Genomic DNA, 57,256 nt, shown 5'->3' on the forward strand with positions numbered 1-57,256 from the left:
CATTCGCACGCGGCCTTTCGAGCTGGTCAGTATGACGTTGGCCGTAGACCATCCGACAAGCCGAAAATACCCTGCATTTGATGCTATGGCTATCTTCTCGGAAGGCCCGGCAGCGGCGCTACCAGCCGATACCGGGCAGATATATGGAGCTAAGGTTGAAAGCGAAGTCAGCCTACGCGTAGAGGATTTCCCATTAAACAGCGTTGCATTTGATGCATCGAACGACTTGACCGTAGATGAAGTCGAAAAAGTCGTACGCGACACAGGCGTTCTGTTGACTGATGGCGATGTTCAGGTTGCCTCACTGCATTATGTGGATCCGGCCCGCTTTGGTGGCACGGATTCTTCTTTTGCACTGAGCCCTGCTCTTGGCGTGAAGATCACTCAGGAAAATGTGAGCGTTGCACAACGTGCCGACGACGAAGAAACCGGCAGCGGCTTTTCCGAAGAACTGATTCCTTTCCATCAGACGATGGAAATCGACCAGGCATTGGAAAGCGCTGGCTATTCAGGTGAAGACGCCACCAACATGGCGAGCGCACTTACAAAACTGCTCAATTCGCCTCGCCTAAAAGAAGGCAGTGTTCTGCGAATTGGAACAGAAACGCGAGATGATGAAGATCGTATCGTCCGCGCCAGTGTTTATCATCGCACCACGCATCTTGTGACCATCGCATTAAATGATCGACAGCAATATGTGCCGTCGGATCAACCGGAAGAAACACCGCTTCTTGCATCCGCTTTTGACGGCGATGCACCGCCAGCTGCGATTCGCGGCAATCTGCCGAGTGTTTATGACGGCATAAGTCGTGCAGCGCTCGCTTATGGCATGACCGAAACCATGCGTGAGCAGCTGGTAAAAATGCTGGCAACCGATGTCGATCTGCAAGCGCGTCTTTCACAGAGCGATAAAATCGACGCCTTCTTCTCGTTGCCAGACGATCCAGAGAAGCCAGATGGTGAGTCGCAGCTTCTTTATGTGTCTGCAAACTTCAGCGGGACAACGCGCAAGTTCTATAGGTATCAGGCTCCGGACGGCGCTGTTGATTACTTTAATGAAGACGGTAAGAGCGCAAAGCAGTTCCTGCTTCGCAATCCAGTTCCTAATGGCGTGTTCCGTTCTCCTTTCGGCATGCGGCGCCATCCGATTCTCGGTTATAGCCGTATGCATACGGGCGTCGATTGGGCAGCACCGCGTGGAACCCCCATTATTGCGTCAGGTAATGGCGTTGTTGAGAAGGCCGGATGGACAAACGGCTACGGCAATCAGACTTTGATTCGTCATGCCAATGGCTATGTCAGCAGCTACAGCCACCAGAATGCCATCGCCCGCGGCGTGAGCGCAGGTCAGCGTGTTCGTCAGGGCCAGGTTATCGGTTTTGTCGGATCGACCGGACTGTCGACCGGTCCCCACCTTCACTATGAGCTGATCGTCAACGGAACCAAGGTTGACCCGCTTCGTATCCGCCTGCCCGATAATAAAGCCCTGCAAGGCAAAGAACTTGAAGCTTTCAAGCAGGAACGCGATCGCATTGATACGCTGCTGAATAATGATGATGCAGATACAAAGGTTGCATCGAGCGGATCGACGAAGAGCTAAGGCACTTCCTTCGTCTACAAATTGACCTACTTTTCGCAAATCAACGGAAAAGCGCGACGCAATTTGAAACTGCGCCGCGCTTTTTGTATCAGCAGTTTTGCGTGTTCGAAAAGTTATTCCGTGAACTCGACCGTTACGCCCGCTTTCACCAGCTTTGCCAGCTCTTCCGCATCCCAATTGGTCAGGCGCACACAGCCATGGCTGGAGGTCTTACCAATCCGCGAAGGCTCGGGCGTTCCGTGAATACCATAAGTTGGCTTTGACAGTGCGATCCAAACCGTACCAACTGGACCGTTTGGACCAGGTGGAATGGTCAGCACTTTATCATTGCTGCCCTGCTTAAAGTTGATCTTCGGATTGTAGGTATAGTTCGGATTGATCGCGATACGCTGAACCTGAACAATACCAGATGGCGAAGGCGTATCGGATGAACCGATCGTCGATGGATAGGCAACGACAAGCTTGCCGGTTTCATCATAGCCACGAACCTGCTTGCGGCCCTTATCGGCAATGATGCGTGCAACTTTGGAGCGGACAGGCTTGCCAAGATTAGGCACCTTCACAACCGAGCCCGGCTGATTGAAGTTCACACCCGGATTGATCTCTTTGAGATAGGCTTCATCGATGTGAAACTTCTCACCGAGCATTTCGGTCACAGACGTATAGGCCATGGCGGGAAGCTGCGCTTTATGCGCGTAATCATCTGGAATCGAAGCCACATATTGGCGGCCGACATCTTCGTTCGTAATCGTATATTCGGTGAAAGCAGCACCGCCGGTTGCTTCAAGCTCGGCATTGATCCCGGCTTCATCGGTTGGATTGAGGAACTTGCCCGTCATCTCACCATAAGCTGCAGCGGCCTTGTCCACATTGCTGCCCGAACGACCATCAATCACACCCGGAGATGCACCTGCCCGATCAAGCAACACCTGATAGGCTGCAATTTTTTGCTTTGCGCCCTGCCCTTTCGGCATTTCGATAGCTGGCGTCATATCGTCCGTATTTGGCACGGCATGAGGCTGCGTCGACGGCTGCTCATAACCGGGATCGCGATTGATGCTGGCAGTCGGTGATTCTGTATCGGGATATTCGGTGCCTGCCGGAGGTAGCTCCGAACGCTGCACCTGTCCGTCACGGTTATTGTCGTAGCCCGGAGCCGAAGGAGCATCCGGATAATAGTTTGGGTCTTCTGGCACATTGCCGAAACCATCATAAGGGGCGCCGCCGCCCACTGGTCCGTCAGACCAGCCGCCATCCTGCTGACCGCCACTCGCATAGCGACCGGAATCGCGAGGGTCTTCAACATGCAGGACGCGTCCACGACGATCGACTGTTATCTGTCGGCCATATTCATCCGTGTAAACGCGCACTCCCCGGTCGCGACCACGCTCATGGCCCCAATCGAATAGCTGTGCCAGTTGCATAGGCTGCGAAATACTGGTCGTCGCATCGCGCGTTTGCGCAAAGGCAGAACCGCCTGCTGCAAGAATGATTGCAGAACCAAACAATCCGAAGCGAAGCATGCGTAAGAGATGCGACATACAAGAAACCCTGAATTACCTTAGGATAAGGGATGCAACTATATGGTTAACAATTGATTACTCAATAACAGCAAATGCCAGATGAACTGGACATGAAGATGGCCATGAAAGTGGCCGCCTCTGGACAAAAAGAAAAAAAGCGCCGCAATCGGATGAGTGCGGCGCTTTTTACAACAGAGTTTAAGGCTTAGGCCTTTTCGTCCTCCTTCACCGGTTCCCCTTCACCCATCACACGGATAGGGCGAAAGTTAAGCCGGTCCGAGCCAGGCAAGATCTTGACGATTGAACCGTCAAGAATATCACCAAGCAGGATGCGTTCGGCCAGCGGATCCTGAACTTCCTTCTGGATGACGCGCTTCAACGGGCGCGCACCATAAGCCGGATCATAACCTTTGTTTGCCAGCCATTCGCGAGCATCGTCTTCAAGTTCCAGCGAGATCTTGCGATCATGCAGCAGAGCCTGCAGACGCTTCATCTGGATATCGACAATCGAACCCATGTCGTCGCGGCGCAGCCTGTGGAACAGGATGATTTCATCAACGCGGTTCAGGAACTCCGGACGGAACGCAGCCCGCACAACACCCATCACCTCATCACGAACGCTTTCGACATCGTCTTTCTCACCAAGATTGACGAGATATTCAGCGCCGAGGTTCGAGGTCATTATGATGACCGTATTGCGGAAATCGACAGTGCGGCCCTGACCATCGGTCAGACGACCATCATCGAGAACCTGCAACAGCACGTTGAACACATCTGGATGTGCCTTTTCGATCTCATCGAACAGGATTACCTGATATGGCCTGCGCCGCACGGATTCCGTCAGAACGCCGCCTTCCTCATAGCCGACATAGCCGGGAGGTGCGCCGATCAGTCGGCTTACAGAGTGTTTCTCCATAAATTCCGACATATCGATGCGAACCATTGCTGTGTCGTCCTGGAACAGGAACGAAGCCAGCGCCTTGGTAAGCTCGGTCTTGCCCACGCCTGTTGGTCCAAGGAAGATGAACGAGCCAATTGGCCTGTTCGGATCCTGAAGACCTGCGCGGGCACGACGAACGGCCTTGGAAACAGCCTGAACCGCTTCACCCTGACCGACGACCCGCTTTGCAAGTTCGTCTTCCATGCGCAGAAACTTTTCGCGCTCGCCTTCCAGCATCCGTTCAACCGGAATACCGGTCCAGCGGGAAACAATCTGCCCAACATGATCAGGCGTCACGGTTTCCTCAAGCAACGAGCCTTTGTTCTCATTGCTTTCAGCGTCACCAAGCTGCTTTTCGAGCTGCGGGATCGTGCCATAGGCAAGTTCCCCCGCCTTCTGGAATTCGCCACCGCGCTGTGCAATCGCCAAAGCGTTGCGGGCTTCTTCAAGCTGACGCTTCAAGTCGGCCGCAAGTCCCAGCTTCTGCTTTTCAGCCTGCCATTTCGACGTCAGCTCCGCTGATTCTTCTTCAAGATCAGTCAGTTCCTTTTCAAGGCGCTGCAGCCGATCAATTGAAGCAGTGTCGGTTTCGACCTTCAGTGCTTCACGCTCGATTTTAAGCTGCATCACGCGGCGGTCGATTTCGTCAAGCTCTTCGGGCTTCGAATCCACCTGCATACGCAGACGCGATGCGGCCTCATCGACAAGATCAATCGCCTTATCCGGCAAAAACCGGTCCGTGATGTAACGGTTAGACAAAGTCGCGGCTGCGACAAGTGCCGAGTCGGAAACCCGGACCTTGTGGTGCTGCTCGTATTTTTCCTTCAAACCGCGAAGGATCGAAATCGTGTCTTCCACCGTTGGCTCATCGACAAATACCGGCTGGAAACGACGTGCGAGGGCCGCGTCCTTCTCAACATATTTGCGATATTCCTCAAGTGTGGTCGCACCAACGCAGTGCAACTCGCCGCGAGCCAGCGCAGGCTTGAGCAGGTTCGATGCATCCATTGCGCCATCAGACTTGCCTGCACCGACAAGCGTATGCATTTCGTCGATGAACAGGATGATCTGGCCAGCGGCCGTCTGCACTTCAGAAAGCACAGCTTTCAGACGTTCTTCAAACTCACCGCGATATTTCGCACCGGCAATCAGCGCACCCATATCGAGTGCCATCAGCTGCTTGTCTTTCAGCGATTCCGGCACATCGCCATTAACAATGCGCAGAGCCAAGCCTTCGGCAATTGCGGTCTTACCAACGCCCGGCTCACCGATCAGCACCGGATTATTCTTGGTGCGGCGTGACAGAACCTGAATCGTGCGACGAATTTCTTCGTCTCGACCGATGACCGGATCAAGCTTGCCCGCACGCGCATCTTCCGTCAGATCGCGCGCATATTTCTTGAGCGCATCGTAATTGCTCTCAGCGGAAGCAGAATCGGCTGTGCGGCCTTTACGCATGTCATTGATGACCTTGTTGAGCGCGGTCGGTGTCACACCGGCAGCAGCAAGAATTTCAGACGTCTTTGCAGATTTCTCGATTGCAAGTGCCGTGAGCAGGCGCTCAACCGTGACAAAGCTGTCGCCAGCCTTGCTCGCAAGCTCTTCGGCAAGGGTGAAAACCTTTGCCAATGGCTGTGCAAGATAAAGCTGATCGTTACCGCCGGTCACTTTCGGCAGTTTTTCCAAAGCTGCCTGCAAACCTATGCGCACATCGGCGATGCGGCCACCGGCACGCTCGATCAGCGACGCGACAAGCCCCTCATCATCATCGACAAGGACTTTGAGAAGGTGTTCAGGCGTAAACTGCTGATTGCTGGAAGAAAGGGCAAATGTCTGGGCCGACTGGATGAATCCCCGAACCCGTTCGGTGTATTTCTCAATATTCATGATGTCTCCTTTTCCCTCCGACCCATTCTGGCATCGGAAGACTTCTGGTGACGGAGCCCCCGTATTCGGCTGGCTCCTTATCCAAGGAAGCATATGGGAACATCGAGCGGTTTCGGCAAGACCGGAAAGTCGGCTAAAACACAAATAAAAATGGCGCGGAAAACCGCGCCATCTTTTTGAAATCAATCATATTGCTGTTTCAGCAATTATGCATCGGAATCCACTGTTTCAGCAACTTCATCCTTCGGAACGCGGCGCGGACGACCCGGGCGGCGCGTAGCGCGGACTGGCTTCTCTTCAGGTGCAGCTTCAACCGGTGCTTCTGCTGCGGGAGCAGCTTTTTCAACAACGGGTGCTGATTCTTCTGCAACCTTTGCAGGCTTCTCAGCGCGCGCTGGCTTTTCAGCAACTGGCGCCGGAACCGGCTGTTCGTCGGCAACAGCGGCAACTGGTGCTTCTACAACTGGCTGCTCGGAGGATTCATCCGCATTGAAACGTTCGCGCTGTGGGCGGCGACCGCGACCCAGGCGACGATCACGGTTTTCGCGGCCTTCGCGTGGCTGCGAACGGTTATCCTGGCGACTGTCGGAACGATTGTCTGAACGACCCTCATTGCTTTCTTCGCCATAAACAACTTCAGCAGGCGTGCCTTCGATTACTGGCTGTGGACCAGAACCATTGACAGGCTGATGCACCGGAGCAGCAGGCACGAAGCCGCCTTCATCCTCATCACCACCATCGCTGTCGAAGCTTTCTTCGCGCTGATACGGGATATTCTGCTGCGCCATGGCAGCCATGATGATCCGGTTGTAATGTTCTGCGTGCTGAAGATAATTTTCAGCCATGACACGATCGCCAGACGCCTGCGCGTCGCGAGCCAGTGTCGTATATTTTTCTGCAATATGTTGAGCATTGCCGCGGATCTTTACGTCCGGACCATTGCTTTCATAATTACGCGACAGAGGATTGGGGCCCTTGCGGTTATTGTTGTTATTATTGTTATTCCCCCGTCCGCGCATGCGCCTGTTCTGCTGTGCTGGCCTCATCGTCTTCTCTTTTCAGATTAAAGGGCGTCAAATTCCCGTAGCCTAAAGCCACCGGCGTCGCATTATCGAGCCATGGAGGAAGCACACCCTAAAACTTCCCACACATCGAATGGTTCTGAGTTCCGTACTGTCAGAAAGACAACACGAACCTTTCGGATTGGCATTTGCAAGACCTACCCGAAAAGACAAACTCTTCGGAATTATTTTTGAAAGTCGTGCACTTCCGTACAAACCATCCCATGAGAAAAACCCTCACGGGAGCATGACCTAAATTCGTCATGGAGCATTTCCGCCACCGCCCTCAAGCGGGCAAAACCATTCTGGCTCTATACGGTGGCTGGAAACTAAACGGCTTCGCCGCAAATTCCAAGCGCTTTTTTGAGGTCATCGAGCGTTTTTTAGCACTCAGTCCGTCAAATACCCGCAGCAGCTTTATGTATGAAAACCATGGCCCTTCTATGGCCACCGAGATCACTTGCAACATTGGTCAGATGGAAATCAGCGCTTTCAAAAATGGCGCTCACATCGTCAAATTGGCCTGCGCCAATTTCGACGGCAATCATTCCATCATTATATAGGTATGCGCGAGCCTCACTTGCAAGAGCGCGATAAAAATTAAGTCCGTCGTCGCCGCCATCAAGGGCCGCCATCGGATCATGCTCTCGCACTTCCCGCGAAAGATCTTCGATATCCCTGCTTGGAATATAGGGCGGGTTTGAGACAATGAGATGAAACTTGCCGCTCACATTTGCGAACCAGTCACTTTTGAGCGCCGCAAACCTTTGGCTCACACCATTGGCCAGCGCATTGATCCGCGCCATTGCCAGTGCGCCATCAGCGACATCAAGCCCAATACCGTTGAGTTTCTCAAACTTATGCAACAGCGAAATCGCGATCGCACCTGTTCCGGTGCCCATATCAAGCAGCAGTGCCTGACCATGCCGCTCAATCAGCTTGTCGAGATAAGGCGAAACCAGTTCGACAAGTGCTTCCGTATCGGGGCGCGGTTCAAGCGTTTCTGGTGAAAGCCGGAATGGCAGACCATAAAACTCGCGCATTCCGATAATGCGATGCACCGGCTCACCCGCTATGCGGCGCTCCAGCGCTTCGTTTAACTGAGCAACCTTATCTTCATCGATAAGCTTTTCCGGCCATGAAATCAGATCAAGCCGCGTTGCACCTGTCGCCCATTCAACAAGCAATTGCGCATCAAGATCGGGTGTCTCAACGGCCCCTTCCCGCAGCCGTGTGCGGGCTTGAGCCATCAGCTGATCGAGGCGCTCGCCACTCACGCGTTTTCGCCCAGTTCCATCAGAAGTGCGGTCTGATGATCGGAAATCAGCGCATCGACCAGCTCATCAAGCTCGCCCATCATCACCCGATCAAGCTTATAAAGCGTGAGGTTGATACGGTGGTCGGTCACGCGGCCCTGCGGAAAATTATAGGTGCGGATACGCTCTGAGCGATCACCGGAACCAACCTGGCTGCGGCGTGATTCAGAACGTTCGCTTTCAGCCTTCTGGCGTTCCATATCATAAAGACGCGCGCGCAGGATCTGCATGGCGCGCGCACGGTTCTGGTGCTGCGATTTCTCCGCCTGCACGACCATGATGCCCGTTGGAATATGCGTAATACGCACTGCCGAGTCAGTCGTGTTGACGTGCTGACCACCCGCGCCTGAAGCACGCATCGTATCAATGCGGATATCTTCGTTGCGGATTTCGATATCGATGTCTTCGGCCTCGGGAAGCACGGCAACCGTTGCCGCTGAGGTATGAATACGGCCACCCGCTTCGGTTTCCGGTACACGCTGCACGCGATGCACGCCTGATTCGAACTTCAACTTGGAGAAAACACCCTTGCCCGAAACGGTCGCGATGATTTCCTTGTAGCCGCCGGCATCACCCTCACTCGAAGAGACCAGCTCGACGCGCCAGCCTTTTTCCGAAGCAAACCGCTCGTACATGCGGAAAAGATCGCCTGCAAAGAGAGCCGCTTCTAGCCCGCCCGTACCAGCACGGATTTCAAGGATCGCATTCTTCTCATCAGCTGCATCTTTGGGCAGAAGCAGAATCTGGACTTCCTGCTCAAGACCTTCAATGCGCTTTTCAACGTCAGGCAATTCTTCGACTGCAAGTGCGCGCATTTCAGCATCGGTTGAAGCATCATCGCGCATCGCAGCAAGATCACGCGCTTCATTACGCGCATCGGTCAGTTCCCTGATTTTTCCGACAACGTCCTGAAGTTCGGAATATTCCGAAGCAAGCTTCACATAGGTTTCCGAATCCGGATTGTTCGCCATCTGGCTTTCAATCATCGAGAACCGCTTCAAAAGCTGGTCCATTCGGTCCTGTGGCAATGCGATCATTGGTATATCCTGAAAACTTTAATAGCAGCGCGAATAAGCAGTATTGAGCGCCACGCACAAGGCACGGCACCCAAACATTTCATGCAATTTTCTACGCTATAGCGGAATATCGTTGTCTTCGGCAAATTGAAGCAGCAATTCGCGCAGCGAATGAGCGCCATTTGGCTTGTCGAGCTTCTCATTCAACAAGGCATTGAGCTTGCCTGCATCAAGTGCTGCCAGCATCGCCTTGACCGGACCAATGCTCGCAGCCGACATCGAAATCGAGCGGAAGCCGAGGCCGATCAGCGCCATCGCAGTCAATGGACGTCCAGCCATTTCACCGCACAATGTCACCGATTTTCCATGCCGATTGCCAGCATCCACAATGTGACGCAGCGTGCGCAGGAATGCAGGCGACAACTGATCAAAACGGCCAGAAATCAGGGAATTTCCGCGATCAACCGCCATCAGGAACTGGAACAGATCGTTTGAGCCAACTGAGACAAAATCAACAAGCGTCATCAGCTCGTCGAGCTGCCACAAAAGCGCAGGCACTTCGATCATCGCGCCGAGCTTGAGATTGAGCGGCAACGTATGCGCAAAGCGCGAAAGATGACGCACTTCGCGATCAATGATCTCACGTGCAGCTTTGACTTCGCTCACTTCCGTTACCATCGGCAGCATAAGCTTAAGCTCACGGCCACCGGCCGCTTTCAAAAGCGCGCGCAGCTGGGTACGCAGCAAACCAGGCCGATCCAACGTCAGACGGATCGCGCGCCAGCCAAGAGCCGGATTTTCTTCCTGACCCATGGTGCGGAAATAAGGAAGAACCTTGTCGCCACCAATATCGAGTGTGCGGAAGGTTACGGGCTTATTGCCAGCAGCCTCAATCACAGAGCGATAAAGACGTTCCTGCTGTTCTGCACGCGGGAAGGTCGACGCCACCATGAACTGCAATTCAGTGCGGAAGAGACCAATGCCAGCAGCACCTGATGCAGCAAGCTGCGGCAAATCAACCAGAAGCCCTGCATTCATCAGCAAGCCGATTTCAACACTATCCTTGGTCAGTGCAGGCTTATCGCGCAATTCGCGATAATGGGCCTGACGACGCGCCCGGAAACGGACTTTTTCTGCATAAGCGGTTTCCACATCCGACTGTGGACGCAGATGCACTATACCCTCATCACCATCGACGATAGCGGCATCATTGTTTTCCGCCATGGAAACGGCGCCCTTGGCCTGTCCAACCACGGGAATACCCATTGCGCGTGCAACGATAACCACATGGCTGGTGGCTGCACCATCTTCCAGAACCACACCACGCAAGCGCTCACGCGGGTAGTCGAGCAGTTCGGCAGCACCCATGGTGCGGGCTACGATAATGGCATCTTTGGCCAGTGATTCGGCGATGGTCTTGACATCGCGCCCCATCAGCTGTCGCAGCAGACGGTTAGCCAGATCATCGAAGTCAGACAGGCGTTCGCGCATGTAAGGATCGGTCAGATGCACCATGCGCGCACGCGTGTCGCTCTGCACCTTTTCAACCGCAGCTTCCGCCGTCAAACCGTTATGGATAGCTTCTTCCAGACGACGCACCCAACCACGATCATGTGCGAACATGCGATAGGCTTCGAGCACTTCGCGGTGCTCACCTTCCACAGCCACATCACGGCGCGAAAGCATGTCGTCAATGGAAATGCGCAGAGATCCGAGCGCCGTTTCCAGCCGGGTCAGTTCAGCCTGACTATCTTCATTGAAGAGGTTGGTGACAACGATGCGCGGTTCGTGCAGCACGACATGACCAAGGCCGATGCCGTCATTGAGCGCATTGCCTGTGACACTCATCGGACGGCCGAGATCCAGTTCGATACCTGGACGTGCCAGACGCAGACCATCGCCAGTGGCGATAATCTCGGCAAGAACCATTGCTGTCGTCTCAAGTGCTTCAACCTCGTCTTCGCGATATGCCCGCTTGGTCTGATTCTGGACAACAAGAACGCCCAAAGTGCGGCCAGCGCGAAGAACAGGAACACCGAGGAACGAATTATAGGCTTCTTCACCCGTTTCAGGCAGATAGGCGAAGGCAGGATGGCTTTGCGCATCAGTCAGGTTCAAAGGGCGTGCGCTCGCGGCAATCGTACCGACGAGGCCCTGCCCCAGACGCAGCTGCGCCAGATGAACAGACTGTGGATTAAGACCCTCGGTCGCGTAAAGTTCAAGCACGCCATCAGCACGAAGAATGTAGAAGGAGCAAACTTCCGCGACCATATTTTGCGCGATTTCACGGACGATCCGGTCAAGGCGTTCCTGCGGCTCCAGTGGTTCCGCCATCAATTCGCGCAACCGCTTCAGCAGCACGCGGGGACCGGTTGTCAGATCACGCATGATCGTCGGAGGCTCCTCATTTGGTACAGGCTCAGCCTTGTCGCAAAGCCGATTCCCTTTACCCGCCTGCGAAGCGTTACGCCAAATCCTTTTTGAGCATTTTTGACACGCGCGTCTAGTCTAATCGTCAGAAAATCTGACAACTTGTATAATAAGCAAATGCCGCCCGCTATTTCTAGCGGGCGGCATTGTTCCAAAATGGACCGGACAGAGCCGGCTAATAATCTGTGTATCAGCCGATTACTTATCGAGACCGTAAACGCCGTGCAGCGTGCGGACAGCGAGTTCCGCATAAGGCCCGTCAATCAGGATGGAAATCTTAATTTCCGAGGTGGTGATCGCACGAATGTTGATGCCTTTTTCAGCCAATGCCTTGAAGGCGGTGGCGGCAACACCAGCATGGCTGCGCATGCCGATGCCGATCACGGAAATCTTGGCAAGCCCCGTTTCAGACTGGATATTGTCCGAGCCGATTTCACCCTTCACTTTATCGAGAACACGCAGTGCCTTGTCGATATCGCCAGTCGGGATCGTGAAGGTCATGTCGGTTTTCGAACCGTCTTCCGACACATTCTGGACGATCATATCGACATTGATGTGCTCTTCGGCCAGAGGGCCGAAAATTGCTGCCGAGATACCTGGCCGGTCGGCCACGCGTCGGAGCGAAATCTGAGCTTCATCCTTCGCATAAGCGATACCAGTGACGACCTGCTGTTCCACGATTTCATCCTCGTCGCAAATGAGTGTTCCGGGCGGGTTGATCGGATCATCCATGCCCGGTGCATTGGGGTCCGTAAAACTTGAGCGCACGAAGGTGCGAACTTTGTGTACCATGGCAAGCTCGACCGAGCGAACCTGCAGAACCTTGGCACCAAGCGAAGCCATTTCCAGCATTTCTTCAAATGTAATGCGGGAAAGGCGCTTTGCCTTGGGTTCAATACGCGGATCAGTCGTGTAAACGCCATCGACATCGGTATAGATGTCGCAACGGTCAGCCTTAACGCCCGCTGCAATGGCAACAGCCGATGTATCCGAACCACCACGGCCAAGCGTTGCGATGCGATTATCAGGACCGATACCCTGGAAACCGGCAACAACAGCAACCTGCCCCATTTCCATGCGGCGGATGATTTCTGATCCGTCGATTTCCTGAATGCGCGCTGCGCCATGCGCATTGTCGGTCTTGATCGGTATCTGCCAGCCCTGCCACGAACGCGCGTCAACGCCAATGGACTGCAGCGCGATGGCCAGAAGGCCGCTCGTTACCTGCTCGCCAGAAGCAACAATCGCGTCATATTCGCGTGCATCGTAGAAAGGTGACGTGCCACCGGCAACCTTGGGCATGTTCTGCACCCAGTTGACCAGTTCGTTCGTCTTGCCCGACATTGCGGAGACGACAACGGCAACCTGATTGCCCGCATCGACTTCACGTTTGACGTGGCGCGCCACATTAGAGATGCGTTCCAGATCGGCCACAGAAGTGCCGCCGAATTTCATCACGATGCGCGCCATTTAAGGATACGTCCCGTCTTTTGAAAAATTACACTAACGCCTGCCGAAACATTATTTTCTTGCGACAGACAAACCCGGGGTCACATAGCTAAAATGTCGCGCTTCCGCAAGGGTGTGATTCCCGTGAAACAATAATCAACGCTTCGGATTCTGGAATTTGATTTGATCCTTGACTTTAGAGCGCTACCTTGAGAGCAGGATTGCACGCGCTTCCGCAGGAGAATGATATGACCGAGACTGCCCGCACCACGATCGATGCTTCCGAAATCGAGCATTTTTCGCGCATCGCTGCGCAATGGTGGGACCCGCAGGGCAAGTTCCGTCCGCTCCATAAGTTTAATCCGACGCGCCTTGCCTATATCAAGGAAAAGGTCTGCAAAAAATTCAACCGCGACCCGAACAGCCCGCGCCCGTTTGAAGGTCTGCGCTTTCTCGATATCGGTTGCGGCGGCGGCCTGCTGTGCGAGCCGATGTCGCGTCTGGGTGCGACGGTGATCGGCGCAGATGCATCCGAAACCAATATCGAAGTCGCAAAAATTCATGCAGCCCAAAGCGGTGTCGAAGTCGATTATCGCGCGACCACTGCTGAAGCTCTTGCCGAAGCTGGCGAGCAATTCGATGTCGTACTCAACATGGAAGTGGTTGAGCACGTCTCTGACGTCGATCTGTTCATGTCTGCGACCAGCGAAATGGTGAAGCCGGGTGGCCTGATGTTTGTCGCCACCATCAACCGCACGCTCAAAGCTTATGGCCTCGCTATCATCGGAGCGGAATATGTGCTGCGTTGGCTGCCGCGCGGCACACATCAATATGAAAAGCTGGTGCGCCCGGAAGAGCTCGAAACAGCACTTTCCAAAGCCGGTCTCAATCTCATCGACAAATTGGGCGTAACCTACAATCCGCTCGCTGATAGCTGGAGCCGTTCACGCGATACCGATGTGAACTACATGGTTCTCGCAGAACGTCCTCAATAATTAGCGTTTCTGCGCTCTCGTCGTCAGCGCCACCCCGATGGCGATGACGACTGCGCCGATCCATGTGAGTGGCGGATAGTTTTCACCCAAGAATAACGTGCCGGAAATCAGCCCCAGCGCTGCTGCCACATAACCGATCTGGCTGAGATAGACGGGACCACCAACGGCCTGCAGGCGGAAAAACAAGGCAAACATGCCAGCGGACGCAATGGCCTGAGCGACTGCCGTTATCGGCGCGAGCGCCAGTGTCTCAATCGGGAAGTTGCCATTAAATACAAAAATCCCGATCAACAGCATCACGGCTGCAGCCAAGTGACTTCCCGCCGCAAGCTCGGTCGGATCAGCATTTTTCGGCCAGTCGAGAGTGCGATAGACATTCCCCATCGCAAGAAAAACCGGAATGAGAAGTGCAAGCCCGATCCATAGCGGATCGGCAGGCTTGCCAACCTCGCCACGCGTCATTGCGACCATAATTGCGCCGATGAAGCCTACGATAATGCCCGCGATACCCAAACCATTCGGTCTACGAAGACCAAACCCCATCGAAATGAGCAGCGTCATGACAGGCGACAGCGTGTACATGATACCAGTGAAACCCGCACCGAGCCGAGGGATTGCGGACAGGATCAGGAGATTGGGCAGCGCATAGGAAATCGCGGCAGTGCAAATATAATAACGCAGCCTGCCACCCGAAAATCCAACCCGCTTTTTGCTCACACGCAAAACCAGAAGCAGAATAATCCCCGCACTGGCTGAAAACAGGAATGTCCACATTGCAGGCGGAACACCTGCTTCGGCAGCGATCTTCCCCAGCGGCAGAATGAGCCCCAGCAGTATGCCCGTCGCTATTAGCAGGAAAGGCGCGGAATCCATCAGTTTCATGCGCCGTGACCCCTCACGCAATCAAAAATCGTTTAATGTCAGTTCTTGTCTTCTGGGAAGACAGGCAAAGGCATCACATCAACGCCGTCTTCGATGAGTGAGTGAACATCTTCCTTGGACGCTTCGCCGTAAATGCCCCGCGCTTCAGTCTCACCAAAGTGGATCTTGCGCGCTTCTTCGGCAAACTGATCGCCAACATAATCCGCGTTTTCACGGACCTTGCGACTCAGCTCCCGCATTTGTTCAAGCATCTGCTTTTGTGCTTCACCCATGGCAATCGCCACCTGCTCTTTCGAGCGACTGGTGGAGACGGCAGGTGCCATCAGCGACTTCTGGATTTCCGGCGAATTGCAGACAGGACAAGAGACGAGTTTCCGCTCCGACTGCCGATCGAAATCGGCATTGTCGCGAAACCAGCCTTCAAATTCATGGCCGTGATCGCAATGAAGCGAAAAGCGGATCATAGATTATGCGTCCTGTTTCTCTTGGGCGATCTTCACTGAAAACTCACGCGCATTCTTGAGGTTCGGCACTTTCGCACGCGCAGCAGTGCTTTCGCTGACGTCAATATCCGTAACGATCACACCCGGCTCATCATGAGCAGCTTCTGCCAGAACCTTGCCCCATGGCGAAACGATCAGCGAATGACCATAAGTCTCGCGACCATCTTCATGCACACCGCCCTGAGCTGCAGAAATCAGGAATGCACCATTTTCAATCGCACGCGCACGCTGCAAAACATGCCAGTGCGCTTCACCCGTCTGGCGTGTGAAAGCAGCTGGTCCGGTAATTACATTGGCGCCCGCCAGCGCCTGTGCGCGAAACAGTTGCGGGAAACGAATATCGTAGCAGACCGCCATGCCAACTTTGGCAAAAGGCAATTCGGCAATCACCGTTTCCTTGCCCGGCTCATAGGTTGCCGATTCGCGCCAACTTTCGCCATTGTCGAGATCGACATCAAACATATGAACCTTGTCATAGGTCGCAATCTTCTCACCAGAAGGCGCAAAGATACCACCACGATTGGCAATCTTACCGTCACCGGCTGCAATAGCCGTTGAACCAATATGCAGAAATATGCCGTGCTTTTTTGCAAGTGCCGATGCAGCTTTGAAGACAAGGTCTTCATTTTCATCGCGCAGACTTGCAAAAAGTGCCGCACGATCGCGCATCAGCGCTCCGGTCATTTCAGGGGTTTGCACATATTGAGCACCCTTTGCCACAGCATCGGAAACCAGTTTTTCCATCGCTTCAACATTGCGGGCCACATCGGTGCCCGAACGCATCTGAACGGCAGCAGCGCGAAAAGTGCTCATAGGTGTCTCCCCCATCATGATGTTAGTTCAGTTCGCCGGTCGCAAGCAGGCCATCGAGCTTGCCAGCATTGTCGAGAGCAAAGAGATCGTCGCAACCGCCAACATGTACAGAACCGACAAAAATCTGCGGGAAGGTATTGCGGCCTGAACGCGCCTGCATTTCTGCACGCAGTTCAGGTGTAGCGCCTGCATTGATTTCGTTAAACTCAACGCCCTTGTTCTTCAAAAGGCCAACTGCGCGCGTGCAGTAAGGGCAGCCAGGGCGGGTATAGATGGTGACGTCAGTCATATTAAACTCCATTCGTTGGCCTCTATATAAGTGGCAAAACAACGATCTGGAAGCCCCTCATGTGTTCACTAATCCGGCAGAACCCGGCTGAATGTCAGCACATCCACGCTTTTTGCACCGCCGCGCAGCAGCGCTCGTGTGGCAGCCTTCACCGTTGATCCCGTCGTATAAACATCATCGATCAGCAGCACGCGCCGCCCGCGCACATGAATGTCATGCTCCTTTGGCACCCGAAAAGCGCCATCGACATTCCGCTTGCGCTCTTTCAAACCAAGCCCGATCTGCTGGTTGGTACGCCGAATACGCTTAACCGCCTGCGGTGCAAAAGGTTTGCTGCTTAATTGTGCCAAAGCACGCGCCAGCTCTGCCGACTGATTAAACCGACGCGACCAGAAGCGCCATTTGTGCAAGGGTACGGGCCAAATAACATCGCACTCATCCAGCAACTCGCTTCCGGCGCGTTGCATCCAGCGCGCCATCCACGGCGCAAGATCGGTTCGATCATGAAACTTGAGTGCTACAGCCATGCGCTGTGCAGCGCCCCTATGTAACACAGCTGAGCGCAGGCGGCGAAATGGCGGTGGATCGGCGATTGCTTCAGCGCTCATGAAATTCTCGCCAAAGTCATGATTGAACGGAATGCCAAGCACCGGACAATAGGGCTTTTCGATAAAGCGCAGCTGCGACCAGCAATGCGGACAAAGCGTCCCGGGTTCGGAAACCTGTATGCGGCAACCGATACAGCTCGCTGGAAACAGAATATCGGCAGACATACGCAAGCCGCTGCGAACAGCACCAAGCACCCCCGATTTAAGCCTGAACAACAAGCTTTGATGCGACCTGTCGTCATCAACCATTGCATTCGCCCCCGTTCGAATGCATCTACGCTCCTATCTATATTACTGACGCATATCCGAAAGAGAAGACGGAATCGCAATGGCTGCCCAATCGTCTGAAAATGCGATTTTTGATCGCGACCTCCAGCTGGCGTTCCGCCGCCGTGCCTTCAGACGTGCGGTGTCCGGTGCAGACTTTTTGCTGCGCAGAGTAGCGGACGATCTGGAAGACAGGCTTGATGCAGTCGAGCGCCACTTCGCCGTGGCGATTGATCTCGCAGGCCATAATGGTCTCGCAGCAGCTGCCATTGCACGGTCAGGCAAAGCAGATATGGTTTTGCGCATCGAGCGCGATACAGCTTTTCTTGACGGCCCCTTCCCGGCAATTGTCGCCGATGAAGAAGCCTTGCCGCTCAAACCTCAGAGCACCGATCTCATCGTTTCGCTGCTGTCACTGCATTCGACCAATGATACCCCGGGCGCAATGATACAGATTGCCCGGGCGTTGAAGCCTGACGGGCTGTTTCTCGCGGCGCTCAGCGGCAACGGGACTTTGGGCGAGCTGCGCGAAAGTCTTTTACAGGCTGAAATCGAGCTGACGGGTGGTGCTTCGCCGCGCATTTTCCCTTTCGCGGATGTTCGCGATGTCGGCGGTCTTCTGCAACGAGCAGGTTTTGCACTTCCGGTGACGGACGTTGATAACGTTACGGTGCGCTATGATAGCATTTTCAATCTGATGGCCGATCTGCGCGCCATGGGTATGCAGAATGTGTTGCGTGATCGTTCGCGCAAACCGGTTTCAAAGAAGCTTTTCCTGCGGGCAGCGGAAATCTATGCCGAACGGTTCAGCGATCCGGATGGCCGCATCCGCGCAACCTTCTCGACAATCTGGCTGTCGGGCTGGGCACCGCATGAATCACAACAAAAGCCACTGAAGCCTGGCTCTGCCAAGGCCTCACTGGCTGATGCACTTAAAAACGTCGAATAGAGTGGTTCCAGCAAAAGTGTGATGCAGTTTTGTATGCGGGAATACGAAACTCAAAACTTATCAGCAATCGCCCGTATGACTGCCATCTGCATCAATAACACAGATCGGGCGAACCGGCGCTTTGCGTATCACAACGGGGTCACGCTTGATCGACCCTGTCATGGTCCGATCAATGCCCTCTGGCAACACCGATTGGGCCGCAACCTTATTCGCCTGATCGTTTAAGACCGGCACAATAATCAGTGCAAGAGCAACAGCTGCCGAGCCGAAAAGAAGCACAACGCGCAAGATACCGCGACCAGCTTTCGAGAGTGGGCCCGGCGTATATTCATTATGATCTGCACTAAAATAATTATTATCGAAACTCATGGGCTTAACTCCGAGGCACTTAATTCGGAGAATGCCGCAGCGGAGTGAATCATCGATTAACGCGCGCTGTAAATCGTAAGGAATTGTCAGCTATTTTGAGTCTTTCCACAGCTCACAACAAATCGATTAGAAACGGGATCAACGGCTCATCAGCTGGCGGCATCGGATAGTCGCGCATATCCTTTGGGCGCACCCATTTCAGTGCCTGTCCTTCCAGCCCCTGTGCCACACCTTCAAAGCGGCGACAGACATAGAGCGGCATCAAAAGATGAAAGTCATCGTAGGTGTGGCTGGCAAAAGTGAGCGGGGCGAGACAGGCAACCTTTGTCGTCACGCCGATTTCTTCCTGAAGCTCTCGGATCAGCGTTTCTTCAGGCGTTTCACCAACTTCTACCTTACCGCCCGGAAACTCCCAAAGACCTGCAAGTGATTTACCCTCCGGACGCTGTGCAAGAAGCACGCGACCATCAGCATCAACCAGCGCACAGGCTGCAACCAGTATTATACGGCGGGATTTAATCTCGCTCATTTCTCATTGCTCTCCCGATAGGCGTAGCGATAGGCTTCCTGAAAGCCGAAGCGTTCGTAAAGCGCCAGTCCCGCAACATTGTCCGCTTCTATCTGCAGCCAGGCAGTTGTTGCGCCAAGCGACTTGGCCCATTTCAGCGTCGCACCGATCAACACTCGGCCATGTCCTTTACGGCGCGCTTCAGGCAAGGTTCCAACGTCAAACAGGCCTGCCATCGCACCATCCTGCACGCAAAGCACATTGGAGACTGCGCGACCTGCTTCTTCCAGAACAAACATCCCCTTGTTAGGACGAATGCCATCCAGCAATTCCGAGAAACCTGGACGAAGTTCTGTCGGGCGACCATGAATAGCGATCGAAGCATCGACAAAACGACCAATGTCTTTCAAGGGCGTTTCATCGCGCTCGGCTGTAAGATCAAGCTCGCCAAGATTGGCGGTCATGACAATGGTTTCATCCTTGCGCTGCCAGCCGAGACCTTCGAGATAATTTTCAAGCTCGACAGGAGCCAGCGGCGAAAGCCTGAAACAAGGAACCCGGCCATAAACGCGAAACCGCTGCGCTGCCTGTTCGATACGCGCCGGAATATCGCGCGTATCACCCGGATCAAGCGGATTGACCGAATTGAGCCGCTTCGAAGGATGTGCTGCCGTCATGCGTATCGCCCATGTTCCATTATAGTGAACAGACGTCGCGGGCCAGGCACGGAAGCCAACGGCCTCCAACTGGCGAACGATAGCAAGATTTGACATGTTCAAATTCTCTCCTCCGTTTCGGAGTTCCAGTGTGCCGAAAATGTTGATCTTCGAGAATCGGAGCGGAGTGTAATTAAAGCTATATGCGCACCGGAAGCGAAGAAGAACGCTATTTGCAGGCCACTTTACTCCGAAACATTAGCTTCTGTAGTCGCCGTTAATCGCCACATATTCCTTGGTCAGATCGCAGGTCCAGACAGTTGCCTTGCCCTTTCCGATCCCCAGATCAACGCGAATGAGAATGTCCTCGCCCTGCATATAAGCAGAGGTCGCTTCTTCGGAATAAGCCGGGTCACGCTCGCCCTGATGCGCCACGCGAATATCGCCAAACCAGATAGCCAGCAGATCGCGATCAGCCGGTTCACCAGCCTTGCCGACAGCCATGACGACACGGCCCCAGTTGGCATCTTCACCGGCAACAGCGGTTTTTACCAATGGCGAATTGGCAATTGAAAGTGCAATCTTTTTGGCAGAAGCAGCCGACTTCGCGCCGGTCACTTCGACTTCGACCATTTTGCGCGCACCTTCACCATCGCGCACGACCTGAAGTGCCAGCGACTTCAACACGCGAGCCAGAGCCTTTTTGAAATCACCCAAACGCTTGTCGGAAGCGTCCGTAATTTCAGGCGCGCCGCGTTCTGCCGCCGATCCTGTTGCAAACAGCATAAGCGTATCAGAGGTGGATGTATCGCTATCAACCGTTACTGCATTAAACGTCGAACCAACACCCTTGGAAAGCAGGCTCTGCAGAACGTCAGCCTTGATCGGAGCATCTGTAACAACGAATGAAAGCATCGTCGCCATGTCAGGCGCGATCATGCCTGCACCCTTAGAGATGCCATTGATCGTTACCGGAACCTGTCCGAGCAGAACCGTTTCGGTCGCAACTTTCGGATAGGTATCGGTCGTCATGATTGCTTTGGCAGCTTCAGTCCAGAAATTGTCGCTGGCAGATTTTGCCATGTCGTCCAGAAGACCGGAAAACTTGGACGCATCAAGCGGCTCGCCGATAACGCCGGTGGACGCAAGAAACACATCCGTAGTGTTGCATCCGACAGCCTTGGCTGCGGCTCGAGCAGTTGCTTCCGTTGCCTCACGACCTTTCAGTCCGGTGAAGGCATTGGCATTGCCCGAATTCACTACAACAGCGCGTGCCTTGCCATGTACGAGGTTCTGACGGCAGAAATCCACAGGTGCCGAAGGGCATAGTGAGCGGGTGAAAACACCTGCTGCTTCGGCAGGCTTGTCAAACACCATCAGCATGACATCCGTGCGGCCCTTATATTTGATACCGGCTGCAGCTGTTGCAATGCGGACGCCGTGAATGACCGGCATTGATGGATAATGTTTTGGAGCAAGCGGTGATACGGACGCAGACATGATTGCCTCAAGAGATGCGATTTGATTCTGCTGCATTGGAAAGGTTTGCAGCACAAAATCAAGCGATAACTAAAGCATTTCCAGCAAAAGTGCGAAGCGGTTTTGCGCTGGACAATGCGACTAAATAAAAAGATCGAGCGGTTTCATAATTTCATCTTGCTGCAAACTGCCCGATATCCAAATAAAAAACGCCCCGGAAATCCGGGGCGTTTTCATGAACTCAAAGCTTACTGCTGCGGCTGGGCTGCATCCGGCGCATCGCCGTCGTCACCCTGTTCCTGTGCCGCTGCGGCTTCCTTCATGGCTTTATCGACAGCAGGATCCTTGTATTCGATCTTCATGCCATCGCGCAGCTTCTTGACCATTTCGACATAACGCTCACGCATGATGATCGAACGGATCTGCTCGGACACCTGATCGAATGCCGGTGGCTGCTTGGTGCGACGATCTTCAAGCTGAATGACGTGGAAGCCAAACTGAGACTGCACCGGTTCCTTGGTGTATTCACCTGGCTTCAATGCAAAGGCAGCCTTTTCAAATTCAGGGACCATCTGACCTTCGGAGAAGTAGCCAAGATCACCACCATTGGCAGCGGTGCCATCGGTCGAGCTTTCCTTGGCGAGATCTTCAAACTTCGCGCCGCCTTCAAGCTTCTTGATGATGGCTTCAGCTTCTTCCTTCGTCTTCACGAGAATGTGACGTGCACGCACTTCATTCTGTGGAGGGATCGCTGCGATTTCCTTGTCATAGCGAGCGCGAACGTCGGCGTCCGAAATCTTGTCGACAACCGCATCCTTGAAATATTCGTTGTGCAGTGCGCGTTCACGCAGGAATTCCATGCGCTTCTTGAAATCGTCGCTCTGATCTAGCTTTTCTTTTGTTGCTTCGCCAGCCATCGCCTTGATGTCGATGAGTGCTGCGAGAGCTGCCAGACGGCGCTGCTCGGCAGGAAGGCGCGCAAACTGCGGATCGAGGTCACCAGCGGCCTGATCGACTTCACCTACGGTGATATCCTTGCCATTGACGGTGGCAAGAACCTTTGCCGGATCTTCGGACGCTGCGGCAGAAGTTGCTGCTTCAGCGGGTTTAGCTGCATCCTGCGCAAAGACAGCCGAACTGCTGAAACCAGCAAGCGCAACCGAAGTTGCGAGGACAGCAAGAGCCTTGCGATAAGGGGCTTTGAGAATGGCTTTCATATGAGATTCTCTCCTTCGAGACCGTCTACCGGCCCCATGAATGCGGCGGAATTTGGCCCGAAAACACTATTATCCGCGAGAAATGACAGGTTTTCCGGCCTGTCGAGCAACATTGACATCGCTTCAAGCCCCTCTTATCTGTCCTTCGGCTTGGCGTCCAGTAAGCCACGGGGGAATTGCGTGAAAAATGCGCCGTATTTGGCAGCTTTTACAACGTAGTTTTCTTGCATTTGTTTCAATACGCGTGAATAAAGCATTCGACATTGCCGGAAGCGCTTCCGGCCGAACGGACAGGAAAGGACCAGGAATGGTCAGCTTTGGCGGCCTCGCCCGCAAGATATTCGGTTCATCCAACGACCGCCAAGTGAAATCACTGCGGGTTCGTGCAGAACAGATTACTGCGCTTGAGAAGAATTACGAAGCACTCACCGATGAACAGCTTCAGGCGAAGACTGCGGAATTCCGCGCTGAACTCGCTCAGGGCAAGAAACTGGATGCATTGCTTCCCGACGCTTTTGCGACGGCTCGTGAAGCCGCCAAGCGCGTTCTCGGTATGCGCCCATTCGACGTGCAGCTGATCGGCGGCATGGTGCTGCATGAACGCGGCATCGCCGAAATGCGCACCGGTGAAGGCAAGACGCTGATGGCGACGCTGCCCGTTTACCTCAACGCTCTTGAAGGCAAGGGCGTGCATGTGGTGACGGTCAACGATTACCTCGCTACCCGCGATGCCGAAACCATGGGCAAGCTTTATAACTTCCTCGGTCTGACCGTGGGCGTTATCAAGCATGGTCTCGACGACAATGAGCGTCAGGCTGCTTACGGCTGCGACATCACCTACGGCACCAACAACGAGCTCGGCTTCGATTATCTACGCGATAACATGAAGTACGAACGTGGCCAGATGGTCCAGCGCGGTCACAACTACGCCATCGTCGACGAAGTGGATTCGATCCTCATCGACGAAGCGCGTACGCCGCTGATCATTTCCGGTCCACTTGAAGACCGTTCGGATTTCTACAACCTCATCGACACTTTCATTCCTGCTCTTGAGCCGGAAGATTTTGAAATCGATGAAAAGCAGAAGACCGCGATCTTTACAGAAGTCGGCACCGAAAAGGTTGAACAGCTTCTTGAAGCTGCAGGACACCTCAAGGGTGAAAGCCTTTACGACATCGAAAACGTTGCCGTCGTTCACCACCTGAACAACGCGTTGCGCGCTCACAAACTGTTCCAGCGTGACAAGGACTACATCGTCCGCAACGACGAAATCGTCATCATCGACGAATTCACCGGCCGTATGATGCCGGGCCGCCGTTTCTCGGAAGGTCTGCATCAGGCACTGGAAGCCAAGGAACACGTCACAATCCAGCCTGAAAACCAGACGCTGGCTTCGATCACCTTCCAGAACTATTTCCGTATGTACACCAAGCTCTCCGGCATGACCGGTACAGCTGCGACGGAAGCGGAAGAATTCGGCAACATCTACGGTCTGGAAGTTCTGGAAATTCCGACCAACCTGCCGGTCAAGCGTCTCGATGAAGACGACGAAGTTTATCGTACGGTTGAAGAAAAATACAAAGCCATTGTGCGTGACATTCAGGCTTCGCACGCAAAGGGCCAGCCGGTTCTCGTCGGCACAACGTCGATTGAAAAGTCGGAACTTCTGGCAGAGCGACTGCGCAAAGAAGGCATCAAGGGCTTCCAGGTTCTGAATGCCCGTTATCACGAGCAGGAAGCCTTTATTATCGCGCAGGCTGGTGTTCCGGGTGCAGTGACCATCGCCACCAACATGGCAGGTCGCGGTACGGATATTCAGCTCGGCGGCAATCTTGAAATGCGCATTCACGAAGAGCTTTCGGATATGCCTGAAGGCGCAGAGCGCACTGCAAAAATCGCCGAGATCAAGGCTGATATTGCGAAGCTGAAAGAAAAGGCTCTCGCTGCTGGCGGTCTTTATGTTCTCGCCACCGAGCGTCACGAAAGCCGTCGTATCGACAACCAGCTGCGCGGTCGTTCGGGCCGTCAGGGCGATCCGGGCCGTTCAAAGTTCTTCCTGTCGCTGCAGGACGATCTGATGCGCATCTTCGGCTCCGACCGTATGGACGGAATGCTGCAGAAGCTCGGCCTCAAGGAAGACGAAGCCATCGTTCACCCGTGGATCAATAAGGCGCTTGAAAAGGCGCAGACCAAGGTTGAAGCCCGTAACTTCGAAATCCGTAAGAACCTGCTCAAGTACGACGACGTGATGAACGATCAGCGTAAGGTGATCTTCGAGCAGCGCCTTGAAATCATGGACGAAGAAGACCTGACCGAGACCGTGAACGAAATGCGTCACGAAGTTATTGAGGACATGGTTGCTCTTCGTATCCCCAAGGATGCTTATGCAGAAAAGTGGGATATTGCCGGTCTTAAGGACGATATTCTCACCAAACTTAACCTCGTCCTACCGGTGGAAGACTGGGCCAAGGAAGAGGGTATCGCCGAAGAAGAGTTTGAAACCCGTATCAAGGAAGCAGCTGACAAGGCCGCAGCCGAGAAGGCAGAGCGTTTCGGTGCGCAGATCATGACCTACATCGAGAAATCGGTGATCATGCAGTCGCTTGATAACCTCTGGCGTGAGCATCTGGTAAATCTTGACCACTTGCGTTCGGTCGTTGGTTTCCGTGGTTATGCTCAGCGCGATCCGTTGAACGAGTACAAGACCGAAGGCTTCGAGCTGTTCCAGGCTCTGCTTGCCAATCTGCGCGAAGTGGTCATCACGCAGCTGATGCGCGTTGAAATCGTTCGCGAAGCTCCGCCAGAGCCTGAACTTCCGCCGATGACCGGCCGTCATATCGACAGCACCACCGGCGAGAACGACTTTGATGAAAATGCATGGGCTGAACATCAGCAGGATGAACGCGTCATCCCGGCTGGCGATCGTGATCCGGCAGACCCGACCACATGGGGCAAGGTCAGCCGCAACGAAGCCTGCCCTTGCGGCTCAGGAAAGAAATACAAGCATTGTCACGGCGCGTTTGAATAAGCGCTTCGAAAGCAAGCTATCAAACAAAAAACCCGGCGCACAATCGCCGGGTTTTTTCTTTTCGCTCCACAATTGGCCACCTAACTTGAATAAAATCCAGCGCAGCTTTCCGGAGCCTTTTCTGTTTATCGACAGTATTTCAGTAGTTGCGCGAAAACTGATACGTTCAGAAAGTAATTACCATCTCTTTCAATTTGGCTTCGCTTTGACAGGAGGGGCCGTTTCTTTTTACCTTTTTAAAGAACTGCCATCTAATGTTCGGCTACTGCGGTCCGGCACAGTGCCGAATGCAGATACACGATGGTCCTTCAGAAGATCAGCAGAAATAGCGGATACCTAACAGGGGCCGCGATAAACAGGGTTGGCAAAGAGTGCGCTTTTCGGCAGCAAAAGCAGCGAGCCGGGTTCTACCTGGCAGGATCGCAGCTAGGCTTCGTCCCGTAACGGAGCGGGTCGATGCTATTCTGCTCGGCTCTGGTCCGCAGGCCGATGCGCAGCGCGCTTCACTTCTTGCCTTTTCCGTGCGTGTTGCAAGTGCAGCGATTGCGCTTATTTCTCAGGTTATTCTGGCGCGCTGGATGGGTGAATTCCAATACGGGATTTTCGTTCTGGTGTGGCTTTCCATGATCATCATCGGTGATCTCGCCTGCTTTGGTTTGCACACCACCATCATCCGTTATGCGCCTGAATATGTTCAGCGAAATCTGTTTAATCCACTTCGTGGTATTCTGTATGCTGGCCGCCTTTTTGCTCTTGGCTCAGCGACTGCAATCGCCTTGTTTGGCGCGGTACTGCTATTGCTTCTGAAAGATCGGATCGAGACCTATTATCTTATCCCGTTCATTCTCGGCTTTATCTGCCTGCCAATGATCGCACTTGGCAATATGCTTGATGGCATCGCTCGTTCGCGCACATGGATCATGATGGCGCTCACACCGAGCTATATCATCCGCCCTCTGCTCGTACTAATCTTCATGATCGCAGCTCACGCAGCCAGCTTGCCTTCCACAGCCACCACAGCTCTTGGAGTTTCTATCGCCGCTACATGGGCGACTACGGTTGGGCAATGGCTGATGCTTGATCGCTCCTTGAAGAGAGACATCCCATCAGGACAACGAGAAATATTGTTCGCCCAGTGGATGAAGGTCGCCTTACCGATCTTCCTCGTTGAAGGCTTTTTCTTCCTGCTCATCAATGTCGACGTGCTGATGGTCGGCCATGCTATGGACCCCCAGCATGTGGCGATCTATTTCGCTGCTACCAAAATCATGGCGCTTGCACACTTCGTCTATTTTGCAGTCAAAGCGAGCGTGGCGCAGCGCTATTCCGATCTTCTTCACAGTGGCGATCATGCGGAATTTGCAAGCTTTGCAGAAGCCTCAACACGCTGGACATTCTGGCCGACACTGTTTCTAGGCCTGTTCATTCTGGCACTAGGCTATCCGCTGCTCATGCTGTTCGGCAGTGCCTTCACCGAAGGCTATCCGCTACTTTTCATTCTCATCATCGGCGTGATTGCGCGCGCAAGTGTTGGACCTGCCGAAAGCCTGCTGAACATGTCAGGCAAACAGAATATCTGCGCTCTGCTTTATGCGGTTACACTTGCAGTCAACGTTGGCCTCAATCTGGTTCTCATCCCGCGTTTCGGTCTGATGGGCGCGGCTTTCTCGACCGCTTTCTCGATGCTTCTTGAAGCCATTCTGCTCTCAACCGCCGTGCATAAAACGATGCATATCACTATGTTTATTCTCATTCCCCGAAATCGCGCTTCTGACGCCCGCAGCAATAGCTCGGAGGAGATTTTCTAATGGCCGCAAAACCTTTGCTTGAGGAATCCGCAGGCGGACATACGGCTCGCATCATCTCACAACTTTCCGACAGCGTTGCCGCAATGGATGCCACTAAGCGTCTGGAGGAAAGTCTGCACAGCAGTCGCGATATTCCGCGCAAGCTTGCGATCTATGGCGCATCGGCCGGTTTTGAGCTGCGCGACGAACTCGATCACTTAAGCAGCCGGACAATCGAACCCAACATCTTTTTCAATGCGCGCTTCCTCGCACCAGCGATGCCGCGTCTGGAAGATCGTGAAGTGCGCTTCATGGTCATGCGCGACGAAAACGAAATCCGTAGCCGGCTGCGTTTCGTCATGCCTTACACGATTGAACGCCCCGGCCTACCACTCTCATCTCCTGTTATTCGTGCATGGGCAACACCTTTCGGCCCACAGGGCACACCGCTAATCGATCACGACGATCCTGTCGGCGTTGTCGAAGATCTTTTCGATATTCTGGCGCGTGATCATATTAAAATGCCGGCCGTGCTTGTTCTTCCTGAAATGCGCGCCGACGGTGCCGTCGCGAAGCTCATTCGATCCGTGGCAGTTGGACGTCAGCTACCAATCGTTTCCATAGAGCAAAAATCGCGTCCATTTCTTCAGAGCGAGCTTGATGGGGAAACCTATGTCAAACAAGCGATTGGTCCGCACCATCGCCGCGAGTATAGCCGCCTTTGGCGCCGTCTCGCCGAACAAGGCGAACTCGCACATCGCATCGCTCGTACACCTGACGAAGTGCGTTTTGCATTCGAGCATTTCCTGACGCTTGAAGCGAGCGGATGGAAAGGACGCCGTGGTACAGCCATGGCAGTCGACCGTTTCCGTGCAGCCTTTGCACGCGAAGCAGTTAACAATCTTGCAGAGCGCGATTGCGTACGCATCCACACACTTGAGCTTGATGGCCGCGTGATCGCGATCCTGATTGTCTTCACGGTTTCTGGCGAAGCATGGACGTGGAAAACCGCCTATGACGAAACCCTGCAAGCCTACTCGCCCGGCATGTTGTTGATGATCGAGGTGGTGAAAAACCATCTGGAAGACACCAATATCACGCGGACTGATTCATGCGCCGTGCCGGATCACCCTGTCATGTCACGCCTATTTCAGGAACGTGAAACCATCGAAACTTTGGTAATTGGTTTGACACCGGGAGTAGACAAGCAGGTTCGTCAGGCGGCATCGCAAATCCATCTTTATCAGCGTACACGCAATCTGACCCGTATCATCCGAAATCGCATCCGCAATTTTACGGAACGGAAATAAAACCGGCTTCAGCAAAAAGAAAAATAGAACAAATACTTGAGAAAACAGCGCACTGTGCTATCCTTGTTTATGGGAGAGCGCCTGAAATCAAGCATGGCAGGCGAATAATGAGGGTTTGAGTTGGTCGCTTTGAGGTTTTTACTCCAAAGCCATCAAGTATATGAATTAGCACGACCCTCGTTCGCCGCTTCAAAAATTCCAAAGCGCCTCCCTTGGGAAGGAGATGCGCTATGTTGGAATATCTCTCTTATCTGAAGACAATTGACCTCATCGTCTTGGGCTTCATTGCCTTTCTCGTCTGCTGGAATATCGTCGAGTATAATCTTCGCCGCTGAGATTATACCGAAACTCCATGAGTATGACTCATGGAGTTTGGTTAAGCCCGAGTGGCGGTTGAACTTTTTCGAGGCGTGATGCGTCAGCATCTTGAGACGCCTTGGTATTAGAGCGCATTTCGAAGAGTGCGTAGCGGTTTTGCGTCGGATAATGCGTAAAATCAAACCGCTACAGCGGTTCCAGCGATTCCGTCTTAACTGGAACCGCTGTAAGAACAGGCAACTGATAGCCGCTTGACGCAAGCTCGGTCTCCTGTCCTGTTTATATTTGCGCTTGGCTGTAAGTATAATCAGTCAAGCGGCTTGAGGGTAATTGACCTCGTTTCGTTTAGCCGGTATATCCCTCCCCGCTGTCCGTTTTTGGACCATATCAAACTGCTTCGGCAGTCATGTGCGGGTGTGGTGGAACTGGTAGACGCGCCGGACTCAAAATCCGGTTCCGAAAGGAGTGTCGGTTCGATTCCGACCACCCGCACCATTATCCCACCAGCCTTTATTCAGGCAGCTTCCAGTGCCTGAGCCAGATCAGCAATCAGATCATCGGGATGCTCGATACCAATCGACAGGCGAATAGTTGATTCCAGCACGCCGATGCGTTCACGCACTTCAATCGGAACGCCTGAATGTGTCATCGCTGCCGGATGGCTTGCAAGCGATTCCGTTCCACCAAGGCTGACCGCCAGTTTCAAAATCTGCAATGCATTGAGAAAGCGGAACGCCGCTGCCTGACCACCTTTGATATCAAATGAAAAGGTTGACCCTGCCCCTGTGCATTGGCGTTTGAACAATTGACCAACATCGGATGCTGCATCTTCAAAAGGCAGATAATGCAGCTTCCCGACCTTGGGATGGTCACGCAGGAATTCGGCTATCGCCAAGGCGTTCTTGTCAGCGCGATCCATGCGAATGCCAAGCGTTTCCAGAGAACGGCCAAGCATCCAGCAGGAATGTGGGTCGAGCTGTGTGCCAATGGCACCGCGCAGCGCCTTTACCTGTTTTACGACCGCCTTTGCGCCAAGGACTGCACCGGCAATCAGATCGGAATGGCCTCCCACATATTTCGTCAGCGAGTAAAGCGACAGATCTGCGCCATGATCGAGTGGCTTCTGGAAAACCGGGCCAAGCAGAGTATTATCGCAAACGATAACAGGACGATGCCCGTTCTGCTTTTCTGCAATCTTGTCAGCGACACGCCGGATCGCGGCAATATCAACAAGACTATTGGTCGGATTGGCCGGTGTTTCGATCAAAACGACTGAGACGCGCCCCTTCTGTAGTGCCTCATCTGAGGCTTTCTCAATGGAAGCCTCATGCACACCATCGGCAAATGCCACAGCTTCCACATTGAAATTATGAAATGTCTTGGCTAGCAGCGTTTCTGTGCCACCATAAAGCGGCTGAGAATGCAGGATCACGTCGCCCGGTCGCGCAAATGCAAAGAGCGTCGTAGCAATCGCCGACATTCCGGAGGAAAACAGTGCGCAGCTTTCCGTGCCTTCATAAACGGCCAGACGATCTTCCACGATCTCGCTGTTAGGATGATTGAAACGCGAATAAACGAGACCAGCCCCGACACCGGCTGGTGGCTCCTTGCGCCCGGATACAAAATCAAAGAAATCGCGCCCGTCTTCGGCGCTTTTGAAAACAAAGGTCGATGTCAGAAAAACAGGCGGCTTGACGGCTCCCTCGGATAGTTCGGGATCGTAACCGTAATTAAGCATCTGCGTTTCGGGATGAAGCAGATGATTACCAATGCTGGTCTTGGATGGACGCGGCGCGGTCATAATAATCTCCTGAAAAACTCCTCCAGCCCTATAAGGGCTAAAGAAGTCTAACAGAGATGCGTGGCAATCTTCTTGCGTTGTTAGACGCTTAAGCGATTGAGAGCGAACACTATCGCGTGTTCTGCATATTGCAGATTACGTGGCTTACTTAACCACGAGCACAGGCACAGAGCTCAATGAAAGCACTTCAGCAGCCTGACTGCCGAGCAGCAGCTTGTTGACGCCGCGACGGCCATGCGATGCGATCACGATCAGATCACTGCCTGTCTGCTTGGCGGCTTCAATAATGCCCTGTGCTGGTGACTGGTTCTCAATGTGCAGAGTTTCAACATCAACGCCAGCAGCTTCCGCCTTGGCTTTTGCTTTGGCGAGCAAATCGGCTGCCGCTTTGGTGATTGCCTCGCGATATTCCTGGAAGGCGGCAGGGCTGGATGCCCATTCCGCAGCAACGACGATGCCATAGGATGGCAGAAGCTCGGTCACAGAAACCAGCAGCACCTTCGAGCCAAACCGCTTGGCCAGAGCCACACCCTGTTCGACGCCCTTATCGGCAAGTTCAGATCCATCGGTTGCAATCAGAATAGTCTTATACACGGCCCAAGCCTCCAGTTTGCGATTACGATCCAACCATGCGCGCTCCTTTTGACAAGAGCATTGATGCGGATCAATCAGACAGCAAAAGCTTATAGACATGAAAAGCTTATCGGAAGGGTGAGTGATCTGTTTTCGCTCAAGGATCGGGCGATTTTCAAACAAATGATCGTGCGCTTTATCAGCACCCAATTGCTTGGAATTATCTTCTAAGGATATTGGTTTTAAAGAATATAATTCCAAATTTATGCAATCCGAAGCATGGACCCAGCTATGCTTTTGCGCCATTTCCTCATAGACTTCGCTTCAAACAGAAGGAGATTATTCCATGAGCAAGCCCCTTGGCGGAAAAGACGGCGAGACCGCAGGACGCGGTCGCATCTATAATTCCATTCTCGATACGATCGGCAATACACCGCTCGTGCGCATCGACAAGTTTGCCAAGGAAAATGGCGTTGAAGCCAACCTTCTGGTCAAGCTCGAATTCTTCAATCCATTGGCGAGCGTCAAGGACCGTATCGGTCTTGCGCTGATCGAAGCGCTTGAAGCACAGGGCAAAGCTGTTCCGGGCAAGACCGTATTTGTGGAACCTACTTCCGGCAACACCGGTATTGCACTGGCTTTTGCGGCAGCCGCCAAGGGTTATCGCCTCGTTCTGACCATGCCTGAAACCATGTCTGTTGAACGCCGCAAGCTGCTCAAGCTGCTCGGCGCAGAACTGGTTCTGACGGAAGGCGCAAAAGGCATGAAAGGCGCCATCGCCAAGGCGGAAGAAATCGCCGAAGGCAACCCGAATGCCATCATTCCACAGCAGTTTGAAAACCCGGCCAATCCTGAAATTCACCGCCTTACCACGGCTGAAGAAATCTGGAACGACACCAATGGTGAAGCAGACATCCTGATTTCCGGCATTGGCACCGGCGGCACCATTACCGGCGTTGGTCAGGTCATCAAGGCACGTAAGCCATCCTTCAAGGTGATTGCTGTCGAGCCTAAGGATTCGCCAATTCTTTCCGGCGGCACACCCGGCCCACATAAGATCCAGGGCATCGGCGCGGGCTTTGCGCCAAAGACGCTCGACACCAGCGTTTATGATGAAGTCGTGACCGTTTCCAACGAGGATTCCTTTGCCAATTCCCGCCTGATTGCGCGCATTGAAGGCATCCCTGTCGGCATTTCTTCAGGTGCAGCGCTCACTGCAGCTATCGAAATCGGCAAGCGCCCTGAAAACAAGGGCAAGAACATTGTCATCATCATTCCATCATTCGCAGAACGCTATCTTTCGACGGCGCTGTTTGAAGGTCTGGAATAAGCGAGAGCTAAGGTTCGTAAAAACAAAAGCCAGAGCGGTCGCCCGCTCTGGCTTTTTTATATCTATTCTTTCGGGATTTGCCCGAAAATCAGCTAGCCGTGCGTGCCGCGCAAGCCGGGCCCGGTCCGCGCATGTAATGGCGCTCGGGCCTGTAGCTTGGTGCGACGAATTCACGAATAACATTAACGCTGTCACGCAGCTGAACTATAATGTTCATCGTCTTCACCTTTCCACCAAATTGCTTTTCGAAGATGATGCCCGTCACAGCCTGTTAGGGTTGGTGAAACAATTAATGTTTCCGAACATCTTAATGAAAACTTTAACAATTAAAGATGAACAACTTCTGAATCGTCTTGGTTAAGGTTAAGTTAACGGTAAGGATAAACAAGTTTTCCACAGCCGTGGAGAATTGGCCACTATGCTGCTTGCGGCCCGTTTAAATGGCTAGCGCCCGTGATCTCCACCAGCCCCCTTGCCCAAAACAAAAAAGCCGGTGTTAAACACCGGCTTTGCAAAAATCAAAGGTTCGCTTAACGCGTTGGAACCGGGTTTTCACCACGATAATCATAGAAACCACGGCCAGTCTTACGGCCAAGCCAGCCCGCTTCGACATATTTGACCAGCAGCGGGCATGGGCGATATTTCGAGTCCGACAGGCCGTCATGCAGCACCTGCATGATCGAGAGGCACGTATCAAGGCCAATGAAATCCGCGAGCTGCAAAGGTCCCATCGGATGGTTTGCACCAAGCTTCATGGCGGTGTCGATGGCCTCAACGCTGCCCACACCTTCATAGAGCGTGTAGATTGCTTCGTTGATCATGGGCAGCAAAATGCGGTTGACGATAAAAGCCGGAAAATCTTCGGCAACCGTTACAGTCTTGCCAAGTGCGGTGACAAAATCCTTCGACTTGCGGAATGTGTCTTCCTCAGTCGCGATACCTCGGACCAGCTCAACCAGTTTCATGATTGGCACGGGATTCATGAAGTGAATACCGATGAAGCGTTCTGGACGGTCAGTGGTCGAGGCGAGACGCGTGATGGAGATCGACGACGTATTGGTCGCAACAATGGCTTCAGGGTTTAGCACCGGGCAAAGCTGGGCAAAAATCTTGCGCTTGACGGTTTCGTCTTCGGTAGCGGCTTCAATTGCCAGATCAACACCTGCAAGGTCTTCCATCGAAACAGCAGGACGGATCAGCTTCATTGCATCGGCACGCTGCTGTTCTTCCAGCTTACCAGAAGATACCTGTCGCGCCATATTGCCGTTGATTGTGGCAATGCCCTTTTCCAGCCGGTCCGCAGCCGCGTCGTGCAGAAGCACGTCGTAACCTGCCAATGCGCACACATGAGCAATTCCGCTGCCCATCTGACCCGCGCCAACAATACCTACCGTCTTGATTGCCACAGTTCCAACTCCTTCATGCTCTCGCCGATGGCGAGGTCTACCGCCGCTTTCGCGCTTTTCCGAAAGCCTGCCTAACAAGACAGTTACAGCCGAAAAATGCAAGACCACCATATGAATAACCCGCCCGAGCGCCAACTAAAGTCAACGCAGGACGGGTGTGAAAAAGGCGGCAGGTTATCCCTGCCGCCTTTTCAATTTATCAGAGCGCTTTCTGCAGCTCTGGCAGGATCGTGAAGAGATCACCCACGAGGCCATAATCAGCCACCTGGAAGATCGGTGCTTCTTCGTCCTTGTTGATCGCAACGATCACGCGGCTGTCTTTCATGCCAGCCAGATGCTGGATCGCACCGGAAATACCGACTGCGATGTAAAGTTCCGGTGCAACCACCTTACCGGTCTGACCAACCTGCCAGTCATTTGGAGCGTAGCCCGCATCAACTGCCGCGCGGCTGGCACCAACGGCTGCACCAAGCTTGTCGGCAACCGGCAGGATCACTTCCTCAAACTTCTCCGACGAACCAAGCGCACGACCGCCCGAGATGATGATCTTGGCAGAAGTCAGTTCCGGACGATCGGAATCCGAAAGCTTGTTTTCAACGAAGCTCGAAAGAGCAGGATCAGCAGCCGCATTGATGCTTTCAACCGAAGCCGAACCGCCCTCACCCGTTGCCGAGAAAGAAGCCGTACGAACCGTGATGACCTTCTTGGCATCAGTCGACTGCACGGTCTGGATCGCATTGCCTGCATAGATCGGACGCTTGAAGGTGTCAGCAGACACGACTTCCATGATTTCCGACAGCTGCATCACATCAAGAAGTGCTGCAACGCGCGGCAGCACGTTCTTGGCCGAAGTGGTGGCTGGTGCAATGATCGTGTCGTAGTTTCCTGCGAGTTCAACGATGGCTGCAGCCAGTGGCTCGGCCAGACGGTTTTCCAGCGCATCGCTTTCAGCCAACAGAACTTTGCGAACGCCAGAAAGCTTGGCGGCTGCATCGGCGGCTGCTTTCGCGCCCTTGCCAGCAACCAGAATATCGACATCGCCACCGATCTGGGCAGCAGCAGTCAGAGCCTTTGCAGTCTGATCGGAAAGGCTTGCATTGTCATGTTCGGCAATAAGAAGAATAGCCATGTGTTTGTCCCTTCCGATCTCTTACAATACGCCGTCGGCTTTAAGCTTCTCGACCAGCTCGGAAACCGAACCAACCTTCACGCCAGCCTTGCGGCCACCCGGCTCTTCGGTCTTCAGAACCTTGAGGCGCGACGCAATATCAGCACCGAAATCGGCAGGCGACTTCTCATCAAGCGGCTTCTTCTTGGCCTTCATGATGTTTGGCAGCGATGCATAACGCGGCTGGTTCAAGCGAAGATCAACCGTGACAATGGCTGGAAGCTTCACATCAATGGTCTGAAGACCACCATCGACTTCGCGCGTTACCTTGGCCGAACCGTCACCCAGTTCAACCTTCGAGGCGAATGTTGCCTGGCTCCAGTTGAGCAGTGCCGAAAGCATCTGGCCGGTCTGGTTGCTATCGTCGTCAATCGCCTGCTTGCCGAGGAACACGAGGTCCGGCTGTTCAGCATCGACCACGCCCTTCAAAACCTTGGCAACACCAAGCGGCTCGACGGTTTCGTCAGTCTTCACGAGGATTGCGCGGTCCGCACCCATGGCAAGTGCGGTGCGCAACGTTTCCTGCGCCTGTGCCGGACCGACCGAAACCACGACGATTTCCGTGACCTTGCCTGCTTCCTTCAAACGGATCGCTTCTTCAACCGCGATCTCGTCAAAAGGGTTCATCGACATCTTGACGTTTGCAAGCTCAACGCCCGAACCATCTCCCTTAACACGGATCTTTACGTTGTAATCTACAACCCGCTTTACTGCGACAAGGACTTTCATCCGCGATTACCTCTTCAATGACTTTTGCGACACGACTATGCCGCCGTGAATCTTTGCCCGCATGTCAGAATCCGACATGAAAACGTTGCTGACAGAAACGCCGTTAAAACCGGCACTTCCCCGCAACATCAGGAACCGGCACGAAACCTAAAGACGGTTGACGTGCGCGTCAATCGCGGATGGCCGGCAATATCGATTTAAATGAATATATTCTGACAGATAGTCATTCCTATTTCGCACTAACACGCATCGAGCCCTATCTCATCCACGCAATGTTCTTTGATGCCTTTCCTTCACCCATGTCTCCTCGCATTTTCGTGGCGTTTACAAGCCCGGTCTCATGCGTTAGGAGAGCCGCGTAAACATCCGGTCGCAGCCTACCCGGTCAAAACAAGGACTCAAACTATGAAGACGCTTGTCATCTGCTCCGGCGGATTGGACTCCGTTTCGCTCGCGCATAAAATCGCGACGGAACAACAGCTCACTGGCCTGATCTCTTTTGATTATGGCCAAAGGCACAAAAAGGAATTGAGCTTCGCGGAAGCCTGTGCAAAGCGGCTCAATGTCCCACATCAGATCATCGATATCCGCCCCATTGGCGCCAATCTGACCGGCTCGGCTCTGACAGATGATGTCGATGTTCCCGATGGTCATTATGCCGAGGAAACGATGAAAATCACCGTCGTTCCCAACCGTAACGCCATCATGCTGGCCATCGCCTTTGGCGTCGCAGCAGCCCAGAAGGCCGATGCCGTGGCGCTTGCCGTTCACGGTGGCGACCACTTCATCTACCCCGATTGTCGTCCCGGCTTTATCGACGCTTTCCAGACCATGCAGAACCATGCGCTGGAAGGATATGCCGATATTCAGGTGCTTGCGCCCTATGTGCACAAGTCAAAAAGCGACATCGTTTCGGACGGTGTAAAATACAAGGCACCGTTTGAAGCAACATGGTCCTGCTACAAGGGCGGCGAACATCATTGCGGGCGTTGCGGCACCTGTGTCGAACGTCGCGAGGCTTTCCATCTGGCGGGCGTCACAGATCCTACCCACTATGAGGATGCAGATTTCTGGCGTGCCGCACTCGAGAAAAGGAGCGCCTGATGTTTCGTATCACCAAGGAATTCCATTTCTCCGCTTCTCATCAGCTGACAGAATTACCCGCCGATCATCAATGTGCGCGGCTGCACGGGCACAATTACATCGTTGAAGTTGAACTGTCTTCAGCCGATCTCAATGAGCATGGCTTCGTGCGTGATTATCACGAGCTGGCGCCACTCAAGCGCTATATCGATGATGAGCTCGATCACCGCCATCTCAATGATGTGCTCGGGCATAATTGCGTGACGGCAGAGTTTCTGGCGCGCCATCTTTATGAGTGGTGCCAGACACGCTGGCAGGAAGTCACAGCGGTAAGGGTCAGCGAAACGCCAAAGACATGGGCGGAGTATCGTCCCGAGAGCCGATCATGAAAACAAGCTCCGAAATCCGCATCAGCGAGATTTTCGGTCCTACCATTCAAGGCGAAGGCGTGTTGAGCGGCGAGCCGACTGTTTTCGTGCGCACGGGCGGCTGCGACTACCGCTGCGCATGGTGTGACAGTCTCCATGCTGTTGAAAGCCGCTTTCGCCATGACTGGAAACCGATGAGCGTTGATGCCATCTGGCATGAAGTGACGATACTTTCTGGAAAAAAGCCAATAACAGTGTCACTTTCTGGCGGAAATCCAGCAATTCAGCCTTTGGGACCACTGATCGATCATGGTCACACGCAAGGTTATCGCTTTGCACTGGAAACACAGGGGTCGGTGGCAAAGGACTGGTTTTCCAGGCTCGATACGCTTGTTCTGAGTCCAAAACCGCCCTCAAGCGGCATGGATACGGACTGGAACGCGCTTGCTGCATCCATCGATGCTGCGGGACCGGCACCAAAGACAGTGCTGAAATTCGTGGTCTTCGATGATGCGGATTATGCCTTTGCAAAGGCAGCGTCAGCACGTCATCCGCATTTGGCCGTCTACCTCCAGCCCGGCAATCACACACCGCCACCGCCCGAAGATGACGATGCCCGCATCGACATGGACGGCATCATGAGCCGCATGGAATGGCTGATCGACAAGGTGATGGCAGATCGCTGGTTTGAGGCCCACGTTCTGCCCCAGCTTCATGTGCTGATCTGGGGCAATAAGCGTGGTGTCTGAAACCATCCGCGACGCGCATTGTCGTCAGGCCGTGGCGAAAATGGTGATCTGTTGAGCATCGGAGCGGAGCTTACTTGAAGTAAGTGAGCACCGAAGCGCAAACAGAACGCCATTTGCAGACCGGCATCACGGCAATGCCTATCTATTTTGGCCCGGCACCCAAAGAACATCCCTTGCGCCGTTTTCATTGACGGCGCGGGCAGCGACGAACAGGAAATCGGAGAGGCGGTTGATATATTGCAGCGCTTCCTCTGAAACCACTTCGCCTTCAGTCTTTGCAAGCTGTACCATCAACCGTTCCGCACGACGCGACACGGTGCGTGCCAGATGCAGCGCAGCAGAAGCAGCAGAACCGCCCGGCAGAATGAACGAGCGCAGCGGCGGAATATCAGCATTCAGATAGTCAATGTCGGATTCAAGCCGTGTAACCTGCGAGGCAACAATACGCAGCGGCTCATAGGAAAGCGGTTCACCGTCATCGGGCGTTGAAAGATCGGCACCAAGATCGAACAGATCATTCTGGATGCGCATGAGCATAACATCGATATGCATATAATCAGCAGCCTCCGTATGCAGTCGAACCAGACCAATACAGGCATTGGTTTCGTCGACCGTACCGTAAGCTTCCACACGCAAATCAGATTTCAGCCTGCGCGGACCCGAGGTCAGGCCAGTGGTGCCATCATCACCCGTACGAGTATAAATCTTGTTGAGCTTGACCATGGTTACTGTCCACTCTTCTGGCGCGCAAAATAAATGGCAGCCACGATCAGAACCACAGCGATAAACTGCAGAAAGACACGCAGCTGCATCATCTTGTTGGAGAAGTTGCCATCACCACCGCGCATCATATTGCGCAGGCCGATAATCAGCACAATCGCCACGGCGAACATGGCCACCATGGCCGCAGCTTTGAACAGAAAGTCCATTTAGTTCTCTCCCATAATCCGCCGTACTTTTTTAATTCAAGACTGGTCGGACAGCATTCGGTAAAGCCAGCGTGACGGCATTAGGCGTCGTGCAAGAATACCCAGTTTAGCCGGTCGCGTAACCGCATAATGCGGACGCGGCTTAGGCGCCTCCAATGCATGCACAAGTACCGCGTAAACCGCTTCGGGGCCAAGCTTGTTTTTTGATTTTGTACCACCGCTTTCAAGCTTTGCCATCTGTCGCTGATATAACTCGCGATGAACGGAATGCTCGAGATCGATATTGGCGCGCGCATGCATGGCCGCATTATAGGTGAACTGCGAGGCAATCGGTCCCGGCTCTATCATGGACACCTCAATGCCGGAGCCTTCCAACTCCATGCGTTGAGCCATCATCAGCCCTTCCAGCGCGAATTTCGAGGCAACATATGCACCGCGCCATTTCATCGGCACAAGCCCGAGGATTGATGAACAGTGCACAATCCGACCCTGCCCCTGCGCACGCATTACCGGAATGATGCGGCGTGTCAGATCGTGCCAGCCGAAGAAGTTGGCCTCGAACTGCGCACGCAGTGCTTCAACGGGAAGATCCTCAATGGCGCCGGGCTGTGCGTAGGCGCCATTATTGAACAGCGCGTCCAGCCTGCCATCCGTTGCACGCAAGACTTCGTCGACCAGCGCTTCGATCGACTGCGGTTCGGTATAATCGAGATAAAAAGCCTCAATGCCTTTGGCTTTGAGTGCTGCGATATCCTGATCTTTCCGCGCGGTGGCAAACACACGCCAGCCAGCCTGATGCAAGGCGCTCGCGCAATAGGCCCCGATGCCGGAAGAACACCCCGTTATCAGGATGCTGTGCTTTGCATTTTGTGAGACCATGGCTTGTTTCCTAAGGCAGGATTTTGGCCAGAGTGCTTGATTCGCAAAAGGTTTAACACAGCCCACCCCTTGCATTTCCGAATTCGATACTAGATTTAAGGCCTTGAATTCAAATAACTGAACTGAGAGGGACAAATCTGCGGATGCGAAAAGTAAGGCGTTTTCTCCGTCAGATCACCTTCGATGTTTATGGGCATTTCAGTAGTGACGATGGCTGGGCATTTGCCTCGCACATTGCTCTGTCCGGGCTGATGGCGCTGTTCCCGTTCCTGATCTTTGCAACGTCACTCGCCAGCTTTCTCGGCACCAAGGAATTTGCCAATAATGCGGTGCATGTCATTTTCGACATGTGGCCGTCGAATATTGCAGGCCCGATCGCCAATGAAGTGATGAACGTTCTGACCGTTCAGCGCAGCGGACTTCTGACATTGAGTGTGATCGCTGCTGCCTATTTTGCCTCCAATGGTGTGGAAGCACTGCGCATGTCGCTCAACCGCGCCTATCGCGTGACCGACCAGCGCTCAATCATTTTCTGCCGTCTGCAAAGCTTGGGCTTCGTGCTTATTGGCACAATCAGCCTGATGGCAATCAGCTTTCTGCTGGTTCTTGCACCGCTTGCCGTGCGTTTGGCAGAGCAATGGTTTCCAGACATCGCACCATTTACAGGTACAATCGCCATCTGGCGCTATACGATTGCGGTGATCGTTCTGGTGCTTGCGCTTTTCATCGTGCATATCTGGCTGCCTGCAGGAAAACGGCGCTTGAGCGACATTCTCCCCGGCATCGGCATCACGCTGGTTGCTTGGCTGGCCGCTGCAACAGCCTTTGCAAAATATCTCGAAACTTTTGCAAATTACGTCACCACCTATGCAGGCCTTGCTTCGATCATGGTGGCAATCGTATTTCTCTATATGCTTTCGGCAATCTTCATCATCGGAGCGGAAATCAACGCGGCGATCATGAACTTCCGCAAGCGCGAGCAGCAGCCCGAACTCAATATAGAATAGCTATTTGCGGAGGGTTGTGAGTGCGACACCGAGCGTTGTCACCACCATGCCCGCGATCTGAATCGGGCCAAGCGTTTCACCGAAAATCAGATAGGCCATGACAGCCGCCGTCCCCGGCACCAGATAGAAAAGCGATGCAACTTTTGACATCGCTCCTTCCCGGATCATCACCAGCAGTGCCAAAATAGCACCGATGGAAATCGCCAGTGTCAGCCAGACCAGCGCAAAGATGAGCTGAGGCGACCAGATCATAACGCGGGTTTCAAAAGTGAAAGCACAGATCGCGGTAAGCGCGGCTGCTGCGATATATTGCACCGCCGTCCCGGTTTTAAGATCCGCTGCGATACCAAAACGCTTCTGCCACACCGTACCCGTGCTGATCGCAAGAACCGCCACAAGTGCTGCTGCCAGGCTTTGCGGATCGACACCGCTATGGCCTGAAAATTTCGGCCACACCACCATAGCAACACCAAGAAAGCCGATAAGCAGCCCCAGCCATTGCCGGCCGCTGGCCCGCTCGCCTAAAAGAAGCGCTGCAATTAGAGTGGTCAACATTGGCTGAAGACCAGCGACAAGCCCCGACATGCCTGCTGGTAGGCCATGATGCACGGCCCAGAAAAGTGCAGAGAGATAAACACCATGGATCAGGCAGCCTGCGATGGCTGCATGCATCAGCACTTTGCCCCTCGGCCAGACACTATGGCTGGCCAAAGCCCAAATGATCATAATGAGAGCTGCAATGGAGAACCGCACCGCCATAAAGCTGAATGGTTCTGCATAGGGCATAGAAAGCCCAGCCCCGATGAAGCCGGTGGCCCAGAGCAGAACAAACATGAGGGGGAAAAAGCGGGTAGCCATGATCAGAAACTCTTTTCTTTGGCGCCTGCTCTAATCCGGTTCTGAGAATTGCGCTATCGCATAAATCTGATTGCTGCGATCAATTTGCCAAATGCCTCGCTTCTGCCTATGAAACGGCATGGACATTCAGAACGACACAATCCGCATTTTTGTTGATGCCGACGCTTGCCCGGTAAAGGCGGAAGTCTACCGCGTTGCTGAACGTCACGGCTTGGCCGTTGTGCTCGTGGCCAACAGCTATATTGCCATCCCGCGCGATGCAGAACGCGTCGAACGTGTCATTGTGTCCGACAAGCTTGATGCGGCTGACGATTGGATCGCTGAAAATTCCCGCCCCGGCATTGTCGTCATCACCGCGGATATACCGCTGGCAAGCCGCTCAATTGAAGTGGGCGCATCGGTTATCGCACCCAATGGCAAAGTTCACACGCCCAGCACGATCGGCAACACACTCGCAACGCGCAATCTGATGGATTCGCTGCGTTCGGCAGGCGAAACAACGCGAGGACCAGCGCCATTTTCGCCAAAAGACCGCTCAGCATTTCTGTCCGCCCTCGAACTGGCGATCGTCCAGTTGAAACGCTCCGGCTTTAAATCAGCTTGATCGGATCGAGGCTGTCGCAATACCCGCACCGATCAACATCGTTCCGCCTGCCCGATTGAAGATGCGAAGGGCGCGCTCATTGGCAAAGAAGCGACGGGCGCGCGTAGCAATCAGCGCATAAGCAAAGGCATTGAGAAATGCCAGCACAAGGAACGTGGTTTCAAAGACCAGCATCTGCGTCATGAAATCACGATGCGGGCTCAAGAACTGCGGCAGGAAAGCGACGAAAAACGTAATGCTTTTGGGGTTTAGCGCTGTCACCAGCCAAGCATGAAGCAGCATCCGCACTGGCTTAACCTCATCGTGCCGCGCCTTGGCGTCCATTGTGCCACCGGCACGAAACAACTTGATACCCAACCAGATGAGATAGGCAGCACCAACCCACTTAACCGCAGTGAATACCGTCGCTGACGCGGCGAGAAGCGCACCGACACCCAGCATGGAAAGCGTCATGGCGGTAAAATCACCAAGTGCCACGCCAATTGCCATGGGGAGAGCAGCTTTCCAGCCCTGCCCGAGCGCATAGGATACCACCAGCAAAACCGTTGGTCCCGGAATAATCAGAAGCACAATGGATGCGGCAGAAAATGCCAGCCAGACTTCAATGCTCATGGGTAACTTCCTCTCTCGAGAAGAGGAAGCCACCGAACGGTATAATTGTCTATCTAAAGTTTTTGCGCAGCTTCAATCAGCTTGATCGCATCCGGACTATCCCATGGAGCCGGACCATTCATTGACGCAATCTGGCAGCCATCCTTGTCGACCAGTAATGTCACAGGCAGGCCAAAAGCCAGATTCTTGCGCTTTAATTCATTGAAGCTCGACATGGTGGCATCGCGATTGAGGCTCAGACTCTTAATGCCGATCTCTTCGAGAAACTTTTTAGGCTTCTCGTCCGATCCAGTATCGATATTGATCGCGACGACATCAAAATCGCTTCCGCCTTTCTCAGCCTGAAGATTATCAAGCTCGGGCATCTCTTCGCGGCACGGCGCACACCAGGTCGCCCAGAGGTTCACGAGAAGCGTCTTGCCCTTATAATCGCCCAGCGTCATCTGCTTGCCGTCAGGTCCAGTGAAAGCGATATGGGCAACAGAAATCGGCTTTTCAGCAGCCCGCATGGCAGCAACGCTTCCGGTTGCCGCAGCATCAAGGCTCTTGAGACTATCGGCCTTTAGCGCACATTGTGCAGAAGCTTCATCACTTTGCGCAGAAACATTGCTAGTGGGTGCATTGCCAGAAGGCCGTTCCATCACGTATACCGCGCCTATACCGGCGACGACACCGGCAAGTGCAGCAAGAAGGACAATCTTCCGATTGCCTGACTTTGCCTTAACGTTGTCTTCAGCCATAGCGCGTCACTTTCCGTTAGAGCGCCGTGCATCCAATTGGATGCACAAAGGACGCTCTCACTTGTTTAATCTACGCATCGTGCTTTCCAAAATCGATTCCGATTTTTGAGCCGGTGCGGTAGTCTTGCATCCGAGGCATACGAGCATGAGCGAACAAAAATCAAGCAATCAGATGTGGGGCGGCCGTTTTGCCTCAGGGCCCGATGCGATCATGGAAGAGATCAATGCATCGATCGGCTTCGACCGCAAGCTCTATGCGCAGGATATTCAGGGCTCGCTCGCCCATGCTGCCATGCTTGCAAAGACTGGCATCATTGCGGCAGACGATCACAAAAAAATCGAAGACGGCCTGAAAACCATCCTCAAGGAAATCGAGGACGGCAAATTCACCTTCTCGCGCAAGCTTGAAGACATTCACATGAATATCGAAGCACGCCTCGCCGATCTGATTGGCGCCTCTGCAGGACGTCTGCACACGGCCCGTTCGCGCAATGATCAGGTGGCTGTTGATTTCCGCCTTTGGGTCAAGCAGGAAATGCAGAAGACTGCCGTGGCTCTTAAAGGCTTGATCGAGGCTTTCCTTGAGCGCGCAGAAGAACATGCCGCCACCGTCATGCCCGGCTTCACGCATCTACAGACCGCTCAGCCTGTCACCTTTGGTCATCATTGCATGGCCTATGTCGAAATGTTTGGCCGCGATCTGTCTCGTGTACGCGATGCGATTGAACGCATGGACGAATCGCCTTTGGGTGCGGCAGCGCTTGCTGGAACCGGCTTCCCGATTGATCGTCACATGACTGCGACAGCGCTCGGTTTCCGTGAACCAACCCGCAATTCACTCGACAGCGTTTCCGACCGTGACTACGCGCTGGAATTCCTATCGCTCGCAGCCATCTGCGCGGGTCATCTGTCACGCCTTGCCGAAGAAATCGTCATCTGGTCGACGCCGCAGTTCAATTTCGTTCGCCTGTCCGACGCTTTCTCGACCGGCTCGTCGATCATGCCGCAGAAGAAGAACCCGGACGCTGCCGAACTGGTCCGCGCCAAGACCGGCCGTATCAACGGTTCGCTTGTTGCACTTCTCACCATCATGAAGGGGCTTCCGCTCGCCTATTCCAAGGATATGCAGGAAGACAAGGAACAGGTTTTCGACGCTGCCGAGAACCTGGAACTCGCAATTGCCGCCATGTCCGGCATGGTACGTGACCTGACCATCAATGTTGCAAGCATGAAGAAGGCTGCAGGTTCGGGTTATTCGACCGCAACCGATCTGGCTGACTGGCTGGTGCGTGAGCTTGGCCTTCCTTTCCGTGACGCCCACCATGTGACGGGCCGCGCCGTGGCTTTGGCCGAAAGCAAAAAGGTCGATCTTTCCAGGCTTTCGCTGGAAGATCTTCAGTCGATCAATCCGGGTATTACCGATGCGATCTTCGGCTATCTGACGGTTGAAAAGTCGGTCAAGAGCCGCCAGTCTTTTGGCGGAACAGCGCCACAGGAAGTGCGCCGCCAGATCCGTTATTGGAAAAAGCGCATTACAAAGGCGTAAGCTGAGCATCTTAGTGAGATCGCTCTTGAAGGAGTGATTTCACTTTCAGATATTTTGGGTTAGACCTGACCCATAGGACAAATTCCGGGAACCAAAGCTGATGACAGGCCGCTCCGCCATTTCCTCCGTGCTTCTGATCGCCGCTCTTGCAGCCACTCTTGCCGCTTGCGGACGAAAGGGCCCGCTTGAGCCACCACCAGCACAGCTCATCACCAATGAACAGGGTCGCACGGTCGAGAAACCGAAGGAAGACAAGCCCTTCATCCTCGACAAGATTCTGTAATAGCTTATCAAGCAGGGACTGTTTCCCGTGAATCATTTTGAATATCGCGACGGCGTTCTCCACGCCGAAAATGTAAGCCTGCCCGAAATCGCAAAAGAAGTCGGCACACCTTTTTACGTCTATTCGCGCGCCACGATCGAGCGCCATTTCCGCGTCTTCAGCGAAGCCTTTGCGGATATGGAAACGCTGGTAACTTACGCGTTGAAGGCTAATTCGAACCTGGCTGTTCTCAAGACTCTCGCCAAGCTCGGCGCAGGCGCTGACACGGTTTCGGAAGGCGAAATCCGCCGTGCTTTAGCTGCAGGTATTCCGGCCAACAAGATCGTGTTTTCCGGCGTTGGCAAAACCCCGCATGAAATGGATTTTGCGCTGGAAGCAGGCATCTACTGCTTCAACGTCGAATCCGAACCGGAGCTGGAAATTCTTTCCTCCCGCGCAGTCAAGGCGGGCAAGGTTGCATCTGTATCCTTGCGCATCAATCCGGATGTCGATGCCAAGACCCATGCCAAGATTTCAACCGGGAAGTCCGAAAACAAGTTCGGCATTCCACGCGTAAAAGCCCGGCAGGCCTATGCGCGCGCTGCAAGCCTGCCCGGTGTCGATGTTGTCGGCATTGATATGCATATCGGTAGCCAGATCATTGATCTCGAGCCTTTCGACAATGCGTTTGCACTGATGGCGCAGCTGGTTGAGGAATTGCGGGCTGACGGCCACAATATCCGCCACGTCGATGTTGGCGGAGGCTTAGGCATTCCTTATCGTACCGATAACAACCCACCGCCGCTGCCGGTTGCTTATGCGGAAATTGTCGCAAAGCATATCAAGCCGCTTGGCCTCAAAACCGTGTTTGAGCCGGGCCGGCTGATCGTCGGCAATGCCGGTCTTCTAGTAACGGAAGTTATTTTCGTAAAGGAAGGCGACGCCAAGAACTTCATCATCGTTGATGCGGCGATGAACGATCTCATCCGTCCGACCCTTTACGAAGCTTTCCACGACATCAAGCCAGTTTTGGAAACCAAAGATAATGCCCCACGCATTCGCGCCGATTTTGTCGGCCCTGTTTGTGAAACCGGCGACTATCTCGGCCTTGACCGTGAAGTAGCAAAGCCTGCTCCGGGAGATCTGATCGCTGTCTGTACGACGGGCGCCTATGGCGCAGTTCTGTCGAGCACCTACAACAGCCGTCTCTTGATCCCCGAAGTGCTGGTGGATGGTGATCGCTACCACGTCATTCGTCCACGCCGGACCTATGAAGAGCTTCTGGCACTCGATTCTGTACCGGACTGGCTATAAATTAGGGTGAACGCATGTCTCCCAAAAGTGGGAACCGTCTTCGCAGGTAAATCAATTCACTGGACTGATTTCTGGTCCTGCTACGATGGGTAAAAGACATGCGTAAAAACAAACCAGTAAAGCGTGGCGAGCTTTACGCCTCGCCTTTGCCATGATGCGTGTTATTCTATGAAACAACCATAGGCGTTACACGCATCAGAAAGACCCGATGACACAACAGAGAAAAGACAGCAAAGACTTGCCAAACCGCAAGCGCGATGCGTTTTTCCGCCTGTTTTCCGGCGAAGGTGCAGCCCTGCGCCGCCTTCACCTGCAAAGCTTTCTGACGATCAGTTTCGAGCGACTCTGGCCTCTCGTGCTGCCGCTGATTCTATTGATTGCGCTTTTTGCAAGCTTAAGCTGGCTTGGGCTTTTTGCACTGATGCCGCGCTGGCTTCATCTGGGTGTGCTTGGCCTTTTTTCTTTGGCGGCACTTGTCGCGCTCTATCTGCCGTTCCGTTTCCGCCTGCCTGATGAAGATGCCATCACCGCACGCATTGAAGATGTAAACGGCCTGATCCATGAACCCTTGGCCGTGCAAACCGGACAAATGGCGACTGGCAGTAATGATCCTTTTGCAGTCGCTCTCTGGCAGGAACACAAGCGCCGCATGGCCGAGCGCCTGAAAAACCTGCAGTCAGGCGTACCGCGTCCACACATTCCTGAACGTGACCCTTTTGCACTGCGTGCAATCGTGGCTCTGCTGTTCGTGACCGCCTCAGCCTATAGCCTTAGCCCGAACAGCGGGCGCATCGCCGATGCTTTTCATATCCGCGCTGGCAGTGCCACCGCTGTTGCCCGCGTCGATGCCTGGGTAACGCCACCACAATATACGGGCCGCGCACCGGTATTCATCAGCACCAATGCTGATGAAGGCAATGTCGAAAAGCCTATAACCGTGCCGCAGGGCAGCATCGTCAATATTCGCGTAATCGGCGGCGGTTCTGAAAGATTGACAGCAACCGATGCGACCGGACATCGTCGTGAAGTACAGCCTATCGCGCCCAAAGAAGGCGAAGATGCAACGGCTGAACAGCAGACCAATGTCGATGGCAGCCGCAACTTCCGCTACGATCTTCAGCAGGACGAAACCCTGAACCTTTCAGGCAATGATCTCAGCTGGACATTTGCTGTCACACCAGACAATGCGCCGACAATCCGCTTCACCAAAGAGCCGGGCCGCGCCCTCAATGGCACTTTGCAGCTGAGCTATGAGATCAGCGACGATTACGGTGCCACCAAGGCCTATGGTGAAGTCGTACCGCTTGATATTGATCATGAGGAAGAGGAAACCGCTCCTCTTTATGATGCGCCTGAATTACCGCTTGCCCTTCCCCGCCGTGGATCAAAAGAGGCAACGACGTCGAAAGATCTGACCCAGCATCCATGGGCTGGTCAGAAAGTGGCACTGACACTTGTTGCAACAGACGCAGCAGGTAAGTTCGGACGCAGCGAAACAAAAATCATCACGCTACCTGAACGCCCGATCTCCAATCCACTGGCCAAGGCTGTTGCCGAGCAGCGCCGTATTCTGGCGCTTGATGCCACGCAACGCGACCACGTCCGCGACATGCTGTCTGCGTTGATGTTGCGGCCAGAGGAAACGATTAAGAACAACGCCCACTATCTGGGCCTTGTGACGATCCGTACGCGGCTCAAACTCGCGACCAGCGACGACTCCTTGCGAGATACTGCCGATTATATGTGGCAGGTGGCGCTCGGTATTGAAGACGGCAATCTGTCCGCAGCAGAACGGCGTTTGCGTCAAGCGCAGGAAGCTCTGCGTAACGCCTTGCAGAATGGTGCTTCTCAGGAAGAAATCGAAAAGCTGACAGCGGAATTGCGCGAAGCGATGCAGCAGTTCCTGCGTGAATTCGCCCAGCGTCAGCAGCAGAACCCGAATGCCCGTAATCAGCCGATGGACCCGAATGCACGCATGCTGACCGACAAGGATTTGCAGCGCATGATGGACCAAATTGAAAATCTGGCTCGTCAGGGTTCGCGTGATCAGGCTGAACAGCTTCTGTCGCAGCTACAAGACCTGATGAACAATCTGCAGATGGCGCAACAGGCGCAGCCCGGCCAGCAGGGACAAGGTCAGGGCCAGGCCAACCAGATGCAGCAGCAGATGAACAAGCTGGGCGATCTGATGCGCCGCCAGCAACAGATGATGAACGAGACCTTCAAACTCGATCAGCAGATGCAGCAACAGCAATATGGCAGCGGCGAAGGCGAATATGGAGACGACCAGCTTCCAGGCGATAACGGCCCTATGGGACAGGGCGAATCGCAACAGGGGCAAGGTCAGAGTGGCCAGTCCGGCGATACGCCTTCAGATCTGGCGGAAGCCATGCGCAAGCTGCAACAGCAGCAGCAAGCGCTTCAAGACGAACTGAAGAAGTTCAATGAAGACCTCAAGGGCATGGGCATTGATCCCAATCAGGATTTCTCCGACGCCGGAAAATCAATGGGCAATGCAGCCGATGCGCTTGGTCGCAATGAAGGCTCGGAAGCAGGCGATCAGCAAGGCAGTGCTTTGGAAGCCCTTCGCCGCGGTGGCCGCGATATGATGCAGAAGATGCAGCAGGCCATGGGACAGGATGGTCAGGGGCAGAGTGGACGAAATGGTCAAAATGGCCGTGATCCGCTCGGTCGCCAGCAAGGCAACAACGGTCCGTCTGACGGCGATGGTGTCAAGATACCGGGAGAGATCGATATTCAGCGCGCCCGCGAGATTCTCGATGAAATCCGCCGCAAGCTTGGCGATGCGCTGACCCCGCAGATGGAGAAGGAATATCTCCAGCGGCTGTTGCAGTTCGATTGATACAAACAGCCGCTAAAAACCAGTTTCTACTCTTTTACATGGCCCACAAAAGGCAACTGCCGGAACGAATGGCCGACATCCATGCCGTAACCGACGACGAAATAGTCAGGGCATTCGAAAGCGACGAAATCGGCATCCAGATCAACCTTGCGACGCACGCTCTTGTCGAGAAGCACAGCAATGCTGACGCTGCGAGCTCCACGCTCAATCATCAGCTCACGCACAAATTTGAGCGTCTTGCCTGATTCGAGAATGTCATCGATCAGAAGAACGTCGCGGTCTTTTACATCGCTTTCGATATCGCGCAGCAGACGCACTTCCGTACTGGTCGTACCCTTGCCATAGCTGGAAACGGTGATGAATTCGACATCCGGCTCAACACCTGCATCATGCATTGCACGAATAAGATCGGCTGCGAAAATAAACGAGCCTTTGAGGATGGATATCGTCAGCAGATTATGAAAATCGCGTCCGGCAATCTCTTTTGCCAGCGCGAGATTACGCGCAGCGATTTCCTCTGGGCTGAAAAGCACATCAATGGTTTTGCCGCCGACCTGAGGCATCTGCTGCGTCTCCTGATTTATAAGCGTAACTAAGCTTTGAAAGGCACGCTCTATATCATGGTTTCAGAAAAATGCACCCTTTTGCATTGCACGACTTCGCGAACAATTGGACGAAGCATAATCATTTGCCATTTCATTGATTTGATATAGCGTGCCTGCCATGCATCCGGACATTATCGAACTGCGTTCCTTTTACGAAACCACCCTTGGCCATCTCGCCGAGCGATCCATTCGCATGGCGCTTTCGGGTCTTTGGGCGCGTGTACCAGGCGAGCGCTTGGTGGGGCTTGGCTATAGCCTCCCCTATCTCGACCGCTTCAGTGCAGATACCGAGCGAAGCTTTGCTTTTATGCCTGCCGGACAAGGTGCCGTTGCATGGCCTTCATCGGGCAAATCAAGCACCGCACTCGTCTTCGACGAAGAACTGCCTTTGCCTGATTCTTCCATCGACCGGGTGCTGATGGTTCATGCGCTGGAATATGCCGAAAACGCTTCGGAAACGCTGAAAGAAATGTGGCGTGTACTCGCCCCCAACGGACGGCTCGTCATCGTGGTGCCGAACCGGCGCGGCGTATGGGCACGTCTCGACCGCACACCATTCGGCAGTGGTCGCCCTTATAGCCGCACACAGTTAACCGCCCTGCTGCGCGAGGCCAATTTCAGCGTCAACACAATCAGCAATGCGCTGCATTTCCCACCCGTGAAACGCCGATGGATGATGCGTCCATGCATGGCCATTGAAGGTATTGGCCGCAAACTCTGGCCGCTATTTTCCGGTGTTCTGGTCGTCGAAGCGCAGAAACGCCTTTATCAAGGCCTGCCAGTCGCACAACGCTCGTCTCGCCGTGTCTTCGTGCCTGTTCTGGCGCCGCAAGGAACACCGGTCAGCGGTTTGAGAAAAACCGCATCGAAAGAAACCAAAAAATAGCGCTGCAGCCTTTCACAGTAAGGTTTTTCTCGACTTGAACGCGGCAGAGGTTTATGCCCGCTACGCAACCTTAACATCAGTCCTTTTGGCGGAGCCAAAATCATGACCAATACGCAAGACCTTTCCCGTCCCCAGCCTAAGACCGGCCTGCTCGATATTGCAGCCTATGCACCAGGCAAGGAACACGTAGAAGGCGTTGCAAAGGTCTATAAGCTCTCCTCCAATGAGACCCCAATCGGCCCCAGCCCTCATGCGATCGAAGCCTATCGACACCTGGCCGATACGCTCGCGATCTATCCGGATGGTCAGGCTCAGGCATTGCGCGAGGCAATCGCTGAATCGCAGGGGCTTAACATCGGCAATATCATTTGCGGCAATGGCTCGGATGAATTGCTCGGCCTGCTCTGCCAGACCTATCTGGCTCCGGGCGATGAAGCCATCATCACTGAGCATGGTTTTGCGGTTTACAAAATCCAGACGCTTGGCGCAGGTGCAACGCCTGTGACGGTGAAGGAAAAGGATGAACGCATCGATGTCGATGCGATCCTTGCTGGTGTAACGCCACGCACGAAGATCGTCTTCATTGCCAATCCAGCAAATCCGACCGGCACATATCTGCCTTTTGAGGAAGTCCGTCGTCTTCATGCAGGCCTGCCGAAGAACGTTCTGCTGGTGCTGGATGCAGCCTATGCAGAATATGTTCGTCGCAACGATTACGAGTCCGGTCTTGAACTGGTATCGTCGAACGAAAATGTCGTCATGACCCGTACCTTCTCGAAGATTCACGGTCTGCCGGGCCTGCGTATCGGCTGGATGTATGCCCCATTGCACGTTATCGATGCGGTCAACCGTATTCGCGGCCCCTTCAACATGAACTCGGCAGCAATCGCTGCCGGTGCCGCCGCAATCCGTGACCGCGCTCATGTGGTGAAGTCTGTCGAATACAATGAAAAATGGCTGACGTGGCTCACCGACGAATTCACCAAGCTTGGGCTTCGCGTCACTCCATCGGTCACAAACTTCCTGTTGTTCCATTTCCCGGAAGATTCCGCACATTCTGCAGATAAGGCGGATGAGTGGCTTTCAAAGCGCGGCTATATCCTGCGTCGTGTAGGCGGCTACGGCTTCCCGAATGCATTGCGCATGACAGTCGGTACGGAAGAAGCCAATCGTGGCGTTGTGGCCGCTCTGACCGAGTTTCTGAAGTAAGACGATGTCCACGATCCATTTCGAAAAAATCGCGCTCATCGGTATCGGCCTTATCGGCTCATCGCTGGCGCGTGTCATTCGCCGCGAAGGCCTTGCCAATCATATCGCCATTGCAACACGCAGTGCCGAAACATTAAAGCGCGCCGAGGAATTAAACCTCGGCGACAGCTACTCGACCGATAGTGCGCAAGCCGTTCAAGATGCCGATCTCGTCATCGTATCGGTGCCTGTCGGTTCGTCCGGCACTGTTGCCAAGCAGATTGCTGCACATCTGAAGCCAGGCGCTATCGTAACCGATGTCGGATCGACCAAGGCGTCCGTTATCGCGCAGATGCAGCCGGAACTGCCGGCCAATGTGCATTTCATTCCCGGCCACCCTCTCGCGGGTACGGAATATTCCGGTCCTGACGCTGGTTTTGCAGAGCTCTTCACCAACCGCTGGTGCATTCTCACGCCTCTGCCGGACACCGATCAGACGGCCATAGACAAGCTTTCCGCCTTCTGGACGGCTTGCGGCTCGCGCCTTGATCAAATGGACCCACAGCACCATGATCTGGTATTGGCCATCGTCTCGCATCTTCCGCATATCATCGCCTATAACATCGTCGGCACTGCCAGCGATCTGGAGCAGGTGACAAAATCAGAAGTCATCAAATATTCGGCTTCGGGTTTCCGTGATTTTACGCGTCTGGCCGCATCTGATCCAACCATGTGGCGCGACGTCTGCCTCCATAACAAGGACGCAATCCTTGAGATGCTGGCGCGTTTCTCGGAAGATCTCGCTTCGTTGCAGCGCTCGATCCGCTGGGGCGATGGTGAGGCTCTGTTTGATCTCTTCACCCGCACGCGTGCGGTGCGCCGTAGCATTATCGATGCTGGTCAGGAAGTCGACGCACCGAACTTCGGACGTCAGGCGGCCGCTGAGATCAGCGAAAAGAAATGATAAATTAGGGCAGAAGAACGCTCTGCCCTATTCTAAACCGCCTTACAAAGTCGGCAAATGTCCTAATGGAATAAAACCAGCGCTGGCTCTTCCCTTACGAACGGCAATCTCGATAACGGGGTTGCCGTTTTCGTCTTTCGGCATGGCGGAAAGAGCAAAAAGAACAGTAGCGATATTGCCACCCTGTTCGGGAAACACGGTTTGACCGGCTTGCGCAAAGGATTGCGGGTTGACCATCGTGACCTTCAGGTCAGCATCAATCTCACCTTCCAGATCGACTGAAAAGGGACCAGCTACCGAAAGCACCGCACCATTGGGCATGGATAGAAATGCCTGATTGATCACACCACTATGGCCGCGCATCCGTTCGTTAAAGGGGGCCGGACTCGGTGCCAGAAACGTTGCCGCATTGGCAATTACGATATCGGCCAGACCATCGATTTCCGGACTCTTGGCACTGCCAATAATGGATGGTTCCAGCTTGAGAGCCGCAAAGCGCCCATTGATCTTGAGCTTATCGTCTTCGCTGCTCATGCGGAAATTCATCTGCTCGAGCTTGCTGACAGGTTCAGTGGTCGTTGTTTCAGTACGCACGCCGACCGTTACATCGCGCGCATCAAGTTCGACCTCGGTTGGGAACGGACGCGCAAGACGTGTGTTGGAGGTAAACTTGCTCCAGTTCACCTCAAGCGGCTGAATGCCGGGAAACTCGACAAAAGCCGGCCCACCAAGCTCATTGCTGAGTGAACGCGGCGCATAAATCGGAGAGCCTGACGTGAAACGTCCGGCACGCAAAGCCATACCTTCAGAGGGCTTCTGCCACGAAATACTGGCACAAACCACATTCACACGGAGCGGATATCCGCCCATGTGAAGATTCTCGCACTGCACGCCCACACCTTGCGATGCAAGCTTTGCCATATCGGCCTTGGCACGCGTTTCAATCTTGCCTGCCAGATAAAACCAGCCCGCTGTATAGGCGGCGATCAGCACAAGGACGATGACGGCAATCGTAACAGGGCGCTTCCTGGATTTTTTGGTTTCAATACCAGCATGCGCCATTGAAAAAGCCTCTTTCAATCAGATACTTGGTTGAGGTGACAAAGCGAAGGGCATTTCCAACCCGAACAATCATCATCTGTTCTGCTGTTCCCAACAGGTGGCTATATTATGGCAGGATTGAGTCTTGTGAAGTTCGCCCGATTAAAAAACGCGGGATATCTTGAGATTATCAATAAAAACCAGCCATAATTGTCCATATATAGATTTGATATCATGACAATGCGTACGAGCGACATGCGAAAGAATGATTTCTGGGTATTTGGTTACGGTTCGCTGATGTGGCGGCCTGGCTTCGCACATGTCGAAACAATGCGTGCGCGCCTGCATGGCTATCGCCGCAGCCTCTGCATCTATTCACACGTTCATCGCGGAACACCGGATCATCCCGGCCTTGTTTTGGGGCTTGATGCTGGCGGATCATGCCTCGGCATCGCCTTCCGTGTACCCGGCGATATGACAGACGAAGTCATGGTCTATTTGCGCGAACGCGAAATGTCCAATCAGGTCTATCACGAAAAATGGCTCCGCCTTCGGCTAGCGGACGGGCGCGATGTGCAGGCTGTAACCTATGTCGCCGACCGACGGCATATCCAATATGCCGGTTCGCTCAAAGCCGAAGACGCCGCAGCAATCGTTATCTCAGCACAGGGAGATTCCGGTGCCAATCTTGACTATGTTGCCAACACGCTTGAGCATCTGCGCAATATGCGTGTTCGGGATCATGCGCTTGAACATGTCAACGATCTAATCTGCACCAAAGTGAACCGGCAAAAGCACGACACAGCCTGATCAACTCTGTCCGTAACGACGAAAGTGATCGGCCAGCGCCTCTTTGCCGTTCACGATCATTATGCCCGTTATCACAAATACCGTGCCCACCACGAAACTGGTTTCAATCGGCTCGCCCAAAATGATCGCACCAAAAATCACCCCGAAAATTGGCGTCATGAAAGAGAGTGAACCCAATTGGGATGCCCGATAAATCCGCAAAAGCTGAAACCAGATCAGAAATACCGCAAAAGATACAATGACGGACTGAAACGCGAAGCTGCCCACCAGCATAGTGGTCCAGTTGATCTCCACTTGCCCCATCAGGGATGCGGCAACCGACAAGGTCACGAAGGCGGTTAGAAGCTGGTAGAGCAAGGTCTGCTTCGCTGGCAGTGCCGCAAGACGTGAACCACGGACCACAACGGTCGTTGCTCCCCATGCCACCCCCGCGAGCAGGCAAAGCCCATCGCCAATAACCATGGCCTGGAAATCACCATGGACAGCCTCACCGCGAACAAGGAAAGCTATCGCTATGCCCATAAAGGCAATGCCGATGCCGCCCCATTGTATGGTGGTCAGGCGCTCTGATGGCACCAAAAGATGCAAACCAAGTGCCGCAAAGAGCGGTGCTGTATAAAGCAAAACCACGGCATGAGCGGCTGAGGTTAGTCGCAACCCCTCCCCCAGAAACAGATATTCAAGCGCAAACAGCAAACCGACCAGCAGGCCCGGTTTCCAGATTCCATTGGCAATAGTCAGTGTTTCCCGCCGCGCGATCATAATAGCAGCGATTAATGCAGCCCCCACGCCCGACCGCAGCGCTATCTGGAACAATGGCGAAATATCCGCTGCCGTCAATTTCAACAGCACCTGCTGCAAGCCGAGGCTGATGCAAACAAGAAGCATCATTCCAAATGCGTGCGTATTGACGGGCTTACGCTCCATTGTCCGAATCCTCGTGATTAATCCGAACAATGGGTGTACGCTTGTCAGATATAGGGCATATAGCTTAAAACTGACAAACCTTATCGCAGGATTGCCATAATGGCGGGAATAGCTCTCGAACCTACGCATCAACCTCCCTTTACGGAAGCCTTGCCGGAGCCGCTGTTCTTTCGAACAGCCTGCATGCCACCGGCTGCGCGCTATCCCATGCATCGCCACGATTGGGGAGAGTTTGTCTATTCCTTCACTGGTGTAATGGAGGTGCGTATCGGCGACAGCCATCTGCTGGCCCCGCCGCAATATGGGATATGGCTTCCTCCGCATATCGAGCATCAAGGCCTCAATCGTCAGGAAGTGTGCTACTGCTCGCTCTATGTGACCGAAGAGCTTTGTACTGATCTTCCAGCCAAGGCCTGCGCGCTCAACCTCAATCCACTGATCCGCACTTTGCTTGAACATCTGCGTATGAAGAAGCCATCGCAACCACAGCAATCGCAAGAAACACGGCTGCTGCATACGCTGCTCGATCAGCTGGCTATTGCTCCATGTGCGGGTTCCTATCTGCCGTCCAGCACGGACCCTGCCCTCCAAAAGATATTGTCGATCCTTGAAGATGATCCAAGTGACAATCGCACCCTTCACGCTCTTGCGAAGATCGCCAATACGTCCGAAAGAACACTGATGCGTCGTTGCAAACAGGAGCTGGGCATGAGCTTCCCTGAATGGAAACAGCGGCTAAGGACGTTGAAAGCCATGCCGCTGCTCGAAAAGGGAGCAAAAGTCGAACATGTGGCGCTTGACCTTGGCTATGCCA

The 57,256-nt window shown here is 53.8% G+C and carries 52 protein-coding genes and 1 tRNA gene (2 of these 53 running past the window's edge); 22 read left to right on the forward strand and 31 right to left on the reverse strand.

Annotation, left to right across the window (positions count from 1 at the left end):
• On the forward strand, positions 1 to 1,600 hold the 3' portion of the coding sequence (locus KMS41_09870) for a M23 family metallopeptidase (GenBank protein ID QWK77382.1). 356 nt of this gene lie to the left of the window's left edge; only the last 1,600 of its 1,956 coding nucleotides appear in the window; its start codon lies beyond the left edge, outside the window; its stop codon occupies positions 1,598 to 1,600.
• A 113-nt stretch (positions 1,601 to 1,713) separates the two neighbouring features.
• On the opposite strand, the gene KMS41_09875 is transcribed toward KMS41_09870, so the two are convergent.
• The 7 genes from KMS41_09875 to KMS41_09905 all read right to left on the reverse strand — a co-directional run bounded on the left by KMS41_09875 (position 1,714) and on the right by KMS41_09905 (position 13,243).
• Positions 1,714 to 3,141, reverse strand: coding sequence for a L,D-transpeptidase (locus tag KMS41_09875; GenBank protein QWK77383.1), 1,428 nt, complete (start codon positions 3,139 to 3,141; stop codon positions 1,714 to 1,716).
• Between the two features lie 187 nt (positions 3,142 to 3,328).
• On the reverse strand, positions 3,329 to 5,950 hold the full coding sequence (gene clpB, locus KMS41_09880; GenBank protein ID QWK77384.1) for an ATP-dependent chaperone ClpB: 2,622 nt from the start codon (positions 5,948 to 5,950) through the stop codon (positions 3,329 to 3,331).
• Positions 5,951 to 6,156: 206 nt separating this feature from the next.
• A complete protein-coding gene (locus tag KMS41_09885; GenBank protein ID QWK77385.1) occupies positions 6,157 to 6,996 on the reverse strand; it encodes a DUF4167 domain-containing protein in 840 nt (279 codons plus the stop codon).
• Between the two features lie 413 nt (positions 6,997 to 7,409).
• Positions 7,410 to 8,261: a peptide chain release factor N(5)-glutamine methyltransferase gene (gene prmC / locus KMS41_09890; GenBank protein QWK78839.1), complete on the reverse strand. Its 852-nt coding sequence runs from the start codon at positions 8,259 to 8,261 to the stop codon at positions 7,410 to 7,412.
• 23 nt (positions 8,262 to 8,284) lie between these two features.
• Complete coding sequence (prfA, locus tag KMS41_09895; protein QWK77386.1) at positions 8,285 to 9,364, reverse strand: peptide chain release factor 1; 1,080 nt, start codon at positions 9,362 to 9,364, stop codon at positions 8,285 to 8,287.
• A 96-nt stretch (positions 9,365 to 9,460) separates the two neighbouring features.
• The gene (gene ptsP, locus KMS41_09900; GenBank protein QWK77387.1) at positions 9,461 to 11,731 is read right to left on the reverse strand and encodes a phosphoenolpyruvate--protein phosphotransferase; all 2,271 of its coding nucleotides are present in this window, start codon (positions 11,729 to 11,731) and stop codon (positions 9,461 to 9,463) included.
• A 240-nt stretch (positions 11,732 to 11,971) separates the two neighbouring features.
• Positions 11,972 to 13,243 (reverse strand): aspartate kinase, encoded by a 1,272-nt coding sequence (locus tag KMS41_09905; GenBank protein ID QWK77388.1) that lies wholly within the window; start codon positions 13,241 to 13,243, stop codon positions 11,972 to 11,974.
• Positions 13,244 to 13,470: 227 nt separating this feature from the next.
• Between KMS41_09905 and ubiG the strand changes: the two genes are divergently transcribed.
• On the forward strand, positions 13,471 to 14,217 hold the full coding sequence (gene ubiG / locus KMS41_09910) for a bifunctional 2-polyprenyl-6-hydroxyphenol methylase/3-demethylubiquinol 3-O-methyltransferase UbiG (protein QWK77389.1): 747 nt from the start codon (positions 13,471 to 13,473) through the stop codon (positions 14,215 to 14,217).
• Here ubiG and KMS41_09915 read toward each other — a convergent pair whose 3' ends face one another.
• From KMS41_09915 to KMS41_09935, 5 genes are all read right to left on the reverse strand, one after another.
• Positions 14,218 to 15,099, reverse strand: coding sequence for a DMT family transporter (locus tag KMS41_09915; protein ID QWK77390.1), 882 nt, complete (start codon positions 15,097 to 15,099; stop codon positions 14,218 to 14,220).
• A gap of 38 nt (positions 15,100 to 15,137) precedes the next feature.
• Complete coding sequence (locus KMS41_09920; GenBank protein QWK77391.1) at positions 15,138 to 15,563, reverse strand: DUF1178 family protein; 426 nt, start codon at positions 15,561 to 15,563, stop codon at positions 15,138 to 15,140.
• 3 nt (positions 15,564 to 15,566) lie between these two features.
• Positions 15,567 to 16,415 (reverse strand): carbon-nitrogen hydrolase family protein, encoded by an 849-nt coding sequence (locus tag KMS41_09925; protein QWK77392.1) that lies wholly within the window; start codon positions 16,413 to 16,415, stop codon positions 15,567 to 15,569.
• A 22-nt stretch (positions 16,416 to 16,437) separates the two neighbouring features.
• On the reverse strand, positions 16,438 to 16,704 hold the full coding sequence (grxC, locus tag KMS41_09930) for a glutaredoxin 3 (protein ID QWK77393.1): 267 nt from the start codon (positions 16,702 to 16,704) through the stop codon (positions 16,438 to 16,440).
• Between the two features lie 68 nt (positions 16,705 to 16,772).
• Positions 16,773 to 17,561: a ComF family protein gene (locus KMS41_09935; protein ID QWK77394.1), complete on the reverse strand. Its 789-nt coding sequence runs from the start codon at positions 17,559 to 17,561 to the stop codon at positions 16,773 to 16,775.
• Between the two features lie 79 nt (positions 17,562 to 17,640).
• Between KMS41_09935 and KMS41_09940 the strand changes: the two genes are divergently transcribed.
• On the forward strand, positions 17,641 to 18,528 hold the full coding sequence (locus KMS41_09940) for a class I SAM-dependent methyltransferase (protein QWK77395.1): 888 nt from the start codon (positions 17,641 to 17,643) through the stop codon (positions 18,526 to 18,528).
• Positions 18,529 to 18,588: 60 nt separating this feature from the next.
• Here KMS41_09940 and KMS41_09945 read toward each other — a convergent pair whose 3' ends face one another.
• From KMS41_09945 to KMS41_09965, 5 genes are all read right to left on the reverse strand, one after another.
• On the reverse strand, positions 18,589 to 18,897 hold the full coding sequence (locus KMS41_09945; protein QWK77396.1) for a hypothetical protein: 309 nt from the start codon (positions 18,895 to 18,897) through the stop codon (positions 18,589 to 18,591).
• 112 nt (positions 18,898 to 19,009) lie between these two features.
• Positions 19,010 to 19,426 (reverse strand): 8-oxo-dGTP diphosphatase MutT, encoded by a 417-nt coding sequence (gene mutT, locus KMS41_09950; protein QWK77397.1) that lies wholly within the window; start codon positions 19,424 to 19,426, stop codon positions 19,010 to 19,012.
• A complete protein-coding gene (locus KMS41_09955) occupies positions 19,423 to 20,178 on the reverse strand; it encodes a GNAT family N-acetyltransferase (GenBank protein ID QWK77398.1) in 756 nt (251 codons plus the stop codon). Before KMS41_09955 ends, mutT begins: the two co-directional genes overlap by 4 nt.
• Positions 20,179 to 20,319: 141 nt before the next feature.
• The gene (gene argJ, locus KMS41_09960) at positions 20,320 to 21,561 is read right to left on the reverse strand and encodes a bifunctional glutamate N-acetyltransferase/amino-acid acetyltransferase ArgJ (protein QWK77399.1); all 1,242 of its coding nucleotides are present in this window, start codon (positions 21,559 to 21,561) and stop codon (positions 20,320 to 20,322) included.
• 227 nt (positions 21,562 to 21,788) lie between these two features.
• On the reverse strand, positions 21,789 to 22,757 hold the full coding sequence (locus KMS41_09965) for a peptidylprolyl isomerase (protein ID QWK77400.1): 969 nt from the start codon (positions 22,755 to 22,757) through the stop codon (positions 21,789 to 21,791).
• Between the two features lie 307 nt (positions 22,758 to 23,064).
• Between KMS41_09965 and secA the strand changes: the two genes are divergently transcribed.
• The 4 genes from secA to KMS41_09985 all read left to right on the forward strand — a co-directional run bounded on the left by secA (position 23,065) and on the right by KMS41_09985 (position 29,695).
• Complete coding sequence (gene secA / locus KMS41_09970; GenBank protein QWK77401.1) at positions 23,065 to 25,785, forward strand: preprotein translocase subunit SecA; 2,721 nt, start codon at positions 23,065 to 23,067, stop codon at positions 25,783 to 25,785.
• Between the two features lie 371 nt (positions 25,786 to 26,156).
• Positions 26,157 to 27,593: a lipopolysaccharide biosynthesis protein gene (locus KMS41_09975; protein QWK77402.1), complete on the forward strand. Its 1,437-nt coding sequence runs from the start codon at positions 26,157 to 26,159 to the stop codon at positions 27,591 to 27,593.
• Positions 27,593 to 28,882 carry a GNAT family N-acetyltransferase gene (locus KMS41_09980; GenBank protein ID QWK77403.1) on the forward strand — a complete coding sequence of 430 codons (1,290 nt, stop codon included), beginning with the start codon at positions 27,593 to 27,595 and terminating at the stop codon, positions 28,880 to 28,882. The genes KMS41_09975 and KMS41_09980 overlap by 1 nt, the downstream gene beginning before the upstream one ends.
• Positions 28,883 to 29,610: 728 nt before the next feature.
• Positions 29,611 to 29,695: transfer RNA gene (locus KMS41_09985), tRNA-Leu, on the forward strand.
• Positions 29,696 to 29,714: 19 nt separating this feature from the next.
• On the opposite strand, the gene KMS41_09990 is transcribed toward KMS41_09985, so the two are convergent.
• Complete coding sequence (locus tag KMS41_09990; protein ID QWK77404.1) at positions 29,715 to 31,001, reverse strand: cystathionine gamma-synthase family protein; 1,287 nt, start codon at positions 30,999 to 31,001, stop codon at positions 29,715 to 29,717.
• Between the two features lie 144 nt (positions 31,002 to 31,145).
• A complete protein-coding gene (locus KMS41_09995) occupies positions 31,146 to 31,595 on the reverse strand; it encodes a universal stress protein (GenBank protein QWK77405.1) in 450 nt (149 codons plus the stop codon).
• Positions 31,596 to 31,920: 325 nt separating this feature from the next.
• Between KMS41_09995 and cysK the strand changes: the two genes are divergently transcribed.
• Positions 31,921 to 32,904 (forward strand): cysteine synthase A, encoded by a 984-nt coding sequence (cysK, locus tag KMS41_10000; protein ID QWK77406.1) that lies wholly within the window; start codon positions 31,921 to 31,923, stop codon positions 32,902 to 32,904.
• Between the two features lie 530 nt (positions 32,905 to 33,434).
• On the opposite strand, the gene KMS41_10005 is transcribed toward cysK, so the two are convergent.
• The 3 genes from KMS41_10005 to KMS41_10015 form a co-directional block, all read right to left on the reverse strand.
• A complete protein-coding gene (locus KMS41_10005) occupies positions 33,435 to 34,310 on the reverse strand; it encodes a 3-hydroxybutyryl-CoA dehydrogenase (protein ID QWK77407.1) in 876 nt (291 codons plus the stop codon).
• A 199-nt stretch (positions 34,311 to 34,509) separates the two neighbouring features.
• Positions 34,510 to 35,439, reverse strand: coding sequence for an electron transfer flavoprotein subunit alpha/FixB family protein (locus tag KMS41_10010; GenBank protein QWK77408.1), 930 nt, complete (start codon positions 35,437 to 35,439; stop codon positions 34,510 to 34,512).
• Positions 35,440 to 35,460: 21 nt separating this feature from the next.
• Positions 35,461 to 36,207, reverse strand: coding sequence for an electron transfer flavoprotein subunit beta/FixA family protein (locus tag KMS41_10015; protein QWK77409.1), 747 nt, complete (start codon positions 36,205 to 36,207; stop codon positions 35,461 to 35,463).
• Between the two features lie 405 nt (positions 36,208 to 36,612).
• Here KMS41_10015 and queC point away from each other — a divergent pair, with 405 nt between their 5' ends.
• From queC to queE, 3 genes are read left to right on the forward strand one after another with little or no spacing between them, the layout of a single operon-like run.
• Complete coding sequence (gene queC / locus KMS41_10020) at positions 36,613 to 37,311, forward strand: 7-cyano-7-deazaguanine synthase QueC (GenBank protein ID QWK77410.1); 699 nt, start codon at positions 36,613 to 36,615, stop codon at positions 37,309 to 37,311.
• Positions 37,311 to 37,679, forward strand: a complete 369-nt coding sequence (gene queD / locus KMS41_10025; GenBank protein ID QWK77411.1) for a 6-carboxytetrahydropterin synthase QueD — start codon at positions 37,311 to 37,313, stop codon at positions 37,677 to 37,679. Before queC ends, queD begins: the two co-directional genes overlap by 1 nt.
• Positions 37,646 to 38,407, forward strand: coding sequence for a 7-carboxy-7-deazaguanine synthase QueE (gene queE / locus KMS41_10030; protein ID QWK77412.1), 762 nt, complete (start codon positions 37,646 to 37,648; stop codon positions 38,405 to 38,407). Before queD ends, queE begins: the two co-directional genes overlap by 34 nt.
• A 138-nt stretch (positions 38,408 to 38,545) precedes the next feature.
• On the opposite strand, the gene KMS41_10035 is transcribed toward queE, so the two are convergent.
• Genes KMS41_10035 through KMS41_10045 form a run of 3 tightly spaced genes read right to left on the reverse strand, consistent with a single transcriptional unit; the run spans position 38,546 to position 40,215 of the window.
• Positions 38,546 to 39,130 carry a cob(I)yrinic acid a,c-diamide adenosyltransferase gene (locus KMS41_10035; protein ID QWK77413.1) on the reverse strand — a complete coding sequence of 195 codons (585 nt, stop codon included), beginning with the start codon at positions 39,128 to 39,130 and terminating at the stop codon, positions 38,546 to 38,548.
• Between the two features lie 2 nt (positions 39,131 to 39,132).
• A complete protein-coding gene (locus KMS41_10040) occupies positions 39,133 to 39,336 on the reverse strand; it encodes a twin transmembrane helix small protein (protein ID QWK77414.1) in 204 nt (67 codons plus the stop codon).
• A 36-nt stretch (positions 39,337 to 39,372) separates the two neighbouring features.
• A complete protein-coding gene (locus KMS41_10045; GenBank protein ID QWK77415.1) occupies positions 39,373 to 40,215 on the reverse strand; it encodes an SDR family oxidoreductase in 843 nt (280 codons plus the stop codon).
• A 143-nt stretch (positions 40,216 to 40,358) separates the two neighbouring features.
• Here KMS41_10045 and KMS41_10050 point away from each other — a divergent pair, with 143 nt between their 5' ends.
• Entirely contained in the window at positions 40,359 to 41,222 is an 864-nt protein-coding gene (locus KMS41_10050; protein QWK77416.1) for a YihY/virulence factor BrkB family protein, read from the forward strand.
• Here the strand turns inward: KMS41_10050 and KMS41_10055 are convergent, their stop codons facing one another.
• Positions 41,223 to 42,080 carry a DMT family transporter gene (locus KMS41_10055; protein ID QWK77417.1) on the reverse strand — a complete coding sequence of 286 codons (858 nt, stop codon included), beginning with the start codon at positions 42,078 to 42,080 and terminating at the stop codon, positions 41,223 to 41,225. It abuts the gene before it with no gap.
• 118 nt (positions 42,081 to 42,198) lie between these two features.
• Here KMS41_10055 and KMS41_10060 point away from each other — a divergent pair, with 118 nt between their 5' ends.
• Positions 42,199 to 42,684 carry a YaiI/YqxD family protein gene (locus KMS41_10060; GenBank protein QWK77418.1) on the forward strand — a complete coding sequence of 162 codons (486 nt, stop codon included), beginning with the start codon at positions 42,199 to 42,201 and terminating at the stop codon, positions 42,682 to 42,684.
• On the opposite strand, the gene KMS41_10065 is transcribed toward KMS41_10060, so the two are convergent.
• On the reverse strand, positions 42,676 to 43,296 hold the full coding sequence (locus tag KMS41_10065) for a LysE family translocator (GenBank protein QWK77419.1): 621 nt from the start codon (positions 43,294 to 43,296) through the stop codon (positions 42,676 to 42,678). The genes KMS41_10060 and KMS41_10065 overlap by 9 nt on opposite strands.
• 53 nt (positions 43,297 to 43,349) lie before the next feature.
• The gene (locus KMS41_10070) at positions 43,350 to 44,036 is read right to left on the reverse strand and encodes a TlpA family protein disulfide reductase (protein ID QWK77420.1); all 687 of its coding nucleotides are present in this window, start codon (positions 44,034 to 44,036) and stop codon (positions 43,350 to 43,352) included.
• A gap of 145 nt (positions 44,037 to 44,181) precedes the next feature.
• Here KMS41_10070 and argH point away from each other — a divergent pair, with 145 nt between their 5' ends.
• The 4 genes from argH to KMS41_10090 all read left to right on the forward strand — a co-directional run bounded on the left by argH (position 44,182) and on the right by KMS41_10090 (position 50,021).
• On the forward strand, positions 44,182 to 45,582 hold the full coding sequence (argH, locus tag KMS41_10075; protein QWK77421.1) for an argininosuccinate lyase: 1,401 nt from the start codon (positions 44,182 to 44,184) through the stop codon (positions 45,580 to 45,582).
• Between the two features lie 100 nt (positions 45,583 to 45,682).
• Positions 45,683 to 45,865 carry a lipoprotein gene (locus KMS41_10080; GenBank protein QWK77422.1) on the forward strand — a complete coding sequence of 61 codons (183 nt, stop codon included), beginning with the start codon at positions 45,683 to 45,685 and terminating at the stop codon, positions 45,863 to 45,865.
• 27 nt (positions 45,866 to 45,892) lie between these two features.
• On the forward strand, positions 45,893 to 47,158 hold the full coding sequence (gene lysA / locus KMS41_10085) for a diaminopimelate decarboxylase (protein ID QWK77423.1): 1,266 nt from the start codon (positions 45,893 to 45,895) through the stop codon (positions 47,156 to 47,158).
• 208 nt (positions 47,159 to 47,366) lie between these two features.
• The gene (locus tag KMS41_10090) at positions 47,367 to 50,021 is read left to right on the forward strand and encodes a TIGR02302 family protein (protein ID QWK77424.1); all 2,655 of its coding nucleotides are present in this window, start codon (positions 47,367 to 47,369) and stop codon (positions 50,019 to 50,021) included.
• Positions 50,022 to 50,047: 26 nt separating this feature from the next.
• On the opposite strand, the gene hpt is transcribed toward KMS41_10090, so the two are convergent.
• Complete coding sequence (gene hpt / locus KMS41_10095) at positions 50,048 to 50,584, reverse strand: hypoxanthine phosphoribosyltransferase (GenBank protein ID QWK77425.1); 537 nt, start codon at positions 50,582 to 50,584, stop codon at positions 50,048 to 50,050.
• Between the two features lie 160 nt (positions 50,585 to 50,744).
• Between hpt and KMS41_10100 the strand changes: the two genes are divergently transcribed.
• From KMS41_10100 to KMS41_10110, 3 genes are all read left to right on the forward strand, one after another.
• Positions 50,745 to 51,512 (forward strand): methyltransferase domain-containing protein, encoded by a 768-nt coding sequence (locus KMS41_10100; protein QWK77426.1) that lies wholly within the window; start codon positions 50,745 to 50,747, stop codon positions 51,510 to 51,512.
• A gap of 102 nt (positions 51,513 to 51,614) precedes the next feature.
• A complete protein-coding gene (locus KMS41_10105) occupies positions 51,615 to 52,721 on the forward strand; it encodes a histidinol-phosphate transaminase (GenBank protein ID QWK77427.1) in 1,107 nt (368 codons plus the stop codon).
• Between the two features lie 4 nt (positions 52,722 to 52,725).
• A complete protein-coding gene (locus tag KMS41_10110; GenBank protein ID QWK77428.1) occupies positions 52,726 to 53,664 on the forward strand; it encodes a prephenate/arogenate dehydrogenase family protein in 939 nt (312 codons plus the stop codon).
• 42 nt (positions 53,665 to 53,706) lie between these two features.
• Here KMS41_10110 and KMS41_10115 read toward each other — a convergent pair whose 3' ends face one another.
• Entirely contained in the window at positions 53,707 to 54,726 is a 1,020-nt protein-coding gene (locus KMS41_10115) for a DUF2125 domain-containing protein (protein ID QWK77429.1), read from the reverse strand.
• A gap of 234 nt (positions 54,727 to 54,960) precedes the next feature.
• On the opposite strand from KMS41_10115, the gene KMS41_10120 reads away from it, so the two are divergent.
• The gene (locus KMS41_10120) at positions 54,961 to 55,515 is read left to right on the forward strand and encodes a gamma-glutamylcyclotransferase (GenBank protein QWK78840.1); all 555 of its coding nucleotides are present in this window, start codon (positions 54,961 to 54,963) and stop codon (positions 55,513 to 55,515) included.
• Here KMS41_10120 and KMS41_10125 read toward each other — a convergent pair whose 3' ends face one another.
• Complete coding sequence (locus tag KMS41_10125; GenBank protein ID QWK77430.1) at positions 55,516 to 56,442, reverse strand: DMT family transporter; 927 nt, start codon at positions 56,440 to 56,442, stop codon at positions 55,516 to 55,518.
• 99 nt (positions 56,443 to 56,541) lie between these two features.
• Between KMS41_10125 and KMS41_10130 the strand changes: the two genes are divergently transcribed.
• Positions 56,542 to 57,256: the 5' portion of a helix-turn-helix transcriptional regulator gene (locus KMS41_10130; GenBank protein ID QWK77431.1), read on the forward strand. Its footprint extends 80 nt past the window's final position; only the first 715 of its 795 coding nucleotides appear in the window; the start codon lies at positions 56,542 to 56,544; its stop codon lies beyond the right edge, outside the window.

It is taken from the genome of Ochrobactrum sp. BTU1, from assembly GCA_018798825.1.
In the GTDB taxonomy this organism is placed as follows: Bacteria; Pseudomonadota; Alphaproteobacteria; order Rhizobiales; family Rhizobiaceae; genus Brucella.

What these genes read in the sequence shown, in the direction of transcription:
- KMS41_10010 (QWK77408.1), bottom strand. Translation starts at nt 35,439, where the DNA reads ATGGCTATTCTTCTTATTGCCGAACATGACAATGCAAGCCTTTCCGAT.
- KMS41_09955 (QWK77398.1), bottom strand. Translation starts at nt 20,178, where the DNA reads ATGTCAAATCTTGCTATCGTTCGCCAGTTGGAGGCCGTTGGCTTCCGT.
- KMS41_10060 (QWK77418.1), top strand. Translation starts at nt 42,199, where the DNA reads ATGGACATTCAGAACGACACAATCCGCATTTTTGTTGATGCCGACGCT.
- KMS41_10050 (QWK77416.1), top strand. Translation starts at nt 40,359, where the DNA reads ATGCGAAAAGTAAGGCGTTTTCTCCGTCAGATCACCTTCGATGTTTAT.
- KMS41_10040 (QWK77414.1), bottom strand. Translation starts at nt 39,336, where the DNA reads ATGGACTTTCTGTTCAAAGCTGCGGCCATGGTGGCCATGTTCGCCGTG.
- KMS41_10035 (QWK77413.1), bottom strand. Translation starts at nt 39,130, where the DNA reads ATGGTCAAGCTCAACAAGATTTATACTCGTACGGGTGATGATGGCACC.
- cysK (QWK77406.1), top strand. Translation starts at nt 31,921, where the DNA reads ATGAGCAAGCCCCTTGGCGGAAAAGACGGCGAGACCGCAGGACGCGGT.
- KMS41_10100 (QWK77426.1), top strand. Translation starts at nt 50,745, where the DNA reads ATGCATCCGGACATTATCGAACTGCGTTCCTTTTACGAAACCACCCTT.
- KMS41_10045 (QWK77415.1), bottom strand. Translation starts at nt 40,215, where the DNA reads ATGGTCTCACAAAATGCAAAGCACAGCATCCTGATAACGGGGTGTTCT.
- KMS41_10065 (QWK77419.1), bottom strand. Translation starts at nt 43,296, where the DNA reads ATGAGCATTGAAGTCTGGCTGGCATTTTCTGCCGCATCCATTGTGCTT.
- KMS41_10105 (QWK77427.1), top strand. Translation starts at nt 51,615, where the DNA reads ATGACCAATACGCAAGACCTTTCCCGTCCCCAGCCTAAGACCGGCCTG.
- ptsP (QWK77387.1), bottom strand. Translation starts at nt 11,731, where the DNA reads ATGCGTGATCTGACAACCGGTCCCCGCGTGCTGCTGAAGCGGTTGCGC.
- KMS41_09980 (QWK77403.1), top strand. Translation starts at nt 27,593, where the DNA reads ATGGCCGCAAAACCTTTGCTTGAGGAATCCGCAGGCGGACATACGGCT.
- KMS41_10115 (QWK77429.1), bottom strand. Translation starts at nt 54,726, where the DNA reads ATGGCGCATGCTGGTATTGAAACCAAAAAATCCAGGAAGCGCCCTGTT.
- KMS41_10055 (QWK77417.1), bottom strand. Translation starts at nt 42,080, where the DNA reads ATGGCTACCCGCTTTTTCCCCCTCATGTTTGTTCTGCTCTGGGCCACC.
- argH (QWK77421.1), top strand. Translation starts at nt 44,182, where the DNA reads ATGAGCGAACAAAAATCAAGCAATCAGATGTGGGGCGGCCGTTTTGCC.
- prfA (QWK77386.1), bottom strand. Translation starts at nt 9,364, where the DNA reads ATGATCGCATTGCCACAGGACCGAATGGACCAGCTTTTGAAGCGGTTC.
- KMS41_09965 (QWK77400.1), bottom strand. Translation starts at nt 22,757, where the DNA reads ATGAAAGCCATTCTCAAAGCCCCTTATCGCAAGGCTCTTGCTGTCCTC.
- KMS41_09915 (QWK77390.1), bottom strand. Translation starts at nt 15,099, where the DNA reads ATGAAACTGATGGATTCCGCGCCTTTCCTGCTAATAGCGACGGGCATA.
- KMS41_10110 (QWK77428.1), top strand. Translation starts at nt 52,726, where the DNA reads ATGTCCACGATCCATTTCGAAAAAATCGCGCTCATCGGTATCGGCCTT.
- KMS41_09990 (QWK77404.1), bottom strand. Translation starts at nt 31,001, where the DNA reads ATGACCGCGCCGCGTCCATCCAAGACCAGCATTGGTAATCATCTGCTT.
- prmC (QWK78839.1), bottom strand. Translation starts at nt 8,261, where the DNA reads ATGGCTCAAGCCCGCACACGGCTGCGGGAAGGGGCCGTTGAGACACCC.
- hpt (QWK77425.1), bottom strand. Translation starts at nt 50,584, where the DNA reads ATGCCTCAGGTCGGCGGCAAAACCATTGATGTGCTTTTCAGCCCAGAG.
- KMS41_09935 (QWK77394.1), bottom strand. Translation starts at nt 17,561, where the DNA reads ATGGTTGATGACGACAGGTCGCATCAAAGCTTGTTGTTCAGGCTTAAA.
- KMS41_09945 (QWK77396.1), bottom strand. Translation starts at nt 18,897, where the DNA reads ATGAGTTTCGATAATAATTATTTTAGTGCAGATCATAATGAATATACG.
- KMS41_10015 (QWK77409.1), bottom strand. Translation starts at nt 36,207, where the DNA reads ATGAAAGTCCTTGTCGCAGTAAAGCGGGTTGTAGATTACAACGTAAAG.
- mutT (QWK77397.1), bottom strand. Translation starts at nt 19,426, where the DNA reads ATGAGCGAGATTAAATCCCGCCGTATAATACTGGTTGCAGCCTGTGCG.
- KMS41_10090 (QWK77424.1), top strand. Translation starts at nt 47,367, where the DNA reads ATGACACAACAGAGAAAAGACAGCAAAGACTTGCCAAACCGCAAGCGC.
- KMS41_09925 (QWK77392.1), bottom strand. Translation starts at nt 16,415, where the DNA reads ATGAGCACTTTTCGCGCTGCTGCCGTTCAGATGCGTTCGGGCACCGAT.
- KMS41_10125 (QWK77430.1), bottom strand. Translation starts at nt 56,442, where the DNA reads ATGGAGCGTAAGCCCGTCAATACGCACGCATTTGGAATGATGCTTCTT.
- KMS41_09940 (QWK77395.1), top strand. Translation starts at nt 17,641, where the DNA reads ATGGCTGCCCAATCGTCTGAAAATGCGATTTTTGATCGCGACCTCCAG.
- KMS41_09920 (QWK77391.1), bottom strand. Translation starts at nt 15,563, where the DNA reads ATGATCCGCTTTTCGCTTCATTGCGATCACGGCCATGAATTTGAAGGC.
- queD (QWK77411.1), top strand. Translation starts at nt 37,311, where the DNA reads ATGTTTCGTATCACCAAGGAATTCCATTTCTCCGCTTCTCATCAGCTG.
- KMS41_09875 (QWK77383.1), bottom strand. Translation starts at nt 3,141, where the DNA reads ATGTCGCATCTCTTACGCATGCTTCGCTTCGGATTGTTTGGTTCTGCA.
- ubiG (QWK77389.1), top strand. Translation starts at nt 13,471, where the DNA reads ATGACCGAGACTGCCCGCACCACGATCGATGCTTCCGAAATCGAGCAT.
- argJ (QWK77399.1), bottom strand. Translation starts at nt 21,561, where the DNA reads ATGTCTGCGTCCGTATCACCGCTTGCTCCAAAACATTATCCATCAATG.
- secA (QWK77401.1), top strand. Translation starts at nt 23,065, where the DNA reads ATGGTCAGCTTTGGCGGCCTCGCCCGCAAGATATTCGGTTCATCCAAC.
- queC (QWK77410.1), top strand. Translation starts at nt 36,613, where the DNA reads ATGAAGACGCTTGTCATCTGCTCCGGCGGATTGGACTCCGTTTCGCTC.
- queE (QWK77412.1), top strand. Translation starts at nt 37,646, where the DNA reads ATGGGCGGAGTATCGTCCCGAGAGCCGATCATGAAAACAAGCTCCGAA.
- clpB (QWK77384.1), bottom strand. Translation starts at nt 5,950, where the DNA reads ATGAATATTGAGAAATACACCGAACGGGTTCGGGGATTCATCCAGTCG.
- KMS41_09885 (QWK77385.1), bottom strand. Translation starts at nt 6,996, where the DNA reads ATGAGGCCAGCACAGCAGAACAGGCGCATGCGCGGACGGGGGAATAAC.
- KMS41_10120 (QWK78840.1), top strand. Translation starts at nt 54,961, where the DNA reads ATGCGAAAGAATGATTTCTGGGTATTTGGTTACGGTTCGCTGATGTGG.
- KMS41_10070 (QWK77420.1), bottom strand. Translation starts at nt 44,036, where the DNA reads ATGGCTGAAGACAACGTTAAGGCAAAGTCAGGCAATCGGAAGATTGTC.
- KMS41_10080 (QWK77422.1), top strand. Translation starts at nt 45,683, where the DNA reads ATGACAGGCCGCTCCGCCATTTCCTCCGTGCTTCTGATCGCCGCTCTT.
- grxC (QWK77393.1), bottom strand. Translation starts at nt 16,704, where the DNA reads ATGACTGACGTCACCATCTATACCCGCCCTGGCTGCCCTTACTGCACG.
- KMS41_09905 (QWK77388.1), bottom strand. Translation starts at nt 13,243, where the DNA reads ATGGCGCGCATCGTGATGAAATTCGGCGGCACTTCTGTGGCCGATCTG.